Annotated in this window: 49 protein-coding genes and 1 pseudogene (1 of these 50 cut by a window edge); 31 read left to right on the forward strand and 19 right to left on the reverse strand. The window is 65.6% G+C overall.

Translation table 11 applies throughout. From position 1 onward, the window contains the following. The 4 genes from ACZY0Q_RS19090 to ACZY0Q_RS19105 form a co-directional block, all read left to right on the forward strand. On the forward strand, positions 1 to 1,573 hold a 1,573-nt coding region (locus ACZY0Q_RS19090; RefSeq protein ID WP_463919182.1), incomplete at its 5' end, for a transketolase-like TK C-terminal-containing protein. An 84-nt stretch (positions 1,574 to 1,657) separates the two neighbouring features. Next, positions 1,658 to 2,266 (forward strand): nicotine blue oxidoreductase, encoded by a 609-nt coding sequence (gene nboR / locus ACZY0Q_RS19095; protein ID WP_463919184.1) that lies wholly within the window; start codon positions 1,658 to 1,660, stop codon positions 2,264 to 2,266. Between the two features lie 487 nt (positions 2,267 to 2,753). Beyond that, positions 2,754 to 2,894: a hypothetical protein gene (locus tag ACZY0Q_RS19100; protein ID WP_463919186.1), complete on the forward strand. Its 141-nt coding sequence runs from the start codon at positions 2,754 to 2,756 to the stop codon at positions 2,892 to 2,894. Between the two features lie 112 nt (positions 2,895 to 3,006). Further along, entirely contained in the window at positions 3,007 to 4,149 is a 1,143-nt protein-coding gene (locus tag ACZY0Q_RS19105) for an aminotransferase class V-fold PLP-dependent enzyme (RefSeq protein ID WP_463919188.1), read from the forward strand. Here ACZY0Q_RS19105 and ACZY0Q_RS19110 read toward each other — a convergent pair. The 10 genes from ACZY0Q_RS19110 to ACZY0Q_RS19155 all read right to left on the reverse strand — a co-directional run bounded on the left by ACZY0Q_RS19110 (position 4,118) and on the right by ACZY0Q_RS19155 (position 18,194). Beyond that, entirely contained in the window at positions 4,118 to 5,341 is a 1,224-nt protein-coding gene (locus ACZY0Q_RS19110; RefSeq protein WP_463919189.1) for an NAD-dependent epimerase/dehydratase family protein, read from the reverse strand. The genes ACZY0Q_RS19105 and ACZY0Q_RS19110 overlap by 32 nt on opposite strands. A 347-nt stretch (positions 5,342 to 5,688) precedes the next feature. Continuing rightward, on the reverse strand, positions 5,689 to 7,197 hold the full coding sequence (locus ACZY0Q_RS19115) for a cation:dicarboxylate symporter family transporter (protein ID WP_463919191.1): 1,509 nt from the start codon (positions 7,195 to 7,197) through the stop codon (positions 5,689 to 5,691). Between the two features lie 220 nt (positions 7,198 to 7,417). Further along, positions 7,418 to 8,197, reverse strand: coding sequence for an SDR family oxidoreductase (locus ACZY0Q_RS19120; protein WP_463919193.1), 780 nt, complete (start codon positions 8,195 to 8,197; stop codon positions 7,418 to 7,420). Between the two features lie 45 nt (positions 8,198 to 8,242). Beyond that, a complete protein-coding gene (locus tag ACZY0Q_RS19125; protein ID WP_463919195.1) occupies positions 8,243 to 8,986 on the reverse strand; it encodes an aspartate/glutamate racemase family protein in 744 nt (247 codons plus the stop codon). 73 nt (positions 8,987 to 9,059) lie between these two features. Further along, positions 9,060 to 10,634: an NCS1 family nucleobase:cation symporter-1 gene (locus ACZY0Q_RS19130; RefSeq protein ID WP_463919197.1), complete on the reverse strand. Its 1,575-nt coding sequence runs from the start codon at positions 10,632 to 10,634 to the stop codon at positions 9,060 to 9,062. Positions 10,635 to 10,897: 263 nt separating this feature from the next. Then, complete coding sequence (locus ACZY0Q_RS19135; RefSeq protein WP_463919198.1) at positions 10,898 to 13,702, reverse strand: molybdopterin-dependent oxidoreductase; 2,805 nt, start codon at positions 13,700 to 13,702, stop codon at positions 10,898 to 10,900. A gap of 2 nt (positions 13,703 to 13,704) precedes the next feature. Next, complete coding sequence (locus ACZY0Q_RS19140; RefSeq protein ID WP_463919200.1) at positions 13,705 to 14,676, reverse strand: FAD binding domain-containing protein; 972 nt, start codon at positions 14,674 to 14,676, stop codon at positions 13,705 to 13,707. Then, complete coding sequence (locus ACZY0Q_RS19145; RefSeq protein ID WP_463919202.1) at positions 14,667 to 15,950, reverse strand: XdhC family protein; 1,284 nt, start codon at positions 15,948 to 15,950, stop codon at positions 14,667 to 14,669. The genes ACZY0Q_RS19140 and ACZY0Q_RS19145 overlap by 10 nt, the downstream gene beginning before the upstream one ends. 208 nt (positions 15,951 to 16,158) lie before the next feature. Then, positions 16,159 to 17,685, reverse strand: coding sequence for an NCS2 family permease (locus tag ACZY0Q_RS19150; RefSeq protein ID WP_463919402.1), 1,527 nt, complete (start codon positions 17,683 to 17,685; stop codon positions 16,159 to 16,161). A 14-nt stretch (positions 17,686 to 17,699) separates the two neighbouring features. After that, a complete protein-coding gene (locus ACZY0Q_RS19155) occupies positions 17,700 to 18,194 on the reverse strand; it encodes a nucleoside deaminase (protein ID WP_463919204.1) in 495 nt (164 codons plus the stop codon). Positions 18,195 to 18,560: 366 nt separating this feature from the next. On the opposite strand from ACZY0Q_RS19155, the gene ACZY0Q_RS19160 reads away from it, so the two are divergent. Continuing rightward, on the forward strand, positions 18,561 to 19,949 hold the full coding sequence (locus ACZY0Q_RS19160) for an 8-oxoguanine deaminase (protein WP_463919205.1): 1,389 nt from the start codon (positions 18,561 to 18,563) through the stop codon (positions 19,947 to 19,949). A 130-nt stretch (positions 19,950 to 20,079) separates the two neighbouring features. After that, a complete protein-coding gene (gene ligD / locus ACZY0Q_RS19165; RefSeq protein WP_463919207.1) occupies positions 20,080 to 21,324 on the forward strand; it encodes a non-homologous end-joining DNA ligase in 1,245 nt (414 codons plus the stop codon). 104 nt (positions 21,325 to 21,428) lie between these two features. Here ligD and ACZY0Q_RS19170 read toward each other — a convergent pair whose 3' ends face one another. Next, positions 21,429 to 21,626 carry a hypothetical protein gene (locus ACZY0Q_RS19170; protein ID WP_463919208.1) on the reverse strand — a complete coding sequence of 66 codons (198 nt, stop codon included), beginning with the start codon at positions 21,624 to 21,626 and terminating at the stop codon, positions 21,429 to 21,431. A 370-nt stretch (positions 21,627 to 21,996) separates the two neighbouring features. On the opposite strand from ACZY0Q_RS19170, the gene pucL reads away from it, so the two are divergent. Beyond that, positions 21,997 to 22,911, forward strand: a complete 915-nt coding sequence (gene pucL, locus ACZY0Q_RS19175; protein ID WP_463919210.1) for a factor-independent urate hydroxylase — start codon at positions 21,997 to 21,999, stop codon at positions 22,909 to 22,911. Between the two features lie 160 nt (positions 22,912 to 23,071). Next, complete coding sequence (locus tag ACZY0Q_RS19180; protein WP_463919212.1) at positions 23,072 to 24,577, forward strand: nucleobase:cation symporter-2 family protein; 1,506 nt, start codon at positions 23,072 to 23,074, stop codon at positions 24,575 to 24,577. Positions 24,578 to 24,820: 243 nt separating this feature from the next. Here ACZY0Q_RS19180 and ACZY0Q_RS19185 read toward each other — a convergent pair whose 3' ends face one another. Continuing rightward, positions 24,821 to 25,576, reverse strand: coding sequence for an IclR family transcriptional regulator (locus tag ACZY0Q_RS19185; RefSeq protein ID WP_463919214.1), 756 nt, complete (start codon positions 25,574 to 25,576; stop codon positions 24,821 to 24,823). Between the two features lie 220 nt (positions 25,577 to 25,796). On the opposite strand from ACZY0Q_RS19185, the gene ACZY0Q_RS19190 reads away from it, so the two are divergent. The 9 genes from ACZY0Q_RS19190 (at position 25,797) to ACZY0Q_RS19230 (ending at position 36,101) form a co-directional block, all read left to right on the forward strand. Further along, positions 25,797 to 27,197 (forward strand): NAD-dependent malic enzyme, encoded by a 1,401-nt coding sequence (locus ACZY0Q_RS19190; protein WP_463919216.1) that lies wholly within the window; start codon positions 25,797 to 25,799, stop codon positions 27,195 to 27,197. 17 nt (positions 27,198 to 27,214) lie between these two features. Next, positions 27,215 to 28,828, forward strand: a complete 1,614-nt coding sequence (gene aceB / locus ACZY0Q_RS19195; protein WP_463919218.1) for a malate synthase A — start codon at positions 27,215 to 27,217, stop codon at positions 28,826 to 28,828. A gap of 3 nt (positions 28,829 to 28,831) precedes the next feature. Beyond that, entirely contained in the window at positions 28,832 to 30,109 is a 1,278-nt protein-coding gene (locus ACZY0Q_RS19200; RefSeq protein WP_463919220.1) for a DUF6986 family protein, read from the forward strand. 10 nt (positions 30,110 to 30,119) lie between these two features. Next, positions 30,120 to 30,932 (forward strand): bifunctional allantoicase/(S)-ureidoglycine aminohydrolase, encoded by an 813-nt coding sequence (locus ACZY0Q_RS19205; RefSeq protein ID WP_463919221.1) that lies wholly within the window; start codon positions 30,120 to 30,122, stop codon positions 30,930 to 30,932. Between the two features lie 201 nt (positions 30,933 to 31,133). Further along, complete coding sequence (locus tag ACZY0Q_RS19210; protein WP_463919223.1) at positions 31,134 to 31,889, forward strand: IclR family transcriptional regulator; 756 nt, start codon at positions 31,134 to 31,136, stop codon at positions 31,887 to 31,889. Further along, a complete protein-coding gene (gene hutG / locus ACZY0Q_RS19215; RefSeq protein WP_463919225.1) occupies positions 31,886 to 32,881 on the forward strand; it encodes a formimidoylglutamase in 996 nt (331 codons plus the stop codon). The genes ACZY0Q_RS19210 and hutG overlap by 4 nt, the downstream gene beginning before the upstream one ends. 37 nt (positions 32,882 to 32,918) lie before the next feature. Then, positions 32,919 to 34,424: an ABC transporter substrate-binding protein/permease gene (locus tag ACZY0Q_RS19220; protein ID WP_463919227.1), complete on the forward strand. Its 1,506-nt coding sequence runs from the start codon at positions 32,919 to 32,921 to the stop codon at positions 34,422 to 34,424. Beyond that, the gene (locus tag ACZY0Q_RS19225; RefSeq protein WP_463919229.1) at positions 34,424 to 35,155 is read left to right on the forward strand and encodes an amino acid ABC transporter ATP-binding protein; all 732 of its coding nucleotides are present in this window, start codon (positions 34,424 to 34,426) and stop codon (positions 35,153 to 35,155) included. The genes ACZY0Q_RS19220 and ACZY0Q_RS19225 overlap by 1 nt, the downstream gene beginning before the upstream one ends. Before the next feature lie 169 nt (positions 35,156 to 35,324). Next, entirely contained in the window at positions 35,325 to 36,101 is a 777-nt protein-coding gene (locus ACZY0Q_RS19230; protein WP_463919230.1) for a carbonic anhydrase, read from the forward strand. A 4-nt stretch (positions 36,102 to 36,105) separates the two neighbouring features. Here ACZY0Q_RS19230 and ACZY0Q_RS19235 read toward each other — a convergent pair whose 3' ends face one another. Then, complete coding sequence (locus tag ACZY0Q_RS19235) at positions 36,106 to 37,038, reverse strand: threonine/serine dehydratase (protein ID WP_463919232.1); 933 nt, start codon at positions 37,036 to 37,038, stop codon at positions 36,106 to 36,108. An 87-nt stretch (positions 37,039 to 37,125) separates the two neighbouring features. Between ACZY0Q_RS19235 and ACZY0Q_RS19240 the strand changes: the two genes are divergently transcribed. From ACZY0Q_RS19240 to bcp, 11 genes and pseudogenes are all read left to right on the forward strand, one after another. Next, positions 37,126 to 37,767 carry an NADPH-dependent F420 reductase gene (locus ACZY0Q_RS19240; RefSeq protein ID WP_463919234.1) on the forward strand — a complete coding sequence of 214 codons (642 nt, stop codon included), beginning with the start codon at positions 37,126 to 37,128 and terminating at the stop codon, positions 37,765 to 37,767. Positions 37,768 to 37,902: 135 nt separating this feature from the next. Next, positions 37,903 to 38,079, forward strand: a complete 177-nt coding sequence (locus ACZY0Q_RS19245) for a CsbD family protein (protein WP_463919236.1) — start codon at positions 37,903 to 37,905, stop codon at positions 38,077 to 38,079. A 400-nt stretch (positions 38,080 to 38,479) separates the two neighbouring features. Then, positions 38,480 to 38,965, forward strand: a complete 486-nt coding sequence (locus tag ACZY0Q_RS19250; RefSeq protein WP_463919237.1) for a hypothetical protein — start codon at positions 38,480 to 38,482, stop codon at positions 38,963 to 38,965. Positions 38,966 to 39,176: 211 nt separating this feature from the next. Further along, positions 39,177 to 40,531: pseudogene (locus tag ACZY0Q_RS19255) on the forward strand (LssY C-terminal domain-containing protein). Positions 40,532 to 40,709: 178 nt separating this feature from the next. Then, the gene (locus ACZY0Q_RS19260; RefSeq protein WP_463919239.1) at positions 40,710 to 41,510 is read left to right on the forward strand and encodes a hydroxypyruvate isomerase family protein; all 801 of its coding nucleotides are present in this window, start codon (positions 40,710 to 40,712) and stop codon (positions 41,508 to 41,510) included. Further along, entirely contained in the window at positions 41,428 to 42,501 is a 1,074-nt protein-coding gene (locus ACZY0Q_RS19265; RefSeq protein ID WP_463919240.1) for a 2-hydroxy-3-oxopropionate reductase, read from the forward strand. Before ACZY0Q_RS19260 ends, ACZY0Q_RS19265 begins: the two co-directional genes overlap by 83 nt. A 130-nt stretch (positions 42,502 to 42,631) precedes the next feature. Next, positions 42,632 to 44,410: a glyoxylate carboligase gene (gene gcl, locus ACZY0Q_RS19270; RefSeq protein ID WP_463919242.1), complete on the forward strand. Its 1,779-nt coding sequence runs from the start codon at positions 42,632 to 42,634 to the stop codon at positions 44,408 to 44,410. A gap of 25 nt (positions 44,411 to 44,435) precedes the next feature. Beyond that, a complete protein-coding gene (locus ACZY0Q_RS19275) occupies positions 44,436 to 45,623 on the forward strand; it encodes a glycerate kinase (protein WP_463919244.1) in 1,188 nt (395 codons plus the stop codon). Beyond that, a complete protein-coding gene (gene allB / locus ACZY0Q_RS19280) occupies positions 45,616 to 46,977 on the forward strand; it encodes an allantoinase AllB (protein WP_104063485.1) in 1,362 nt (453 codons plus the stop codon). Before ACZY0Q_RS19275 ends, allB begins: the two co-directional genes overlap by 8 nt. A gap of 11 nt (positions 46,978 to 46,988) precedes the next feature. Continuing rightward, positions 46,989 to 47,663: a winged helix-turn-helix domain-containing protein gene (locus ACZY0Q_RS19285; protein WP_463919246.1), complete on the forward strand. Its 675-nt coding sequence runs from the start codon at positions 46,989 to 46,991 to the stop codon at positions 47,661 to 47,663. 83 nt (positions 47,664 to 47,746) lie between these two features. Next, complete coding sequence (bcp, locus tag ACZY0Q_RS19290) at positions 47,747 to 48,214, forward strand: thioredoxin-dependent thiol peroxidase (protein WP_463919247.1); 468 nt, start codon at positions 47,747 to 47,749, stop codon at positions 48,212 to 48,214. 112 nt (positions 48,215 to 48,326) lie between these two features. Here bcp and ACZY0Q_RS19295 read toward each other — a convergent pair whose 3' ends face one another. Next, entirely contained in the window at positions 48,327 to 49,427 is a 1,101-nt protein-coding gene (locus ACZY0Q_RS19295; RefSeq protein ID WP_463919249.1) for a D-TA family PLP-dependent enzyme, read from the reverse strand. 77 nt (positions 49,428 to 49,504) lie between these two features. Here ACZY0Q_RS19295 and ACZY0Q_RS19300 point away from each other — a divergent pair, with 77 nt between their 5' ends. After that, positions 49,505 to 49,882: a cupin domain-containing protein gene (locus ACZY0Q_RS19300; RefSeq protein ID WP_463919251.1), complete on the forward strand. Its 378-nt coding sequence runs from the start codon at positions 49,505 to 49,507 to the stop codon at positions 49,880 to 49,882. Between the two features lie 145 nt (positions 49,883 to 50,027). On the opposite strand, the gene ACZY0Q_RS19305 is transcribed toward ACZY0Q_RS19300, so the two are convergent. From ACZY0Q_RS19305 to ACZY0Q_RS19320, 4 genes are read right to left on the reverse strand one after another with little or no spacing between them, the layout of a single operon-like run. Next, positions 50,028 to 51,089, reverse strand: a complete 1,062-nt coding sequence (locus tag ACZY0Q_RS19305) for an NAD(P)-dependent alcohol dehydrogenase (protein WP_463919252.1) — start codon at positions 51,087 to 51,089, stop codon at positions 50,028 to 50,030. A 54-nt stretch (positions 51,090 to 51,143) separates the two neighbouring features. After that, complete coding sequence (locus ACZY0Q_RS19310) at positions 51,144 to 52,073, reverse strand: carbohydrate ABC transporter permease (protein ID WP_463919254.1); 930 nt, start codon at positions 52,071 to 52,073, stop codon at positions 51,144 to 51,146. Then, entirely contained in the window at positions 52,070 to 53,038 is a 969-nt protein-coding gene (locus tag ACZY0Q_RS19315) for a carbohydrate ABC transporter permease (protein ID WP_463919256.1), read from the reverse strand. The genes ACZY0Q_RS19310 and ACZY0Q_RS19315 overlap by 4 nt, the downstream gene beginning before the upstream one ends. A gap of 26 nt (positions 53,039 to 53,064) precedes the next feature. Further along, a complete protein-coding gene (locus tag ACZY0Q_RS19320) occupies positions 53,065 to 54,411 on the reverse strand; it encodes an ABC transporter substrate-binding protein (RefSeq protein ID WP_463919258.1) in 1,347 nt (448 codons plus the stop codon). A gap of 273 nt (positions 54,412 to 54,684) precedes the next feature. On the opposite strand from ACZY0Q_RS19320, the gene ACZY0Q_RS19325 reads away from it, so the two are divergent. Then, on the forward strand, positions 54,685 to 55,608 hold the full coding sequence (locus ACZY0Q_RS19325) for an AraC family transcriptional regulator (RefSeq protein ID WP_463919260.1): 924 nt from the start codon (positions 54,685 to 54,687) through the stop codon (positions 55,606 to 55,608). A gap of 165 nt (positions 55,609 to 55,773) precedes the next feature. On the opposite strand, the gene ACZY0Q_RS19330 is transcribed toward ACZY0Q_RS19325, so the two are convergent. Further along, positions 55,774 to 56,550, reverse strand: a complete 777-nt coding sequence (locus ACZY0Q_RS19330; RefSeq protein WP_463919262.1) for an alpha/beta fold hydrolase — start codon at positions 56,548 to 56,550, stop codon at positions 55,774 to 55,776. A gap of 320 nt (positions 56,551 to 56,870) precedes the next feature. Here ACZY0Q_RS19330 and ACZY0Q_RS19335 point away from each other — a divergent pair, with 320 nt between their 5' ends. Continuing rightward, positions 56,871 to 56,983: the 5' portion of a hypothetical protein gene (locus ACZY0Q_RS19335; protein ID WP_463919263.1), read on the forward strand. The gene runs 112 nt beyond the window's last position; the window shows 113 of its 225 coding nt (coding positions 1–113); its start codon is at positions 56,871 to 56,873; its stop codon lies off the right edge, out of view.

The following is a 56,983-nucleotide window of genomic DNA, read 5'->3' on the forward strand; positions in this document are numbered from 1 at the left end:
CGTCATCCTGGCCAAAACGGTCAAGGGCTACGGACTCGGACCCCACTTCGAGGGCCGCAACGCGACCCACCAGATGAAAAAGCTCACCCTCGATGACCTGAAGAAGTTCCGCGACTACCTCCGCATCCCCATCACGGACGAACAACTCGACGAGGACCTCTACCGTCCCCCGTACTACCACCCCGGCATGGACTCCCCCGAAATCCAGTACCTCATGGAACGCCGCCGCGCCCTGGGCGGTTTCGTCCCCGAACGCCGGCCCGACCACATTCCGGTAGAGCTGCCGGAACCCAAGACCTATGAGGTAGCCAAGCGCGGTTCCGGGAAGCAGCAGGCCGCCACCACCATGACCTTCGTGCGCCTGCTGAAGGACCTGCTCAGGGATAAGAAGTTCGGACACCGTATTGTCCCGATCGTTCCGGATGAGTCCCGGACCTTCGGCATGGATGCGTTCTTCCCCACGGCCAAGATCTACAACCCGGACGGCCAGGCCTACCTGTCCGTGGACCGGGACCTGGTCCTGGCCTACAAGGAATCGGCGCAGGGCCAGCTGATCCACCCCGGCATCAACGAAGCAGGCGCCGTCGCAGCCTTCACTGCCGCCGGCACCGCCTACGCCACCCACGGCGTACCGCTGATCCCGGTATACGTGTTCTACTCCATGTTCGGCTTCCAGCGCACCGGCGACGCCTTCTGGGCCGCGGCGGACCAGATGACCCGCGGCTTCATCATCGGCGCCACCGCCGGCCGCACCACCCTGACCGGCGAAGGCCTCCAGCACGCCGACGGCCACTCCCCGATCCTCGCCTCAACCAACCCGGCCGTGCTCACGTACGACCCCGCCTACGGGTACGAGATGGGCCACATCATCCGGGACGGCATCGAGCGCATGTACGGGCCGGCCGCAAGCGGCGATGGAACCGGACCTGCATCGGACAAGAACCTGATGTACTACATCACGGTCTACAACGAGCCCATCTCCCAGCCGGCCGAACCTGAGAACCTCGACGTCAACGGTGTGCTGAAAGGCATCTACCGGGTGTCGGCGTCGGGTCTTGAAGGGCCCAGAAGCCAGATCCTGGCCTCCGGGGTCTCCGTCCCCTGGGCTCTCGATGCCCAGCGGATCCTCGCCGAGGACTGGGGCGTCTCCGCCGACGTCTGGTCCGTCACGTCCTGGAACGAACTGCGCCGCGACGGGCTCGCAGCGGAGGAAGAGGCGTTCCTGAACCCGGGCGTGCCCGCCCGTGTTCCGTTTGTCGCGCAGCAGCTCGCGGATGCGCAGGGGCCGGTAGTGGCGGTGACCGACTACATGAAGGCTGTCCCGGACCAGATCCGCCAGTTCCTCCCTCACCAGTTCGCTTCGCTCGGTGCCGATGGTTTCGGCTTCTCCGACACCCGTGCAGCTGCCCGACGCTTCTTCAAGAACGACACCCACTCGATTGTGGTGAAGACCTTGCAGCTGCTGGCTTCGCGCGGCGAGGTGGACGGCGGCGTGCCCGCCTACGCGATGGACCGCTACAAGCTCCTGGACGTCAACGCCGGGACCACCGGGGGCGCCGGAGGCGACGCCTGACCTCCTTCGTCGAGACAACAGATGACGGCAGTGTTCTCCAGGAACACTGCCGTCATCTGTTGTCTGGCTGGATAGGCTGGGGCGATGGCTGACCTTGACACCCAACGCACGACGGCGGTGCTGCTTGCCGCCGGCTCCGGGACGCGGCTGGGGCTCGGGCCCAAGGCGTTGCTCGGGTTCCGCGGCCGGACGCTCGTTGAAGTGCTGGCAGACGTGCTGCTCGCGGGCGGCTGCCGGGAAGTGGTGGCTGTGCTCGGGGCGGACGCGGAAAAGGTCCGCGCCGCCACCGATCTGAGCCGGCACCGGGTCATCGACAACCCGGACTGGGCCGGCGGAATGGGAAGTTCGTTCCGGGCGGGAGTTGCCGCAGCAGCACCGGGGGACCATGTGCTGATCGCGCTGGTGGACCAGCCCGGCCTGACCGCAGAAACTGTCGCCAGGTTGCTGGTATCCCACCGGCCTGGCGGGGTGACGGCGGCCGCCTACCGTGGCCCCGACGGAAGACTTCGGCGGGGACATCCGCTGCTCCTGGATTCCAGCCTCCGCGCTGAGGCCGCGGACACGGCAACGGGCGACGCCGGGGCCCGCCATTTCCTCCAGGGCCACTTGGAACTGATAGACCTCGTGGACTGCAGCGACCTCTCCGGCGGCGAAGACCTCGACACCCCCGAACAGCTGCACCTCCTCAATTAGCGGTGCGGCCTCGTTGGCACCGCCCGCCCGGCCTGCGACTCGAGGGGTTATGACAGTGTCTGCCTAGATGATAGGGACCCGCCTTGGCTTGAAATCTCGGCCCGGACTGGTGCGTACTGCACCCTGACCTCACTGCATGCCAGTTCCGGCACACGCTCCGCTTCGACGGTAAGCGCGCGGACGACCCTGAGCGCTGGTGGAACGGCCTGCTCTACAGCCGATGGCAGATGTTAGTCGTGCCAAAGCGGGGCCGCAGCCTCGAGTTCCTCCAGTGCAGGTATGACCCTGGCGAATTTAGAGTACTGCCTACGCATGCAGGTTCTGGGTGGTGCTCCTAAGGTCGTTGAATAGGGTGACACTCCGTGGATCGGCTGGGCCCGGGGCCACAAGGTGGGAGCAGATCAGACTCCGATCTGCTCCTCCGAGCGGCTGTCACCTTCCTGCCCTGTAAAGACACCTGCAGGCCCGGTTCACTCGCGAGGAAAAAATGACGAACCTAGCCCCTCCTCAGACACTCGGCCGAGCACCGGTCTTCTTCGACGCCACCGGAAAACGCTGGCAGAGGATCCTGAACCTCCTGCTTGCCGCGATGCTGATGGTCCCCCTGGGAGGCAGCTATGCCGCGTAGTACAGCCCACGCTGCCACGACGCCGGAAACCAAGGCGTTCCGCGTCGGGATCCGCAACAGCATGAAGCCCTCATCCGAAAAAAGCTTCTTTAATTACGCTACCGTCGCGCCCATGAGCCGGACCGCCTATGAAGCCGCCCGCACCTTCATGGATGATTTTTATCAGTACGGGCCGCCGGAAGTGCTTCATCGTTACGACTTGCTGGCAGACAACATGGCCGCCGAAGCTGCCCGACTAATCAATTGCGCGTCTGAGGAAATCACTTATCTGAAAAATACGACCGAGGGCATTATTATAGCGAGCGAAGCGCTGCCGCTGCGGTGCGGCGATGAGGTGCTGGTACTCGGCAATGAATATCCGGCCAACCTGCTGCCCTGGTTGCGTAAGCGCCATGACGGCGTGACGGTCAAGGTAATAACGGGCAGTGACAATGAAGCCGCGTTCCGACGTTTGCTCGAGAGCATCGGCCCCCAGACCAAGGCTATAAGTATGTCCTCAGCACAACGCTACGACGGATTTATGCCGAACCTAGCCTTACTCTCGGGACGGTGCCGTGACCTGGGCATCTTCCTGGTGATCGACGCCGTCCAGCACATCGGGGCACGTACGATCGATTTAGCCAAGACACCGGTAGACATACTCGTGTGCGGTGGCCAGAAGTATCTACGTGCCGGCATGGGCATCGGCTTCATGTACGTCAGCCGGAGCGTCATGCCCGCCCTGCGTGACAGCAGGGTCGGCATCCGCAGCATGGAGCATTTCGACGAGGACTCCTACGTCCTTAAAAATACGGCCGCCCGCTTCCAAGATGGTACCCAGAACATTACGGGACTGGCGGCGCTGCACGCGGCGCTCCGGGAAATCAATACCATCGGCATGGACGCCATCGAACAAAAAAACCTTGCGATCCTGGAGGGGATCAAGGCTATTCTGCGAGAATACAAGATTGATTTCATCGATTACGGCGCATGTCAGAGCAACATCGTCTCTATGCGTACCGCTGATCCGTCCGCACTAGTCAACTTTTTGATGGAACGGGGCGTCTATATCAAGGCTGTCCAGGACGTTACCCGGGTTTCATTCATCCATGAATCCAAACTGGAAGATATCGAAGTCCTGGCCCGGCATATGCGTGAATTCCTAAACGGTGGCAGAAACTGCGTTCGCGGAGCCGCTCGGGGAAAGCCAGAGCCGGCAGAGGGCCGGGTTGGGGCGAACGGGCTTAGGCTTTCTTCTCCCCTACCGACCATTTGACCTCGGGCAAGATGATGGACGGATCGATGTCGTCTTTGTAGCGGCTAACAAACTCCAGCATGTTGGCCATTTCTGCCTGAAGCCGGGCTTCCATGTTGGTGTTGGTGGCCTTGATGGCCTCATGTATTTCCATCTGAGGCTCCAGCTTGCCGGTCGGCTCCTGGCGGGGGTTCTTGAGGTAATTGATGTTGGCCGACGGATTGATCTCTGCGAGCCTTTGGGCGATTTCGCCAATGCTCAAGCGGTGGGTGTAATTATGCACGATCATATGCTCACCGGGCTTAACGTCGAGGTCGGCTAACTTGAGGAAGTTTTCGGCCGTATCAGTCAGGCTGATCAAGCCGGTCTTCTGGGTGCCGTCACCATAGACTGTCAGAGGGTGGCCGATGACCATCTGGCAGATGAAGCGGTTGATGACCGTGCCGAAGACAGCGTCGTAATTAAACCGGGCCGCTAGGCCACTGCACTCCGTCGAATGGTTTTCCGGAATCGTTGCGCCAAAGATGGTGGCCTGCTGGACCGTAATGACCTTGAGGCCCCACATTTTGGAGCAGAGGTCATCGATGAGGAAGTCGGTAATCTTTGACTGATGGTAGAAGTCGGTTGCCTGCATGGGAATGAAGCTCTGCAGGATCCTGTGCTGCTCGCCGCGATGCTCAAAAGTAAAGTCGTTCTTACCAAGCGGGACATAGTCGGTGTCGGTAGCCATGTAGCAGCCGCCGGAGCCAACCTTGATGTATGTCGTCGCTTTGCTCAGGTGGGCGATGGCCCACAGCACGTTGAGGTGGCCGGCAATATTATTTGAGAACGTCGCGGCGGCGTTCTTGGCGCTGCTCATGGAGAACGGCGCGGAGGGCTGCTGGGCCGCGTTAATTACGACGGTCGGACGATACTTGGCAACAACCTGCTCAACAGCCTTGGAATCCAGGAGTTCGACTTTCTCAAACGACAGGTTCCGTTTACCGAAGATCCGCTCGTATTCGGCTACGCGGCGCTTGGGACTCTGCAGAGGCACCAGGACTTTTGCCCCTGCCTCCTTTTCCCAACGTCGCTTGACGAGGTTATCCACCAAGACGACCCGCCGGCCCGTGCGGTTGGCCATAGCCAGTCCCAGCGTCCAGCCCAGGTATCCGTCGCCGCCGAGAATCATGACGGTATTGCCGTTCAACTCATTCATAGTTTCAGCGCCCATGTAAGAATTTTTGGATTACGAAATGCCTGGCAGGTTTTGTGAATCTAGAACAAGCACTCGTAAAAGTCAATGAAATGGCAAGGCGTAAGGAAATCACGAAGAAAGTACGCAGCCGCTTATGCGAAGTCATCGAAGAATGGCAAGGGATTGGTTCTGGACGAGCTGGTCGCCGTCACGGGGTAGTCCTGGGCTAACGCCCGTCGGGGACTGTCAACAGCTACGGCGCCAACGAGCTGCTCCCGGCAGCTCGCCGCCGCTAGGATTTTCGTCCCCCGCGCACGGAACCCCACCCCTATCAGGGGCGGGGTTCCTCGCGTTGCGGACTGCGGTGGTCCGGGGACCGGAAATTACTTCCCGCCACCAGTGTCAGACGACCCGTCAGGTATGGCAGCGGCGTGGGTGGGCCGCCTCATGTGGAATTCGGGGATCTCCTCCGGGTTCGGGCCGCCACGGAATTTGGGCGACGGCGACTGGCCGCCGCTGATCCGCTCAAGCTCCTGGTCCTCGAAGTCGTCTTCGACACCGAGCATGATGGCGGAATCGTGGTTGGTGATTTCGCCGCGGAAGGCCCGGACCATAACGCTGCGGTCGAACTGGCCCTCCCATTTGGAGACTACAAAAGTGGCGACGCAGTTGCCGAGCAGGTTGACCACCACCCGCATGGAGTCCATCAGGCGGTCGGCACCGAGCAGCAGGGCCACGCCGGCAACCGGGAAGATTCCCAGGGCGGCAGCGGTGGCGGACAGCGCCAGGAACGAGGACCCGGGCACACCGGCCATGCCCTTGGAGGTCAGGAGCAGGACGCCGAGCGCCGCAAGCTGCTGGCCGAGGTCAAGGTTGTGGCCGAAGGCCTGCGCCAGGAAAAGCAGGGAGATGGACAGGTAGATCGCGGCGCCGTCGAGGTTGAACGAGTAGCCGGTGGGAACCACCAGGCCGGTGGTGGCACGCGAGCAGCCGGCGTTGGTTAGCTTGGTCATGATGCGCGGCATCACAGCCTCGGTGGAGGCGGTGCCGAGGGCCAGCAGGAACTCCTCGCGGGTGTACTTCAGGAACTGCCAGAGCGGAACGCGGGCGAAGCTCCAGGCCACCAGGAACAGCAGGGCGATGAAGACGATTGCAGCGCCGTAGCAGGCGGCAATCAGCTTGGCGTACGTGCCGAGCGTTGCGAGTCCGTACTGGCCGATGATGAACGCCATGGCACCGAAAGCACCGATCGGCGCCACCTTCATGATCCAGGACATGATCTTGAAAATGAGCTCCAGGACGGTTTCCATAAGGCTGATGACCGGCATGCAGCGCTCGCGTCCGATGACCACGATGGCCGCGCCGAAGAACACCGAGAAGAACAGGACCTGCAGGAGGCTGTTGCTCGCGAAGGCACCGATGACGCTGGTGGGGATGATGTCCAGGATGAAGGCAGCCGCGTCCTTTGGGGGCGTGGTGCCGGTCTTCGCCGTCAGTGCGTCCTGGGAAAGAGTGCTGGGATCGATGTTCAGACCGGCACCGGGCTGGACGATGTTGCCTACGATCAGGCCGAAGACCAGCGCGAAGAGCGTGGCCCCGGTGAAGTAGAGAAGGGCTTTGACTCCGACCCTTCCGACCGCCTTGACGTCGCCGACGGCAGAAATGCCGGTGACGATCACCAGGAAAATCAGCGGCGCGATGATCATTTTGATGAGCTGGATGAAACCATCACCGAGCGGCCTCAGCTGCGAGCCAAGGTTCGGCCAGAAATGTCCGATGAGAACACCTGCCACGACGGCGATCAGAATTTGGAAGAAGAGCGACCTATACAGGGGCTTCTTCTTCTGCGGTGCCGAACTCGCCTTCAGCGCCGCGGAATCTGGGATCTTCATTGATCTGTACCTATCAATAGGGAACAGCCCCGGAGATCGGGGTCTGTTTCAAACGTAACCCCGGTCACAGAATTCCGCAAGAGGAAATTGCATTTTCACAATGCGGAAATAGCTTGAAGTTTCCGGACGTGCAAAAACCGCCACGGAAACGGACGCCCGCCACGGAAAACACAGGTGCGGACGTCCACTTCCGTAGCGGAAAGGTGTGGATTATTCTTTGTTAGCCGCGGCCGATGAACGGCATGCCGGCGGCCGTGATCACCACCGAGCCCACGCTGGCCGACGGCGGCATGCCGGCCATCAGGAGCACGGCACGCGCGGCGTCCTGCACCGGGAAGGTGGGCTCCACCCTGCGGCTGCCGTCAGCCTGCAGGGCTCCGGAGTCCACGCCGATGGTGGCCATGATGTCCGTGGCCGTGTTGCCGATGTCGATCTGGCCGCAGGTGATGCCGAAGCCCCTGCCGTCCAGCTCGATGCTTTTGGTCAGGCCCGTCATGGCGTGCTTGGTGACCGTGTAGGCCACCGTTCGCGGCCGCGGCGAATGCGCCGAAATGGACCCGTTGTTGATGATCCGGCCGCCCTGCGGATCCTGGGATTTCATGGCGCGGACGGCCGCGGCGGCGCACAGCATCGAGCCGGTCAGGTTCACCGCCAGCACCGCGTCCCAGTCGGCCACGCTGATTTCATCCACCGACGCGGCCGGGCCGAACACGCCGGCGTTGTTGAACAGGAGGTCAACCCTCCCCCACTTTCCGAGTGCCGCGGCGAAAAGGCGCTCGACGTCGTCGGGCGCTGTTACGTCGCAGGGCACCGTCAGCGCCTGGCGGTGGCCGGCCGCGGACTCCAGCAGCGGAGACTCACGGCGGCCGGCTAACACCACTCGGTACCCGTCGGCCAGCAGGAGCCGCGCCACCGCCCTGCCAATCCCGGAACCGGCACCGGTGACGACGGCGACCGGCGCCGGCCGATGGGGCTGTGCGGGCCGGTGGGTTGCAGTCATGGGGTCTTGCTCCTTGTGTTGATCGCCGGGCTGTTGATCGCCGGGCTAAAGTGCGGCGGGAACTTCCGCCGCTGTTATGGGCCAGCCTATGACCGTCTTGGGCCGCGGGGTGGCGTAGGTCCGGACCTTTGAGGTGCTCAGCCGCAGCCGGACCAGCGATTCGGCAATGGTGACAGCAGCCGCCACCCCGTCCACCACGGGGACGCCCGCACGCTTGCGGATTTCGTCATCCAGGCCGGCCATGCCGCCGCAGCCGAGGACAATGACCTCGGCCTTGTCCTCGCGGACGGCCAGCAGCGCTTGCTCGATAATGGCTTCCACAGCGCGCTCCGGCTCCTCCTCCAGTTCCAGGACGGCCATGCCGCTGGCCCGGACCGAGGCGCACCGGGCGTCGAGGCCGGCCAGCTTCAGCCGGTCCTCGATCAGCGGAACGGCACGGTCCAGGGTGGTGACCACGGAGTACTTGTGGCCCAGGAACATCGCCGTGCTCGCGGCCGCCTCGGTGATGTCCACTACCGGAACGTCGAGGAGCTCCTGGAGCCCTTCCCTGCCGTGCTCGCCGTAGCCGGCCTGGATGACAGCGTCGAAGGGTTCCGGATAGCTGACCACGGCGTCCATCACGGCGATGGCCGCGAGGTAACTCTCAAAGTTTCCCTCGCAGGAGTCCGCGCCGAAGCGGGGAGTGATTCCCACGATCTCCGTATCCGGAAGCGCGGCCTGCCGCGCTTGCGCCGCGATCGAATCGGTCATGGACTGTGTGGTGTTGACGTTGGCCACAAGGATGCGCATGGTGCTTTCCTCTTTCGGGACGGGTATTTCGGAACAAAAACGTCAGTGGGTCGTACGTCAGCTGGCGGGTGGGTCAGTGGGTGCTGGCGACGGCGATTGACTCACCGTCGACGTCGTCGAGCCGCTGGGCGCGATCCGAGATGACGTAGTAGACCACGGCGGCGATGCCGGCCGCGACGAACCACGCGAACGGGGCGGCGGCTTCCAGCGCCGGAACGAAGGCGATCAGGAGTGCGATGGCCGCGGCAGGCACCATGGCGATGATGGCCCGGGGGTTGAAGCCCTTCTTGTAGTAATAGGCACCCGCCGGGTCCTCGGAGTAGAGCTCAAGCACGTTGACCTTGCCGCGGCGCAGCAGCCAGTAATCGGCCATTACCACGCCGAACAGCGGGCCGAGCAGCGCACCGAGTCCGCCCAGGAAGTACACGATCACCAGCGGGTTGTTGTAGAGGTTCCACGGCAGGATGATGAGGCCGATGGTGCCGCTGACCCAGGCCGCCTTGCGGAAGTTCAGGTGCTTCGGGAAGAGGTTGGTCAGGGCGTAGACGGGGGCCACAAAGTTGGCCATCAGGTTCACGGCAATGGTGAGGATCAGCAGCGCGAGGCAGGCCAGGACAAGGAACAGTGTGTTCGGGATGGTCTGGACGATGTCCGACGGGCTCTGGATGACCGTGCCGTTGATCTTGAACTGTCCACCGGCCATGACCACCACGATCGCACCGAACAGGAGCATGTTGATGGGGATGCCCCAGAAGTTACCGCGCACCACGGCCTTCTTGGAGACGGCGGAACGGGTGAAGTCGCAGAAGTTCAGGACGAACGTTCCGTAAATGGCAACCCACAGGGCACCGCCGGCGAAGATGGTGCGCCACATGTCGGCGCCTTCGAGCGCGTTGTCCGAGGCCCATGCGATGGAGCCCCCTGCTTCGACGAAGATCCAGACGGCGATGGCTGCCATCGTCACCAGGATGATGGGCCCGGCGAACGCCTCATACTTGCGGATCATCTCCATGCCGAAGCTGACGATGACCAACTGGACAATCCAGAGGAACACAAACGATGCCCAGCCCAGGGTGGACAGTCCGAGGATGGAGTTGGTGTCCAGTTCCCGCAGGGAAGGAACCATGGCCACCAGCATGACGCGGAGTACCACGGATGCGAGGTAGGTCTGGATGCCGAACCAGGCCACGGCCACCGCCCCGCGCAGGAGGCTGGCGATCTGGGCGCCCCTGATGCCGAAGCTGATCCGGCTCATGACAGGGAAGGGGACTCCGGTCTTGACGCCCATAAAGCCGGAGAGGCTAAGCAGCGCAAACAGAAGGACGGCTCCGACGCCGAGGGCGAGGAGGATCTGCCAGCCGCCCAGCCCGAGGGCGAAGAGTCCGATGGCGAACGCGTAGTTTCCAAGGCTGTGGACGTCGTTGGCCCAGAGCGTGAAGATGCTGTAGCTGGTCCAGCGGCGGCCTTCGCGTTTGGTCGGGGCCAGGTCGATGTTGTACAGGGTGGGGCTGATGGTCCGGCCGGAGGCGGCGCTGGCAGCATCGCAAAGCGCGTCGACACCCATGGAGGGGTGGACGGCTTTGCCTAGGTCAACGTCCACGGCTGGCCCGGGTGTCGGATCGACGCCGGTCGACGGGGTTGTCTGCATCGTGGTCTCACTTCTTGAAGATGTCTTCCATCTGTTCCGCAGTGGGATTAATGCCGGAAACTACCGGCAGGAGCGTCATTGCAATTTCCACAATGCGGAAGATGGGTATCGAGTGGTGAAATAACGGTATGACCTGGGTCACGCATCAGTCAAGGGGTCGCCGGAACAAAGTCGGTCACAAACGGTTGCTTCGGAGGCAACGCGGGGTCAGATACGGCCCAATAGACCCCGTTCCATGGGCCATATCTGACCCCGCGTTGCACTTAGTGGGAGGGAACCAGCCCGCCTTCCTTCAGGCCCAGGTAGATCTTGTCCCGGCCGATCGGCAGCTCCGCGAACCGGACTCCCGTGGCGTTCCGGATGGCGTTGGCCAGGGCCGGCGCCACGGGATTGAACGGGCTCTCGCTCATGGATTTCGCGCCGAGCGGGCCCACCTGGTCGTTGGTGGAAGCGAAGTAGACCTCGCTGCGCGGCACGTCCGCGAAGGACGGGATGTGGTACTGCCGCAGGATGTCCGTGGTGACCCGGCCGGCGTCGTCCACCCGGACCTCCTCGTACAGTGCAGCGCCCAGCGCCTGCGCGATGCCGCCTTCGATCTGGCCGCGGCACTGCCGCGGGTTGACCACCACACCGGCGTCGGCGGCCTGCACGCTCTGCAGGATCCGCAGCTCGCCCGTGCCAGTGTTGACCGCTACCCGGAAGCCGTGGACGTTGAACGCCACCGATCGCGGGGTCCCGTCCCAGTTGCCGTCGACGGCGAGCTGCACGCCCTGGTGCCGCGCAGCGGTGTGGATGTCCGTGAGCGGAACCCGCCGCCCGGCACAGTCCACCCCGCCGTCGTCGAGCACGCATTCGTTCTCCGGAACCCCGGTCAGCGCCGCCGCAACGGTGAGGATCCGGGACGCGAGTCCGGTGGCCGCCAGGAGTGTGGCCTTGCCTGCCACCACTGTCCCGGCCGAGCCGAACGCGCCGGTATCGTGCTCCACCAGGTCGGTATCGGACTGCCGCACAGCCACTTTGGCCGCCATCGTGGACAGCGCCGTCGCAGCCAGCTGCGCGTGCACGGTAGTGGTGCCGTTGCCGAATTCGGCGGTCCCGACGTCGGCCGCGAAGGTGCCGTCCGGGAGCAGGCTCACGCGGGTATGGGCGAAGTGGCCGCGGGGCGGGACGGTGTCGATCATGGACAGCGCGGAGCCCTCGCCAGTGACCCATTCCGGGCCGAGGTCATCGAGCCCGGCATCGCGGTAGCGCTGCTTGCCTCGGTCCAGCGCGTCGCGCACCAGGGAGATGCACTGGTCCAGGCCGTAGCTGCCGTAGTGGACGTCCTCCTCGGGCTCAGGGTTGGTGGAGAGCATGTCATCGCCCTCGCGCACCATGTTCCGGCGCCGGAATTCCAGGGGATCCATCCCGATGCCGACAGCCAGCTCATCGATGGCCGACTCGATCGCGAAGATCATCTGGCTCAGCCCGTAGCCCCGGAATGCCCCGGCCGGCACGGTGTTGGTGTAGACGGCGTGCGCGTCCACTTTCTTGCTGGCGCACTTGTACACGGCCAGCGATTCGCCGCAGCCGTGGAACATGACGCCGGGCGCGTGGTTGCCGTAGGCGCCGGTGTTGGTGACGACATCCAGCTGGAGGGCGGTCAGGTAGCCGCCCTTGTTGGCGCCGGCCTTGAGCTTGATGGTGAAGGGGTGCCGGGTGGTGGCGGCGGTGAATTGCTCCGTGCGGGAGAACTCCACCTGCACCGGCCGGCGCAGGGTGAGTGCGGCGAGGGCCACGAGGTCCTCGGTGAGCACTTCCTGCTTACCGCCGAAGCCGCCGCCCACGCGACCGGCTACCACGCGGATACGTTCCTCCGGCAGGTCGAACACCCGGCCCAGAGTGCGCCGGACCAGGAACGGGACCTGGCTGGAGGTCCGGACCACGAGGCGGTCTTCGGCGTCGAGCCAGGCGATCGAGGAGTGCGTTTCCAGGGCGACGTGCTGCACGCGCTGGGTCCGGTACGTGTGCTCATGGATGAAATCGGCCGCGGCGAACCCGTCTGCCACGCTGCCCAGTTCCGAGTGCAGCTCGGCCACCACGTTCTGCCGCGGGCGCGAGATCCTGGCCTTCACGGCGTCCTTATCCCCGTGCAGGGCTGGTGCGCCGGGAAGCATGGCGTCCTGCGGGCTGAAGACGGTGTCCTGCAGTTCGTATTCCACGTGCAGGGCGCGGGCGCCGGCCTCGGCGGCACCCACCGATTCGGCCACGACGGCGGCAACCCGCTGGCCGATGAACCGCACCACGTCATCGAGGACGCGCGTGTCGTCCGGGTCGTCGGTGTAGAGCTCGTGCTGGGCCGTGGAGAAGTGCTGAGCCGGGGCGTCCTCGTGGGTGAAGACCGCGACGACGCCGGGCACCTGGAGTGCGGCCGTCCTGTCGATGGAGACGATCCGTGCGTGGGCGTGGGGTGAGCGCAGCAGCTTCAGGTGCAGCAGGCCTTCCAGCTCCTCGGCCGGGACGTCCAGCGCGTAGCGGGCGGTGCCGGTAACGACGGCGGCGCCAGCCGGGGCGGGCACATTGTCACCGAGCTGCCCGGCTTGGGTTGTTGAGGTTCGGGCCTGATCGTGCGTGTGCTTCCCCGCGGAACCGGTCCCGCACACGGCGTCCGCGATGGAACGGTAGCCGGTGCAGCGGCAGAGGTTGCCCTTGAGGCTGCGGGGCAGGTTGGCCTTCTGTTCGTCGTCGAAGGTGGCTGCTGTCATCATCATGCCGGCGGTGCAGAAGCCACACTGGAAGCCCTGTTCGGCCAGGAACTGCTCCTGCACGGGATGCAGCGCACCTCCCGCTGCACCGGACGTCCCGGCGAGGCCTTCGATGGTGGTGACGGACCTGCCCTCCGCTCGGACGGCCGGGTAAATGCAGCTGTGCACGGGGGTGCCGTCCACGTGGACGGTGCAGGCACCGCAGTCGCCGCCGTCGCAGCCCTTTTTGACGCCGAAGTTGCCCTGTTCGCGCAGGAACGTGCGCAGGCACTGGCCGGGTCGAGGTGTGGCCGGGGTGGCGGTGCCGTTGATTTCAATTGCCATGCTCAGGCCTCCTTCAGCTGTTGGTTCTGTGGTGTTCCGGGTTGCGTTGTTTCGGGTTGTGGGCTCGCCTGTGCGCTCGGTTGCGGCGATGTTGCGTGCGGCTGGCCGGTCGGTCCGGTCCAGAAATCGCCCGACACAGTGAGCCGTTCTTCCAGCAGTTCCGCACGGATCTCCTCCGCGAGCCGAAGGGTCATGTCCCGGCGCCACTCGGGCAGTCCGTGGATGTCATCGTGGTACAGCTCCGCCGGGATGGCCTTCCCGACGGCGGCGGCCAGGGCCGCGGGGCCGGCCATCTTGGCGGCGGCGAACCGCAGCTGCACGGGCCGTTTGGTGGCGGCGGTGACGGTGATGACCAGACCCCCGTCGGCGTCCCGCCGCCCGATCAGCAGCACCCCGGAACGGCCGAGGTTGCTGAGCGAGAGCCGCCGGAAGGCCACTTTGGCGGACAACGACGACGCCGGCAGCTGGATGCTGCGCAGGAGTTCCCCGGGTGCCAATCCGTTTTGCCCGTCCCCGGTGATGAACGTGGCCACCGGGACCGTGCGGCTGCTGCCGCCGGGGCCGAGGATGGTGGCAATGGCGTCCAGCCCGGCGCAGAGCGAGATCATGGGACCGGCCGGCAGCGAGGTGCACAGGTTGCCGCCCACGGTGGACATGTTCCAGATCTTGAAGGAAGCCACGAAGGAGTCGCAGCAGGGACGGAACAAGGCCAGGCCGGGCCAGTTCCGGCCGGCTACTGCGGCGGAATCCGGCAGGGCATAAAGGTCCGCGATGGTGCATGTGGCGGCCAGTTCGATCCCGGCGTCGCTTACGGTCACCGCCGGCCAGCCTGCGTTGCCCAAGTCCAGCAGCCGCTTCAGGACAGTACTGCCGTAGGAGAACAGCACCGTTCCGCCGGCGAGCCAGGCGTCGCCGTCGCGCCAGTCGGCGGGGTCCGTCGTTGGGACGACGGCCTCGATGGTGTTCATGTCCATGGGTCCTCCTGGCGGGGTTCGTGCGTGCTGGGTTCGTGTGTGCGGGGTTCGTAAATGCGGGGATTGTGCGTGCGGGGTTCCGGGTGGTGGATTGGGCCGCTGCCGTCCTTGAGGGAGGTCGCCTTGACCGGCCCCGCTGAGGTGCTGCCTGGTCCGACCCGGCCGCGGGAGGCGAGGATCTCGGCGGTGATGGAAACAGCCACTTCGGCCGGGGTGACCGCGCCCAGGTCCAGGCCGATGGGCGAATGGAGCCGCTCCAGCGCTTCGGCCGGCGTGCCGTCCGCGAGCAGCGCATCGATGCGCTGGCGGTGGCTGCGCCGCGACCCCATTGCGCCCACATAGGCGAGGCCCAGGCCGAGCGCGGTTTCCAGCAGCGGGATGTCGAACTTGGGGTCGTGGGTCAGTACGCACACCACGGTCCGGCGGTCCACGCGCCCTGCGGCTGCTTCTGCGGCAAGGTAGCGGTGCGGCCAGTCCGTGACCACGTGGTCGGCGGCGAGGAAACGGCCCTGGCTGGAAAAGGCCGGCCGGGCATCGCACACGGTGACGTTATAGCCCAGCAGTTTCCCGGCCGGAACGAGTGCGGCGCCGAAGTCGTTGGCCCCGAAGATCAGCATCCGGGCGGCCGGCAGCCGGCTTTCCACGAACAGCGTGATGGGCTCGGGGTGCGTTTGGCCAGGGCTGTCGTAGCAGCCATCGGGTGGTGCCAAGCGGACCAGCCCGCTGCGTCCGCCTTGGAGCAGTGGTTCGAGCTGGGCCGCTGCCGCGTAAACCGTGGCGGGGTGGTCACCCACCAGGCGGGCAAGGTCCGGGGACTCCATGGCGCGGAAGCGCACAGGATCCTGTACGACGACGGCTCCCCCGCCGGCGTCCAGCCTGCGGATCAGTGCCAGGGCAGCGGTGGACTGGTGGCCCGCCATACTGTTCAGCATGGGGTAGTCCATCGCCTCCGGCGAGAATCCGAGCGGCTGGATGTGGACTTCCAGCTGCCCTCCACAGCTCAGCCCCACGGCGAACGCGTCCTCGGCACTGTAGCCGAACGACTCAAGGCGGCTGCCGCCGTCGCGCATTGCCGCAAGCGCAGCTTCCACCACGGCGCCCTCCACGCATCCGCCGGAGAGACTGCCCAGGACGTCGCCGTGTTCGGAAACCAGCATGGAGGTACCGAGCGGCCGGGGCACGGAGCCGCCGGCGGCCACGATGGTGGCGACGGCGCAGCGCTGGCCGGAGACCGCGGGCTGCCACCTTCCCAGTGAGGGGATTAGGTCCAACATGGCAACACGTCCTTTACCACTGGGGTTCCGGACGGGAAGCCTGTCCGGAACAGAGCGCGGTCTTGCCTCATAATCTCATTCCTTGCTGGTGTAGAGGGAAAGTCAGGGCAGTTGTTTGCGGGGACCGGGGCGGGGCCTCTAATCCCGCCCCGGTCCGTGGCGGAATAACGGCACTCCACCGCCGCCCGCCGTCGTGGGTTCCGGGTTGCTACGCTCCGAGCAGGGCGTTGATCGGCCCCCGGGCGAAGTAGATGATGAAGCCCGCGGTGACCACCCACATCAGCGGATGAACCTTCTTTGCCCTCCCCGATGCTGCGCTGATGACAGCGAAGGAGATGAATCCGACGCCGATCCCGTTGGCGATCGAGTAGGTCAGCGGCATGGTGACGATGGTCAGGAAGGCCGGCAGTGCGATCGAGAACTTGCTGAACTTGATCTCACGGATCTGTGCCATCATCATGGCGCCCACCACCACCAGGGCGGAGGCTGCCACCTCGAGCGGTACTACCGAGGTCAGCGGCGTAAAGAACATCGAGCCCAGGAACAGCACGCCGGTGACCACGGACGCCAGGCCGGTGCGGGCGCCTTCGCCGATGCCGGCCGCGGAATCGATGTAGACGGTATTGGAGGAGCCGGACGTTCCGCCGCCCACCACTGCGCCCATGCCTTCGACGATGAAGGCGGACTTCAGCCGGGGGAACGTGCCGTCCTTGTGCGCCACTCCGGCGCTCTTGGCGAGCCCGGTCATGGTGCCCATGGCGTCGAAGAAGTTAGTGAACACCAGGGTGAAGACGAGCATGGTGGCCGCCAGCCCGCCGATCCTTGAAAACGAGCCGAAGAGATCGAACTGGCCCACCAGGCTGAAGTCCGGGGCGGACACCAGCTGGCCCGACAGCACCGGTGTGTTGAGGTGCCAGCCGCCGGGGTTTTCAGCGCTGCCGGGACCGAGGTGCATGGTGGCCTCGACGATGGCGGCGAGGGCAGTGGTGGCGACGATTCCGATCAGGAGCCCGCCCTGGATCTTGCGGGCCACGAGGATGCCCATGACCAGCAGCCCGACGATGAAGACGAGCGTGGGGATGGAGGTGATGGAGCCGTCGTTGCCGAGCTGGACCGGCGGCCCGCCTTTGGTGGGGCGGACAAATCCGGAGTCCACAAAACCGATGAAGGCGATGAACAGGCCGATGCCCACGGTGATGGCGGCCTTGAGTTCCTTGGGGACTGCCTTGAAGATCGCCGTCCGGGCACCCGTGGCGCCGAAGAGGACAATCAGGATGCCGTTGATGACCACCAGGCCCATGGCTTCGGGCCAGGTGACCTCCTGGATGACGGCTACGGCCAGGAACGAGTTGATGCCCAGGCCGGCCGCCAGCCCGAACGGCAGGTTTGCGACGAGGCCGAACACGATGGTCATGACGCCGGCGGTGAGGCCCGTAACGGCTCCCACCTGCGCTGCCGAGAGCCAGCCGCCCGCGACGTCGGTGGGCGCGTTCTCGGCCGAGAAGCCGCCCAGGATCAGGGGGTTGAGAATCACGATGTAGGCCATCGTGAAGAACGTGACGATGCCGCCGCGGAATTCGCGAGCCAGCGTGGAGCCACGCTTGGAGATCTGGAAGAAACTGTCCAGGAAGGATTTCGACGCCGGGGGGCGGGGTGCCGCTGTGTGCCCTGCGCCGGCCAGCGCAGCCTGCTCTTCAGCTGCCGATCGCATTTCTGCGGGGTCCAGGATTGTCATGTCAGCCACCGGCCCTAGTAGTCAATCCTGGAATCAAGCGTGTTCCAGGTGTTGAACGGTTCCAGGATGGCCGGGGCCTGGGGGTGACCCAGCTCCAGCTTGGCGACCGGCATCAGTGAATCCCGGCCCTCGTTTTCGAAGTACTCGTAGAAGACGGCGTCGTCGAAGCCCACGGAGGCGGCGTCGTGCCGGTCTGCGGCGAAGACCACGTTGCCGATCCGGGCCCACAGGGCCGAGGCCAGGCACATGGGGCAGGGTTCGCAGCTGGTGTAGAGGGTGGCTCCGCTGAGATCGAAGGTGCCGAGCTCGCGGCAGGCGTTGCGGATGGCGGTCACCTCGGCGTGCGCGGTGGGGTCGTTCGTGGCGGTGACCCGGTTGACGCCTTCGAAGGCGCGGCCGTCCGCGGTGACAATGACGGCGCCGAACGGGCCGCCGCTGTTCAGGACGTTGGCTGTTGCCAGTTTTATGGAGGTGGCCAGGAAATGTTCGGCCGTGACGGTGGTACTCATTGTGCGACTTCCTTAGGGGCAAGGAAGCCCAGTAACCCTGAGACGGGGACGCGCCAATGATTCGGCTACCAGGCTTCAGCATGTGCTTTTGAAGGTTCGCCTGGTAGATAGCTTCCCGGAGTCCGGGTGCCCGCCTTTGGCAAGATCGAGATTAGCACCGGACGTGTGAGCAGCGCCATAGTTTTTGAAAACTTAATTTCGTAATGTGAAATTCTTGTTTCGGGCGGGTCACATTGACGCCCCTGAGCCTCGCCCTCTACGCTAAGTGCCACCGGCCGACCCTCGAGGAGGCCGGCATCCTGGATCAGCAGACAGGGCCTAACTGAGCTGGAACGCATTTTGTTGCCGACCAGACAAGGAACCCTCATGGCCCACGCGCACACCCCGGCCCCGGCCCCGGCCCCGACCCCGGCCAGGCTCTGGATCAAGAACCCCCTCGACGTTTTCACCGCCAACGGGCTCGACGCCGGTGGCGGCATCGTGGTCAGCGGCGGCATCATCGCCGAGTTGATTCCGGCCGGCGGGCAGCCGTCCGCACCCTGCGATGAGACCTTCGACGCCGGCAGCCACGTGCTGCTGCCCGGCCTGATCAACACGCACCACCACTTCTACCAGACCCTCACGCGCGCCTGGGGTCCGGTGGCCAACGCCCCGCTGTTCCCCTGGCTGCAGAACCTCTATCCGGTCTGGGCACGCCTGACTCCGGACAGCCTGGAACTCGCGGTGAAAGTGGCCCTGGCAGAGCTGCTGCTCTCTGGCTGCACGACGGCAGCCGACCACCACTACCTCTTCCCCGCCGGACTGGAGGACGCGATCGACGTGGAGGTCGCCGTCGTACGCGAACTGGGCATGCGTGCCACCCTGACGCGCGGCTCCATGACGTTGGGAACGGACGACGGCGGCCTGCCGCCGCAGTCCACGGTGCAGCGGCCGGAGGTCATTCTGGCGGACAGCGAACGCCTCATCTCGCGGTACCACGAGCGCGGCGGCGGCGCCGTGATCCAGATTGCCCTGGCCCCGTGCTCGCCGTTCTCGGTGACCAAGGAAATCATGGCCGAGAGCGCCTTGATGGCGGAGCGGTTGGACGTGCGGCTGCATACCCATCTCGCCGAAACCATCGACGAGGAAGACTTCTGCCACTCGATGTTCGGCATGCGGACCGTGGACTACCTGGAAAGCGTCGGCTGGCTGGGCAACCGCACGTGGCTGGGCCATGGCATCCACTTCAACGACGACGAGATCGCCCGGCTGGGAGCCGCGGGCACCGCCGTCGCGCACTGCCCGACGTCGAACATGCGGCTCGCGTCGGGCACCGCCCGCGTGCTGGAACTTGAGGCGGCCGGGGTTCCGGTGGGGCTGGGCGTGGACGGGTCGGCGTCAAACGATGCCTCCAACATGATGCTCGAGGCCAGGCAGGCGCTGTACCTGCAGCGGCTGCGCTACGGGGCCTCCGTTCCCGTGGAGCGTGCCCTTGGCTGGGCGACGCGCGGCTCGGCGGCCGTGCTGGGGCGCTCCGATATCGGTCAGCTGGCGCCGGGGATGCAGGCCGACGTGGCACTCTTCCGCCTTGACGACCTGCGGTTCTCCGGCAGCCACGATCCTGTTGCCGCGTTGTTGCTGTGCGGCGCGGACCGCGCGGACCGCGTCATGGTGGGCGGGAAATGGCGGGTGGTTGACGGGCAGATCCCGGGCCTGGACATAGCCGGGCTCATTGCGGAGCACTCGGCCGCGGCGCGGAAGCTTGTTGCGGGCTAGCTCTTCGCTCGCCGTTTCGACGGTTCCCTGCGCACACGATGTTCGGTGACGTCGAGCGTGCAGGGAACCGTCAGAACGGGCCTATGCACGGGCGCTGGCTGCCGCCAACGATCGTTGCTAGCGTGGCGGCATGAGCCCGTCCAAGACCCCGGCCGAGATCCTCACCATTGACGGCACCGAGGTGCGCATCTCGAGCCCGGACAAGGTGGTGTTCCCCCAACCTGGGCTGACGAAGCTCGACCTGGTGCGCTACTACCTCGCCGTGGCGGATGGTGCGCTGCGCGGTGCGGGCGGCCGGCCCATGGTGCTCAAGCGGTTCCCGAAGGGCATCGACGCTGAGCCGTTTTTCCAGAAGCGCGTGCCCGAAAACCACCCCGATTTCATCGACACCACAACGCTGCACTACGCATCGGGGACGTCGGCTGAGGAGTCCGTCATCAGGGATGCCGCAGGTCTGGCCTGGGTGGTGAATCTTGGCTGCCTGGACCTCAACCCGCATCCCGTACGCGCCGAGGACCTTGAGCACCCCGACGAACTCCGCGTCGACCTCGATCCGATGCCGGGGGTCAGCTGGTCCCAGATCGTCGACGTCGCGTTCGTCGCGCGGGAGGTGCTCGACGACGTCGGCCTCGTGGGGTGGCCGAAGACGAGCGGGTCGCGCGGACTCCACATCCTGGTGCGGATCGCGCCGCAGTGGCAGTACCGAGACGTTCGGCTCGCCGCCGAGACCCTCGCCCGCGAGGTCGAAAACCGCGCGCCTGGCCTGGCCACGGCGCGCTGGTGGAAGGAGGAGCGCGGCGAGAGTGTGTTCGTCGACTTCAACCAGAACGCCAAGGACCGCACCGTGGCATCCGCATACTCGATCCGGCCCCTGCCCGACGCCCGGGTATCGACGCCGCTCACCTGGGACGAGGTCCGCTCCATCCGGCCCGAACAATTCACGGTGCGCACGGTGCCTATGCGCTTCGCCGACATGGGTGACCCGCATGAGGGGATCGACGACGCCGTGGGCACGCTCGACGGGCTCCTCGCACTGGCAGCCAAGCTCGGCCCCGCCGAGAAAGCGCCCCGCAACGGAGACGGCTCCGGCCGCCGGTTGTCCGTGATGCCGCTCCTAGAGGTGGCCCGGACCAAGTCCAAAGCCGAGGCGCTCGCGGCGCTCGACGAGTGGAAGACCCGGCATGCCGACGTCGTCCCGGCCCTGCATCCGGCCGATGTGCTCGTCGACGGCATGCGCGGATCAAGCTCGCTCTGGTACCGGGTGCGGGTAAACCTGCAGCACGTCCCCGAAGCGGAGCGCCCGCCGCAGGAGGAACTCATCGCCGACTACGACCCCTGGGCCGGCAAGCAATGGCCGGGGCGGCCTGGGTCCTGACGCCGGCGACGCGCAAAACGCCCCGCGACGCGGAAATGGCCTGGCGACCCCCGAATTCGGGTGTCGCCAGGCCATTTGCGTGTCCTCAGCGAAGATGCGTGTCGTCAGCCCTGTTGGGAGCGCGGGCCGCCGAAGCCCGGCAGGCCCTGGACCCAGCGCGAGAAACGGCCCGGAATATGCTCCCGGTCCGCGGGCAGATAGAAGTCCGGATCCGTTCCGCCTCCGAGGGGAAGGTAGAACTCCTGGACTGCGGGTGCGGCCGTGTGTTCCGGTGCGACCGGCGTTGTGTCCTGCTGGTACATCTGATCCTCCTCCGAGGTGGTTGATAGTGCTTCACTTCTTCCGCAAAGCGGAAAAGAACTTTTGCTATGTGAAATAGCCTAAACGGCCATCGCTTGGTTCGTCAATGGCAATGGAGGCGCTCGGTCACAATCAGAAAGTACGTAACGATTCCCCGGAAGTGATGTACACCACTGGCCGAAGTGAGCTACGCTTTTTCCAATTCGTGGCGCAAGTCACGTAACCTGGGAGCAGCAGGCAGGGTCGTAATGAGCTGGCATCAATGGATGCTGGCTCTTTTTTGTTGGGTCGGCATCCACCAGAAACGCGCTTGAAACACGCGCTTAATTTCGTTGGTGGACCTTGAAGGTTCCACCTCGCAGAAGTTGGGATATGACCATGAGCAACAAGATCGTCCTCGGCGACAACCAGTACGGCAAGGCAGAAGTCCGCGTCGTCAAAGTCACCCGCGACACCCACCGCCACCAAATCGAAGACCTGAACGTCACCTCGCAGCTGCGCGGCGATTTCGAAGCTGCCCACCTACAGGGCGACAACGCCCACGTCGTCGCCACGGACACCCAGAAGAACACCATCTACGCCTTCGCCCGGGCGGGAGTCGGCTCCCCCGAAGCCTTCCTGCTTCGCCTCAGCGAGCACTTCACCTCAGGCTTCGACTGGGTCACCGGCGGCCGCTGGGAGGCCGAGTCCTACACTTGGGACCGGATCCAGGCGCACGGCTCCGAACACGACCACAGCTTTGTCCGCAACGGGCAGGAAGTCCGCACCGCCGTCGTGGTCCGGGACGGCAACACAACGCACGTGATCTCCGGGCTCAAGGACCTGACCGTCCTGAAGACCACCCAGTCCGGCTTTGTGGGCTACCCGCGCGACCAGTACACCACCCTGCCGGAGACCACAGACCGTATCCTGGCCACGGACGTCTCCGCCCGCTGGCGCTACAGCACCGGCCTGGACCACACGGCCACGGATTTCAACAAGAGCTACGACGACATCAAGGCCCTGCTGCTCGAGGGCTTCACGGAGAACTACTCCCACGGCCTGCAGCAGACCCTGTTCGACATGGGCAAGAAGGTCCTCGAGGCACACGGCGAAGTGGACGAGATTAAGTTCTCAATGCCCAACAAGCACCACTTCCTGGTTGACCTCGCCCCGTTCGGGCTCGACAACCCCAACGAGGTCTTCTTCGCAGCGGACCGCCCGTACGGCCTGATCGAGGCCACGGTCCAGCGCGAAGACTCAGGCACGGCCCCCGCCGCCTGGAACGGCATCGCCGGCTTCTGCTGATCCGCCCACGCTGATTGAGCCCGTCGGGACCCTGGGTTTCGACGGGCTCAACCCCCGGACCAACCCCGGTGATTGAGCTTGTCGAAATCCAGGCCCCAAATCTCTTAGCCAGACAACGTTAGCCAGACAAAGATGTCTGCCATGAACCAGAAAGTCTGCCGTGAACTTCAAGAAAAAGTCCCCCAGCCTGGCCGCCAAGGCCGGCCGCCAGCCCTCTGACCGTCCCGAAGACCAGCGCCTCTCCATAGGCAGCAGCTTCGCCTACGGCTTCCAGCACGTCCTGACCATGTACGGCGGCATCATCGCCCCGCCGCTCATCATCGGAGCCGCCGCCGGCATGTCCTCAACGGACATCGGCCTGCTCATCGCGGCCTGCCTGTTTGTCGGCGGCCTGGCCACCATCCTGCAGACCGTGGGCATTCCGTTCTTCGGCTCGCAGTTGCCGCTGGTCCAGGGCGTCTCGTTCGCCGGAGTCTCCACCATGGTGGCGATCGTCCACGGCGGCGGGGGCATCCAGTCCGTCTTCGGCTCGGTCATCGTCGCCTCGCTGATCGGCCTGGCCATCACCCCGTTGTTCTCCAAGATCATCCGGTTCTTCCCGCCGGTGGTCACGGGCACCGTCATCACTACCATCGGCCTGACGCTGATGCCGGTGGCCGCCAACTGGGCCATGGGCGGCAACAACAAGGCACCGAACTACGGCAGCATGGCGAACATCGGCCTGGCCGCCGCCACCATGGGGATTGTGCTGCTGCTCAGCAAGGTCGGAAGCGCCACCATCTCGCGGCTGTCCATCCTGTTGGCCATGATCATCGGGACCGTCATCGCCTTCGTCACCGGCATGGCTGATTTTTCCAAGGTGGGCCAGGGCGAGATCGTCGCGTTCCCCACTCCGTTCGCCTTCGGCCCGCCCACGTTCCACATCGCCGCGATCATCTCCATGCTGATCGTCATTCTGGTGACCCTGACTGAAACCTCAGCAGACATCATCGCCGTCGGAGAGATCGTGGGCACCAAGGTCGATTCCCGGCGCATCGGCGACGGCCTGCGCGCCGACATGCTTTCCAGCGCCATCTCGCCGCTCTTCGGCTCCTTTACCCAGAGCGCCTTCGCCCAGAACGTAGGCCTGGTGGCCATCACCGGCATCAAGAGCCGCTTCGTGGTGAGCGCCGGCGGCGTGATCCTGGTGGTCCTCGGGCTGCTGCCCGTACTGGGCCGGGTAGTCGCGGCGGTGCCCACACCCGTCCTGGGCGGTGCCGGCGTCGTACTCTTTGGAACGGTGGCCGCCAGCGGCATCCGCACCCTGTCCAAGGTGGAGTACAAGAACAACATGAACCTGATCATCGTGGCCGCGTCCATCGGGTTCGGCATGATCCCGATCGCCGCACCGGCCTTCTACGACCAGTTCCCGTCCTGGTTCTCCACCATTTTCCACTCCGGCATCAGCTCCGCGGCCGTGATGGCCATCGTGCTGAACCTGCTCTTCAACCACCTGAAGGCCGGCAACTCGGAGAACCAGTCGGTATTTGTTGCCGGCACTGCCCGGGTGGTCACCGACGCTGATTTGAAGTGCCTTGCCGACGGCGACCGCTTCGAGGGCGGCAAGCTGATCGACGCCGAGGGCAAGGTAGTCCCGGTGGAGTCGTCGTCGAAGTCTGACCACTAGCGTCTCCCCCACCTAACAGCGCGAACGTACACTTGAGGCCCCAAATCCACGGATTCCGGGGCCTCAAGTGTACGTTCGCGCTAAAGGAGAGGGCCTGAAGTGTACGTTCGCGCTAAAGGAGAGGGCCACAAGTGTACGTTCGCGCCATGCGCGTGCGTTGGTTGTGCGTGCGTTGATTTGTGCGTGCGTTGGTTGTGCGAGCGTTGGTGTGTGCGTGCGCAGGGACGCACGACGGCGGTCGGGTCAGTTCTGGTTGAGCTCCGCCGAGATGGCCATCGCTGCCTGGCGCAGCAGCGGCACGGCGCGGTCGGCGAAGCTCTGGTCCACGCGGCTGATCGGCCCGGAGACCGAGATGGCCGCAGGGGTGGGCGCGTTGGGCACGGCCATCGCGAAGCAGCGCACGCCGAGCTCCTGCTCTTCCTCGTCGATGGAGTAGCCGCGTTCACGGATCAGCTTGAGATCGGCGAGGAGGGCATCGATGTCGCCGATGCTCTTGGCCGTGGGGGTGGGCATGCCGGTGCGGGCCACGATGCCGCGCACCACCTCGTCGTCGAGCTGGGCCAGGATCGCCTTACCCACGCCGGTGTCGTGCGTGTGGGCGCGGCGGCCCACCTCGGTGAACATTCGCATGGAGTGCAGGGAAGGTACCTGGGCCACGTAGATGACCATGTCCGAATCCAGTACAGCCATGTTGGAGGTTTCGCCGAGGCGCTCCACGAGATTCTTCAGCTGCGGGCGGGCCACGGCTCCCAGCTGCTTGCTGGCGCCTTCGCCAAGCCGGATCAGCCGGGGGCCCAGCGCGTAACGGCGGTTGGGCAGCTGGCGGATATAGCCAAGCGAGACCAGGGTGCGCAGCAGGCGGTGGATGGTGGGAAGGGGCAGATCCGTGGAGGAGGAGAGCTCGCTGAGCGTCACGTCACCGCCCGCGTCTGTGATGAGTTCCAGCAGTTCGAAGACGCGCTCGACGGACTGCACGCCTCCGGAGGCTTTTTCAGCCATTCCGTTGTCTCCTATGGCTCAGATTCTGACATCTCTTATCCACATCGTGAAAAGAGTTGCTTAGAACACTCAACATACAGCACAACCAGGCCCCGGGCGATGTCTCCAAACATGACCATCAAGGGGTTGCATTTCCACTTTGTAGATAATAATATCCATAATACGAAAACATTCGGTTGCACGAACGGTCCGGCGACGGACCCAACGAGGAGGAAATTCAATGGCGAACCCGAGCCCCGGAAATTCGATCACCCTGCGCGTCGCGGCGCCGTCGAGCTTCACCGCCACGAGTGAACTCGCTGCCGCCGTCGGCGCAGCCGGCGCGGCCATCACGGCGCTTGACGTCACGGAATCCCACCACGACACCCTGGTTGTGGATGTCACCTGCAACACCACCGACGACGACCACGCCGCCCGCGTCAAGGACGCCCTGAACGCGCTCGACGGCGTCACGGTCCAGCACGTCTCGGACCGCACCTTCCTGATGCACCTCGGCGGCAAGCTCGAGGTAGTCCCCAAGGTGGCCCTGCGCAACCGTGACGACCTGTCCCGTGCCTACACCCCCGGCGTCGCCCGCGTCTGCCTCGCCATCGCGGAGGACCCGTCGGCGGCCCGCAACCTGACCGTCAAGCGCAACACCATCGCCGTCCTCACCGACGGTTCGGCTGTCCTGGGCCTGGGCAATATCGGCCCCGCCGCGGCCCTGCCCGTCATGGAGGGCAAGGCCGCACTGTTCAAGCAGTTCGCCAATGTCGACGCCTGGCCGGTCTGCCTGGACACCCAGGACACCGAGGAAATCATCATGATCGCCAAGGCCATGGCCCCCGTCTACGGCGGCATCAACCTTGAGGACATCGCTGCGCCGCGCTGCTTTGAAATTGAGAAGCGCCTGCGCGACGAACTCGACATCCCCGTCTTCCACGACGACCAGCACGGCACCGCGATCGTCACCCTGGCAGCCCTCCACAACGCCCTGCGTGTGGTGGACAAGAAGCTCTCCAAGGTCCGCATTGTTGTCTCCGGCGTGGGTGCTGCAGGCTCTGCCATCATCCAGCTCCTCAAGGCCCAGGGCGCGCAGCACATCGTTGCCGCCGGCCGCTCCGGAGCCATCCACTCGGGCAAGGAGTACGACGACGAGCACCGCGCCTGGATTGCCGCGAACACCAACGAGGAAGGCTTCTCCGGAACCCTGCACGAAGCCATGACCGGTGCCGACGTCTTCATCGGTGTCAGCGCCCCGCACGTGATCGGCGAAGAGCAGGTTGCCGCCATGGCCGAGAACGCGATCGTCTTCGCCATGGCCAACCCGACGCCGGAGATCGACCCCGTCATCGCGTCCAGGCACGCCGCCGTGGTGGCCACGGGCCGCAGCGATTTCCCCAACCAGATCAACAACGTGCTGGCCTTCCCGGGCTTCTTCCGGGGCCTGCTCGACGCCGGGGCGAGCGACATCACGCCGGAGATGCTGGTGGCCGCCGCAGACGCGATTGCCAACCGGGTAGCTGACGATGAGCTCAACGCGAGCTACATTATCCCCAGCGTCTTCGATCCCCATGTTGCCGCCGATGTGGCTGCCGCGGTTGCGGCCGCTGCGCACGCAAACGAAGCCCGCGCTCTCTAGATAAGGACTTTACGAATATGGCTATCACTGTCACTGACCGCCAGCCGGTCGACCGCGCGGAACAGATCCTCACCCCGAAGGCCCTGGCCTTCCTGGAGGAGCTGCACCAGCGCTTCGCCGGCACGCGCAACGAACTGCTCGAAGCCCGCCAGGCCAAACGCGACGGCGTCGCCCGCACCAGCCGTCTGGACTTCCTCCCGGAGACGCAGGAAATCCGCGACGGCGATTGGAAGGTTGCCGAGGCGCCCGCAGCGCTGCAGGACCGCCGCGTGGAGATGACCGGCCCGGCCACGCCGGCCAAAATGGCCATCAACGCCCTGAACTCCGGCGCCAAAGTCTGGCTCGCGGACCTTGAGGACGCCAGCACGCCCACATGGCCCAACGTCATCGACTCCATCCTGAACCTGCGTGACGCCGCAACCGGCACGCTGGCCTTCGCCTCGCCCGAAGGCAAGGAGTACAAGCTCCGCACCGACGCTCCACTCGCCGTCGTGGTGGCCCGTCCCCGCGGCTGGCACATGCCGGAGAAGCACCTGCTGATCGACGGCGAACCCGCCGTGGGTGCGCTGGTGGACTTCGGCCTGCACTTCTTCCACACCGCCAAGCAGCTGCTGCTCAACGGCCACGGCCCGTACTACTACCTGCCCAAGATGGAATCGCACCTCGAGGCGCGGCTCTGGAACGAAGTGTTCGTCTTCGCGCAGGACTTCCTCGGCATCCCGCAGGGCAGCGTCCGCGCCACCATGCTGATCGAGACCATCCCGGCCGCGTTCGAGATGGACGAGTTCCTCTACGAACTCCGGGACCACGCCTCAGGCCTGAACGCCGGGCGCTGGGACTACCTGTTCAGCATCATCAAGTACTTCCGCGATGCCGGCGAGGAGTTTGTGCTCCCTGACCGCGCCTCGGTGGTCATGACCGCACCGTTTATGCGCGCCTACACCGAGCTCCTGGTGAAGACCTGCCACAAGCGCGGCGCCTTCGCCATGGGCGGCATGGCCGCGGTCATCCCCAACCGCCGGCACCCCGAGGTCACCGAGGCCGCCTTCGCCAAGGTCCGCGCGGACAAGACCCGTGAAGCCAACGACGGGTTCGACGGTTCCTGGGTGGCCCACCCGGACCTGGTCCCCACCTGCCGCGAGGTGTTCGACGGCGTGCTGGGCGACCCGGAAAACGGCGGCCGCCCCAACCAGCTGGACAAGCAGCGCCCCGAGGTTTCGGTCACGGCCGACCAGCTGCTGGACATCGCCTCGGCCGACGGCCAGGTCACCGAAGGCGGGCTGCGGCTGAACCTGTATGTCGCCGTCGCCTACACCGCCGTCTGGCTCTCCGGTAACGGCGCCGTGGCCATCCACAACCTGATGGAGGACGCCGCCACCGCGGAGATCTCCCGCTCGCAGGTGTGGCAGCAGATCCGCAACAAGTCCGTCCTGGCCGACACCGGGAACACAGTCACCCGCGAACTCGTGGAGAAGATCCTGGGCGAGGAAACGGAACGGCTCCGGACCGAATTCGGGGACGAGGCGTTCCGCCGGTACTACCAGCCGGCCAGCAAGCTGATCAGTGAGATCTGCCTGTCCGAGGACTACACGGACTTCCTCACCACCCCGGCCTACGAACTGGTGGGCTGAGCCATGGCGGTCTCCCCCACCCCGTCGCTCTCAGCGGCGGACCTCGCCGCCATCGACGCACAGCTGGCCGCCACTGACCAGCTGCTGGAACACAATTATCCGGGCGACGACGGCACCCGCCAGCCCGTGCACACCGTGTACGTGCCGGCGGACCGTTTCACGCCGTCGTTCGCTGCCGACTGGAGCGCCCAGGCGCTCACGACGGCGGAGGCTCACGGCGGGCTCGAGAAGCTCGGCGCGCTGCTGGGCCAGGAGCCGGAGCTGGCTGCCGCCGTCGCCGAACGGGTCCAGGCGAAGCTCGAAAGCGAACCGATCGAGGACCTCCGCCTCGATTTCGAGGACGGCTACGGCGACCGCGGCGAGGAAGCGGAGGACCTGGCCGCAGTTGCCGCGGCCCGGGCTGTCAGCGAAGCCGTTGCCGCCGGCACCGCGCCGCCGTTCATCGGCATCCGGTTCAAGTGCTTCGAGGCGCCCACCCGGGCCCGCGGCCTGAAGACCCTTGACCTGTTTGTCTCCACGCTCGCGCAGGCCGGCGAACTTCCTGCCGGGCTCATCCTGACCCTGCCCAAGGTCACCACCGTGGCCCAGGTCCAGGCAATGGACTTCGCGGTGTCCCGGCTGGAGGCAGTCCACGGGCTTCCCGCCGGCCGGCTCCGCTTCGAGGTGCAGGTGGAAACGCCGCAGCTGATCCTCGGACCGGACGGCACCTCCCCCGTGGCGCAGCTGCCGCACGTGGTTCCGGGACGCATCAGCGCCCTGCACTACGGCACCTACGACTACTCCGCGTCGCTGCAGATCTCGGCCGAGTACCAGTCCATGGAGCACCCGGTGGCGGACTTCGCCAAGGAAGTCATGCAGCTGGCCGTCGCCGGCACGGGCATCCGGCTCTCCGACGGTTCCACCAACATCATCCCGGTGGGCGACGCCGTCGAAGATGCCTGGAAGCTGCACGGACGCCTTGTCCGCCGTTCGCTGGAGCGGGGCTACTACCAGGGCTGGGACCTGCACGCCGCCCAGCTGCCCAGCCGCTTCGCCGCCACCTATGCGTTCTACCGCGAGGGCCTGCCAGCCGCCGCGGCACGGCTGCGCAACTATGTGGAACGCACCGAAGGCGGGGTCATGGACGAACCCGCCACCGCCCGGGCCCTGGCCGCCTTCGTCCTGCGCGGCGTCCAATGCGGCGCAGTGGGGACCGAAGAGGTCCATGCGCTCGCCGCCGTCGAACTTTCCCAGCTGACCGCACTGGCGCACCCGCGGTTGGCACACTCCACTTCGAAGTAAGGATCCAATGATGGGCAAGTACTACACCCCGCAGGGCGGCCTGCCGCCGCAGACGCACCTGACCACGGAACGGGCAATCGTCACGGAGGCCTACACTGTCATCCCCAAGGGCGTGATGACGGACATCGTGACCAGCACCCTGCCCGGTTTCACCAACACGCGGTCCTGGATCATCGCCCGCCCGATCTCCGGTTTCTCCACCACCTTCTCCCAGCTGATTGTTGAGATCGGCCCCGGCGGCGGCGCCCCCAAGGCCGAGTTCGAGGCAGGCGTCGAAGGTGTCGTCTTTGTCACCCAGGGCAAGGTCAACCTGACGCTCGACGGCGAACTGCACCAGCTCGAGGAAGGCGGCTACGCCTACCTGGCTGCCGGTTCCACCTGGGGCCTGGAAAACGTCTCGGACGACATCGTCTCCTTCCAATGGATCCGCAAGGCCTACGAGCGGCTCGAGGGTTACGAGGCCAAGTCCTTCGTCACCAATGATGCCGAGGTGGAACCCACCGCGATGCCGGATACCGACGGCGCCTGGAAGACCACCCGCTTCACGGATTCCAGCGATCTGGCCCACGACATGCAGGTGAACATCGTGACCTTCCAACCGGGCGGCGTCATCCCGTTCCCGGAGACCCACGTCATGGAGCACGGCCTGTACGTGCTGGAGGGCAAGGCCATGTACCTGCTCAACAACGACTGGGTTGAGGTGGAGGCCGGAGACTTTATGTGGCTGCGCGCCTTCTGCCCGCAGGCCTGCTACGCCGGCGGACCCGGCCAGTTCCGCTACCTGCTGTACAAGGACATGAACCGCCAGATCCGTCTCACCTAGGCACCGTTTACCGGCCGCCTTTATACGGGCTGGCCGCCGAAATCGCCGGAACCCCTCCCGGTCGCTGCAACTTTCCAGCGACCCGGACACGGTTCCGGCATTTCGCGTTTAACGGGCCATTCCCACCCCGCGGAAAATAAATTCCCACAGCATGGGAACACATTAAGGTCGTCTGTGATTCCAGCCACTAACGTCGGTGCCATGCCTACAGATCCGAGCCATTCCGTGATATTGGAAGGCAACGCCTCGCGGTTCGTTGACATCCTGCTCGAATTCGCGCGGCACCGGACCCTGACTGCGGCCCAGATCACCAAAACGACGGGCATCCCCACCAGCGCCGTGTACCGTCACCTGGCACTCCTGGTGCAGTCCGGGCTGGTGGCGCAGACCAGGCGCCGCGGCCAGTACAGCGCCGGCCCGGAAACCCTGCGCCTCGCCGCCAACTTCCACCAGGAAGCCATGGTCAAGGGGCGTATCTCGGAGCAGCTACAGCTGCTCTCGGATGAGACCCAGGAACTGGCCGCCTACCTGGTGGTCCGCGGTGCGGAGGCGCTGTGCGTGGATGCCATCGAAGGCCCCCAGATGCTGCGCTGCAGCTACTCGCCGGGCCGCTCACTCCCCCTGCTCAAGGGCGCCAGCGCAATGGCCCTGCTCGCGCACCTGAACCGCGAGGAGCAGAGCGGGATCGTGGCCGGGCTCGGACTGAGCCAGGAGGACGTGGAGAACCTGAACCACGAGCTCCAGATCGTCCAGGACCGCGGCTTCGGGCTCAGTTACGGGGCCGTGGATGCGGGCGTCTGGGGCGTCAGTTTCCCCGTGTTCGACGGCGGCGGCCAGCTGTTGGGTGCCGTCAGCACCATGGCCCCCGCGGACAGGGCGATCCGGCGCGAAAAGCAACTCATAGCAAGCACCCGTGACGCCGCCTTGGCGCTCGGACATGGAGAAGGATCCCGATGACCAACCCCACCATCCAGCACACCTGGACGGGCCGCGACGACGGCCCCGGCCCCGAACACCGGCGCTGGCACCACGCAGTGAACACGGCCCAGGCCGGCAGTGCCCAAACCGGCGCTGTTCAGACCGGCGCTGTCCAGACCGGCGCTGCCGGGATCGCCATCCTGGGATTCCGCAGCGATGAAGGCGTCCGTAGAAACAAAGGCCGGGTCGGCGCCGTCGACGGCCCTGCAAGCATCCGCTCCGCCCTCGCACCCATGGCGGCCCCGGCGGACCTCCTGGTCCACGACCTTGGCGACACCAGCGTTGTGGACGGAAACCTCGAGGACGGCCAGGAGCGCCTCGGCGCGGCCGTCCGCCAGGCCCTGGACGCAGGCCACCTGCCTGTCATCCTGGGCGGCGGCCACGAAACCGCCTTCGGCACCTACACGGGCCTGCGCGCCAGCAAGGTCACCGATGAACGCCGCCTCGGCATCATCAACCTGGACGCGCACTTCGACCTCCGCGCCGAGGCGGTCCCGTCGTCGGGCACCCCGTTCCGGCAGGTGGCCGAGGCCGAGCAGGCCCTGGGCCACGGCTTCCACTACACAGTGGTGGGCATCAGCCAGCCCGGCAACACCGAGGCCCTGTTCCAGACAGCCCGGGAACTCGGCGTCACATACCTCCTGGACGAGGAATGCACCGAGTCCAGGGCTGAGCAGGTCCGGCAGTTCACGCAGGACTTCATCGACTCCGTGGACATCCTCTACCTGACGATCGACCTCGATGTCCTCCCCGCGTACGTCGCCCCCGGTGTCAGCGCACCGGCGTCGTACGGGGCTCCCCTCTCCGTCGTCTTGGACGTATGCCGGCAACTGGCCCGCTCTCCCAAGCTCGCCGTCGTCGACGTCGTCGAACTGAACCCCAGGTTCGACGTCGACTCCCGCACGGCCCGCACGGCCGCACGGCTCATCCACACCATCGCCACAGAGCGATCCGGACACCGGCATGCGTAGCCGGACGTCCGCTTTCCCTCCCCAGAAACGAGCACACATGAAGAACCGATTCCCGCGATTCGGATGGGCTGCCACGACGGCCGCCGTTCTGGCCGCGCTGCTCGGGCTGGCCGCACCGGCAGCCCAGGCCGAGACGACTCCGGCAACCCCGTCCGCCGGCAAGTTGGCAGACCTGCGTTCCGGCAAGACCACTCTCAAGGTCGGCACCGACGCTTCCTTCCCGCCGTTCGAATTCACCGATGCCAACGGCACCAAGATCGGCTTCGACATCGACGTGGTGCGGGACCTGGCCGCCAAGTCCGGCATCAAGAACGTCGAGTTCGTGCAGATGCCGTTCGGCAACATTGTCCCGGCGCTGCAGGCAAACCAGATCGACGTCGGCGCTTCCGCCATCTACATCAGCCCCGAACGCGCCAAGGTGGTGGACTTCTCCGAGATCTACTACCCCGGCGGCCTGGGCATGTTCGTTTCCACGTCCAACGACACCGTCAAGACGCTCGCCGACCTCGCCGGCAAGAAGGTGGCCGTGCAGGTGGGCACCAAGTCCGTGGAGTGGCTGCGCCAGAACCAGCCGCAGGCCGAACTGGTCCAGGTCCAGACGAACGACCAGATGTTCTCCTCGGTCAAGCTCGGCCAGGCTGACGCCGTGGTCACCGGGCAGCCCGGTGGCCGGTACTTCATCCACGAGCAGGGCGGCCTGAAGCAGGTCGGCGACCGCCTGACGAACGAGAACTACGGTTTCGCATTCCAGAAGAGCGATTCGGACATCCGCGAAGCCTTCAACACGGCGCTGAAGGGCATGCAGGACTCGGGCGACTTCACCAAGGCCTCTTCCAAGTGGTTCGGCGACGAATCCAGCACCGCCACCGGGCCCACCAAGGAACGCAGCATCTTCAACGTCGCATCGATCACCAATTCCTGGGGCCCGCTGATGCAGGGCCTTGGAACCACACTGCAGATCATCGCCCTCTCGCTGGCACTGAGCCTGCTGTTCGGCATGCTGGGCGGCTTCGCCAAGCTCTCGCACATCCGGCCCATCCGCTGGATCGGCAAGGTCTACGTCTCCGTGGTCCGCGGTACCCCGTTCATCGTCCAGCTGTTCTTCATCTACTTCGGCCTGCCACAGCTGGGCATCCAGCTCTCGCCGATGGTGGCCGGCATCTTGGCCCTGGGCCTCTACAGCGGCTCCTACGTCACGGAAATCGTCCGCGGCGCCATCCAGTCCGTGGACAAGGGCCAGATGGAGGCCGCCCGGTCCTGCGGCATGAGTTCCGCCTCCGCGCTGCGCCACGTGATCATCCCGCAGGCCTTCCTGCGCATGCTCCCGCCGCTCGGCAACGAGTTTGTCTCCCTGACCAAGAACTCAGCACTGGTGTCCTTCGTGACCATTAGCGAACTGTTCCTGGTGGGCCAGACCATCATTTCCCGCACCTTCGATGCACTGACCGTGTACGTCTTCATCGGCCTGGTGTACTACGTCCTCACTAACATCATCGGCCTGGCCGCAAACGCAATCGAGAAGAAGATGGCGGTTTACATCTAATGGCACTCCTGGAAACGAAAGAGATCACCAAGTCCTACGGTGACCACCACGTCCTCAAAGGCATCGACTTCACCATCGAGCCCGGCGAAGTTGTCGCCGTCATCGGCCCCAGCGGCGGCGGCAAGTCCACCTTCCTGCGCTGCCTGAACCTCCTCGAGACGCCCACGTCCGGCCATGTGGTGTTCGACGGCGAGGACCTCCTGGCGCCGAAGGTGGACCTGGACCGCCTGCGCTCCCGAATGGGCATGGTGTTCCAGCAGTTCAACCTGTTCCCCAACATGACGGCCCTGAAGAACGTCATGCTTCCGCAGATGGACGTCCTCAAACTCAGCAAGAAGGACGCGGAAGCACGCGCCATGGAACTGCTCGAAAAGGTCAACATGACCCACCGGGCGCACGTCTACCCGAACCGGCTCTCCGGCGGCCAGAAGCAGCGCATCGCCATCGCCCGCGCCGTGGCCATGAACCCCAAGGTGATGCTCTTTGACGAGCCCACCAGCGCCCTGGACCCCGAAGTGGTCCATGACGTCCTGGATGTGATGGCCGGCCTCGCCGCCGACGGCATGACCATGGTGGTGGTCACCCACGAAATGGGCTTTGCCCGCAAGGTGGCTGACCGTGTGGTGTTCATCGACGGCGGCAGGATCGCCGCCGACCTTCCGCCGGAAGAGTTCTTCTCCGAAAGCAACACCAACCCGCGCATCCGGTCGTTCCTGGAAAAGGTTCTGTAACCCCCTGACCCCTCCGGGGCTGTGGTCACATCCTGCGGTGAGCCTCTGTGACAAGACCTGCCACCGGGCCCCGTGATAGTCGTCGTAGGTCCGTCCGGGCTCTCCGGTGCGGACCTACACGACCCGAAGGATGGACATGCGCGGCGCCACAATAATGACCAGGAAGTCTTTGCTAGTTGGATCCGGCCTGGGGTTGCTGGCACTGATCACCGGTTGCGGCAAGTCCGCGGCCGGGGCCGCGGCACCATCGCCGTCTGCCTCCGCAGCACCCCATGCCTGGTCCTACGACGGTGCCGACGGCCCCGAACACTGGGGCGCGCTGAGCTCCGATTTTGGCTCCTGCTCTTCCGGCACCGCCCAGTCCCCCATCGACATCGACGGCGGTTCCGGCCTTACCCCGGCGCCGCTCACCCTGGCCTATTCGGCTTCGGAGGGCGAGATGACGGACAACGGCCACACCACCGAACTGCGCGCCCGCACGGCCCAGGGAATCACGGTGGGCGGCAAGCAGTACGACTTCAAGCAGATGCACTTCCACGCCCCGTCCGAGCACACGCTGGAGGGTGTCCGCTACGATGCCGAGTTCCACTTCGTCCACCAGGCCGACGACGGCGGGCTGGCCGTCGTCGGGATCCTCGCCACGGAGGGGGACGCCAATGCGGCGTGGGCGCCATTCACCGACGGTGTGCCTGCCGCAGCCGACGGGCAGAAGGTGGCAGCCGGCGTCGTGGACTTCCCGGCGCTGTTTCCGAAGTCGCTGGATCATGTCGCGTACGACGGCAGCCTGACCACGCCGCCCTGCTCGGAAGGCGTACGGTGGCTGCTCCTTGGGACCCCCGTTGAACTGGGCGCCGGGCAGCTCGCAACCCTGCGTGCGGCGCACACGGGCAACAACCGGGCCGTCCAGCCGCTCAACGGCAGGGACGCCGTTGTAGTCGACCAGTAGGGCCTCAGACCGTGCCGGGGTCCGTGTTGGCGCCGCAGAGGATCACGGCCACGCGTTCCCCGGCCGCAGGGACGTAGGCGCCGGAGTGCAGGGCGGCGAAGGCCGTGGCCGCGCCGTGCTCCACGATGATGCGGTACTGCTCCCAGAGCAGGGAGCGGGCGGCCACGATGTCCTCGTCGGAGACCAGCAAGGCGCGGACGCCGGTACGGACGGCCACCTCGAAGCCGATCCGGCCGATCTGCCGGGCTCCCAGGGAGTCGGCGGCGATCCCGGAGACGGCCACGTCCACGGGGGTTCCGGCCGCGAGCGCGGCGTGCAGGGTGGGCGTGGATTCGGACTCGACGCCCACCACTTTGGCCCGGCCCTCCACGGCGGCCGCGACACCCGCCATAAGCCCGCCGCCGCCCACGGCCACCACCACGGTGTCCACGTCACCCAGCTGCTCCAGCAGCTCGGTTCCGATGGTCCCGGCGCCGGCGGCGATCTCGGGCTGGTCGTAGGCATGGCAGTAGACCGCGCCCGTCTCGGCGGCATAAGCCACCGCGGCGTTGTACGCCTCGGAGTACTCGGCGCCGCGCTGGACCACGTTGGCGCCGATGGCCCAGAGCTTCTTGACCTTCACGGCCGGGGCGGCCTCTGGGACGAACACAGTAGCCGGGACGCCCACTTCCGCGGCGGCGTAGGCGTTGGCGAGGCCGGCGTTGCCGCCGGAGGCGACCACGATGCCCGCGTCGTCCTTCAGTTCGCCGCGCTCCCGGCAGGCCAGGACGCGGTTGAACGCGCCCCGGGCCTTGAACGTGCCGGTGTGCTGCATAAACTCGCACTTGAACCACACCTCGCCGGCGAACTGGCCGGGGTCTGCCTGCAGCACGGGCGTGACGCGGATCCTCCCGGCAATCCGGGCAGCGGCTTCGTCGACGTCGGTGCGTGTGATCATGGGGAAATCCTCGTTCCGGATGGGGCTGGCTTCAACGTTCAGGCTATCGCGCGAAATATCCCTACCAGCGCCGGTGTTGCCCCGGATATGACAACCATCGGCATCATCGGAGCAGGACACATCGGCAGCCAGGTGGCGCGCAAAGCGATCGAACTCGGCTACGACGTAGTAATCAGCAATTCCCGCGGCCCGGAAACGCTGACCGCACTAGTGGCGGAGCTGGGACCGCATGCCCGGGCCGCGACGCCGGCCGACGCGGCAGCGGCGGGCGATTTCGCCGTCGTGACCGTCCCGTTCAGGAGCCTCGGGAGCGTCCCCGTGGAGCCGCTCGCGGGGAAGATCGTGATCGATACCGGCAACTACTACTGGGAGCGCGACGGCCATGTTCCGGCACTCGACGCGTTCGAAGCCACTTCCTCCGAACTGGTGCAGGAACACCTGCCCGCATCCAAGGTGGCGAAGGCCTTCAACCACATCCGGTACAGCGAAATCACCACGGACGGCACCCCTGCCGGCACGCCGAACCGCCGTGCCCTGGCCACCGCGAGCAATTACCCCGAGGCCAGCGAGCTCGTGACGAAGCTGTATGACGAGTTCGGCTTCGACACCGTGAACATCGGGCCGCTCTCCGAGAGCTGGCGCGCGGAGCGGGACCGTCCGGCGTATGTGGCGCGGCAGACCGCTGCTGAACTCAGCGAGAACCTGGCCAAGGCGCCGCGGACCATCTGACGGTGGCGGCCGGCTCCGGGCCGGCTCCCGAACCAGGTCAAAATTCGTGGTGCCGTGGGGGCCATTCGTTTCTACAATTAAGTGGCGGCAGTTGCAGCAATCAGCTGCACGGGCCGCGCCACAAGGAGGACCGCAATGGGTTTGGGTGACAGGATCCACAACGCCGCGGAGAGGCTGCACGGCAAGGGAAAGAAGGCCGCCGGCGAGGTCAGCGGCAACGACCGCATGAGGGCCGAAGGAAAGGCCCGCGCAGTTCGGGCCGACCTCAAGCAAGCCGGCGACAAGATCAGGCACGCCTTCAAGCGGCACTAAAATTCGATTAATCGAACGGGCGGCTCTGCCAGGAGCCGCCCGTTCCTCTCTGCCCCGCCAGCGACTACTCCGAGGCCGAGCTCGTGGCGTTGCTGGAGTGACCAGATCCAAGCCCGCTGTGACGCCGGCAATGCATTGGCTGACTCTCGAAAAACCTGCAAGAAGGGTAGCCGTGGTCCTAGCGCTGGGCCAAAGGCAGGCGCAGGATGGAACTACCGGATCTGATCACAACAATCAGAATGAATCCGGAGTCTAGCCCCCCGCACAGTCGGGGCGTGCTGTTGAAAATGGGAAGGGCAGGCTGCGGCCGCCACACTGATCAATCGTGACATTTAGCTCAGTCGCGTCGGCTCAACGCTGTCCAAAAATTAGTGAATCGTATCCGTAATAGGAGCAAGAAATGTCCATCACTCCAACAACGAAAACCCGTTCAATCAGGGCAAAGATCGCCCTGGTTCCGGCCCTCTCATTGGGTTTGCTCGGGGGTTCCGTGGCAATGGCTGCCCCGGCCTCGGCTGACTACAACAGTGACCGTGACCGTGATTCCAGAAATGGATGTAAGGTCAGCCCCGGTACTCCTGAGAATGAGCGGGGTAACCGGGTGAACTTCAGGATTAACGTTGACTGTGACGACGGGAGAAAGACCGTCCACGTCAAACAGCGACTCTACGAAGACCGCCGCGATGATAAGAGGTTCGCCTCCTACGAGCATGAGTACAAGGTCGACCGCTGGGATCGCCGCATTAACGACACTCACTACTTGCCGCGGCACATTGACGAAGGCGACAGGGTCTTCCATGAGATCTCGTTCGCAGTTGAAGACCGCAATGGCCACGTGGGTAAATGGTCCGACTGGAAGAAGAGCGGGACACTTACAGTGGATTAACGCGGGCCAGGCCGCTCGAAAACGATCCATGGGCACAAGAGCCAGGGGCGCATACCCCTGGCTCTTCGCTGTGCCGCGGCAATCGCCTACATCGTCATGGTGGTGGTCACAGGCCGCGGAACCCATGACCGCGCAGGGGACGGTGGTGGCCTGGGGCTGGAGCAGCGCCAGCCCCTGTCCGGGCATCATCGGCTCCAGTAGGATTTCGCCCATGCCGAAGGCTGCGTTGAACGTCCCTGGAATCGGCGTTTCCCGTGCGGTGTTGGACACCGCTTGGGACCGTTTGTTTTTCCTGGTCGGCGGCGTCTCGGCCGTGTGGTTGTCGTACTTGTTGCTGCGGCTCAGCTTCGAATGGGGCTGGTCGCAGATCTGGTTCACCTTTGTTTTCTGGGGCCTCCTGCGTACCTGGTGCTGCCCCGGCTGCACCGCATCCTGACCCGCATTTACGTCCCGGACTATTTCATCGGCCGGGCCCGGACCAGCGACGGCCTGCTTGGCGATCCCGTCAATGTAGCCTTGCTCGGCTCCGAAGCCCAGATCCACTCCGTGATGCGCCGGGCGGGCTGGACCATCGCCGACGACGTGACGCTCGCCAGCAGCTGGCGGATCGTGACCTCCACCATCCTGCGGCGCAGCTACGACGAGGCGCCGGTGAGTCCGCTTATGCTTTTCGGGCGCCAGCAGGACTTTGCCTACCAGCAGGAGGTGGACGGGAATCCGGGCAGGCGCCACCACGTCCGGTTCTGGCGCTGCTATCCCGGCTGGCTGCTTCCGGGCGGGCACGCGGTGGACTGGCTGGCTGCCGGGACCTATGACCGGAGCGTCGGATTCTCGCTATTCACCCTGCAGATCACCCACAAGATCGACGAGAACACTGATACCGAACGCGACCACATCGTCTCAAACATCGTCAAGACCGATCCCGCGGCGAAGGTGGAGGTGCTTCGCGACTTTTCCACCGGATACCACACCCGCAACGGCGGAGGCGATAGCATCACCACCGACGGGGACCTTCCCATCGTGGATCTGAGACTCATCACTGCTGCCCTGGGGCCGGCCCAACATTCACCCAGCGACAGCCGAAACAAGCGGCCGGCGCCCACCATCGTAGGGGCAGTTCTCGCGGGTGCACGGGCAGTTGCCGCCGTCATCGCGGTGGTGTCCGGTTTCCTGTCCCCGGACGATCTGCTGCAGGGCATCAGCATCGAATCCGACGACGGCCCGGGCTGGACGGCCGCTCAAGCTGAGATCGTCCTCTACGCAGGACTGTGCTTCGTGGGCCTCGTTGCGTTATGCGAACTTTTACTGGCCTGGTTCGTCTTCCTGGGCAGCAACCGGGCCCGAGTCACCGCCATGGCCCTGAGCACGGCAGCCATCACCATCCAGGCCATCGACGTGGTGAACGGTGGCCCCCTGGCAACTCTTGAGGCAAACCTGCCCGGCCTCACCCTGGACATCCTGCTGATCCTCGCCCTCTCCAGCGAAAGGGCCCGCATCTACGCGCGGCGGGACCGCAAGGAGCCCAAACGGGATTCGAATCGTCCCGGCGGCCGCGCAGCGTTCTGAGCTGCGGCAAGTCCCACCGGCGCCCTTGAGCACCCGCCCATCCCAGCACCCCTCTTGACTCCCGCCCCCACCTTCCCTAAACTTTTCATAAAGCAGAATCTAAATTCCACAAAGCGGAAACTGAAAGAGCGAAGCGGCCGGGAAGTTAGATCAAAGCCCCTCCTCGGAAGGACCTACGATGACGTACACAGTGAACTGCTCCATCCTCTTGACGGAGCTCCCCCTGCTCGAGCGCCCCGCAGCCGCAAAGGCTGCCGGCTTTGACGCCGTCGAGTTCTGGTGGCCCTTCGAGACCTCCGTCCCCACCGACGCCCAGGTCACCGGGTTTGAGAACGCCATCAAGGATGCAGGCGTCCAGCTCACGGGCCTGAACTTCAACGCCGGCAACATGCCGGGCGGTGACCGCGGCCTGGTTTCCTGGCCCGCCCGCTCCACCGAATTCCTGGACAACATCGACGTCGTTGCCGGCATCGGCGAGCGCCTCGGCTGCAAGGCCTTCAACGCCCTCTACGGCAACCGCATCGACGGCGAATCGGCCGAGAAGCAGGATGCCATCGGCGCCGAGAACCTCGCCGCGGCAGCTGCCGGCGTCGCGGGCATCGGCGGCACCGTCCTCCTCGAGCCGGTCAGCGGCGCCCCCAAGTACCCGCTCCTCACGGCTAATGACGCACTCCAGGTCATCGCCCGCGTCAAGGCGGAATCCGGCGCCGAGAACATCAAGCTCCTCGCGGACTTCTACCACCTGGCAGTCAACGGGGACGACGTCGCAGCCGTCATCAAAAAGCATGCCAAAGACTTCGGCCACATACAGATTGCCGACAACCCCGGCCGCGGGGCTCCCGGAACCGGTGAGCTTCCCCTCGGCGAATGGATCGCCCGCAGCCGCGAACTCGGCTATGACGGCTACATCGGCCTCGAGTACAAGGAACCCGCGGAAACCGCGTTCGCCTGGGCCATCCGCCAGCGCGTCGCTAACTAGTCCCCACCCGCACCCTAACCTCGCAAGCTCGGCCAGGGAACCCGGCGGGCGTGGGCCCAGCCACCCGCACCGGCATCCGCACCACCAACAGACTTTCAGTAAAGGAACCACAATGAGCAACGTTGCAGTCATCGGACTCGGAATCATGGGCCTCCCCATGGCCATCAACCTGGTCAAGGCCGGCCACACCGTCACCGGCTTCAACCGCAGCCAGGACAAGATCGACAAGCTCGTCTCCGAAGGCGGCCAGGGTGCCACGAGCATCGCGGATGCCGTCAAGGACGCCGACGTCGTCATCACCATGGTGCCGGACTCCCCCGACGTCGAAGGCGTAGTCAGCGGCAAGGACGGCGTCTTCGCCAATGCGAAGAAGGGCACCCTCTGGATCGATGCCAGCAGCATCCGCCCGGACGTTGCCAAGCGCCTGTCCGACGACGCCAACGAAGCCGGCATCCGCCCCCTCGACGCCCCGGTCTCCGGCGGTGAACAGGGCGCCATCAACGCCGCACTCTCCATAATGGTGGGCGGTGAGGCAGCAGACTTCGAGGCAGCCCAGGACGTTCTCAACGCCGTCGGCAAGACCATCGTCCACGTCGGCCCGTCCGGTTCCGGCCAGACCGTCAAGGCAGCCAACCAGCTGATCGTGGCCGTCAACATACAGGTCCTCGGCGAGGCAATCGCCTTTCTCGAGGCCTACGGTGTGGACACCGACGCGGCCCTCAAGGTCCTCGGCGGCGGCCTGGCCGGTTCCAAAGTCCTCGACCAGAAGGGCCAGAAGATGCTCGACCGCAACTTCGACCCCGGCTTCCGCCTCGCCCTCCACCACAAGGACCTCGGCATCGTCACCTCCGCGGCCCGCGAAGCCAACGTTGCCGTCCCCCTCGGCGCCGTCGTCGCACAACTTGTCGCCGCAACCGTCAACCAGGGCGACGGCGGCCTCGACCACTCGGGACTCTTCAAGCAGGTCCTCCAGCTCAGCGGCCGCAAGTAAGCACCTCCGGCAGTAGCCGGACAACAAGCAAACCGGTGATCCGCCGTCGTACATCACGACGGCGGCTCCCCCACTACACCCAAATTCCGCCCCCAGCGGGCACCCAAAACAGACTTACAAGGAGTACACAATGACTAAGATGCGCACCGTTGACGCTGCCGTCGCGATCCTGGTAAAGGAAGGCGCCATCGAGGCGTTCGGCCTGCCAGGCGCGGCAATCAACCCGTTCTACTCGGCCATGCGGAAGAACGGCGGCGTCCGCCACACGCTGGCCCGCCACGTTGAAGGCGCCAGCCACATGGCTGACGGCTACTCGCGGGCCAAGGATGGCAACATCGGCATCTGTATCGGCACCTCGGGCCCCGCCGGCACGGACATGATCACCGGCCTTTACGCAGCCTGGGCCGATTCCATCCCCATGCTCTGCATCACCGGCCAGGCCCCCGTGGCCAAGCTGCACAAGGAAGACTTCCAGGCCGTGGACATCCAGACCATCGCCGCCCCGGTCACCAAGATGTCCATGACCATCATGGAACCGGGCCAGGTTCCGGGCGCCTTCCAGAAGGCCTTCCAGCTGATGCGCTCGGGCCGTCCGGGCCCGGTCCTGCTGGACCTGCCCTTCGACGTGCAGATGGCCGAGATCGAATTCGACATCGACGCCTACGAGCCCATCGTGGTCCAGAAGCCCACGGCCAGCCGCAAGCAGCTGGAAAAGGCCCTGGACATGCTGACCGCCGCCGAGCGCCCGCTGATCGTGGCCGGTGGCGGCATCATCAACGCCGGCGCCTCCGCGCAGCTGGTGGAACTGGCCGAACTGCTGAACGTTCCGGTCATCCCCACGCTGATGGGCTGGGGCACCATCCCGGACGACCACGTCCTGATGGCCGGCATGGTGGGCCTGCAGACCAGCCACCGCTACGGCAACGAGACCATGCTGGCCTCCGACTTCGTGATCGGCATCGGCAACCGCTGGGCCAACCGCCACACCGGCGGCCTGGACACCTACACGGCCGGCCGCAAGTTCGTACACATCGACATCGAGCCCACGCAGATCGGCCGCGTGTTCTCACCGGACCTGGGCATCGCGTCCGACGCCGGTGCGGCGCTGGACGGGCTGATTGAGCTGGCACGCGAGCGCCAGGCAGCGAAGTCCCTGCCGGACTACTCCGGTTGGGTTTCAGAGTGCACCGCACGCAAGGGTTCCCTGCAGCGCAAGACGCACTTCGAGAACGTGCCGATCAAGCCGCAGCGTGTGTACGAGGAAATGAACAAGGCGTTCGGCAAGGACACCACCTACGTGTCCACCATCGGCCTGTCCCAGATCGCCGGCGCACAGATGCTGCACGTGTTCGGCCCGCGCAAGTGGATCAACGCCGGCCAGGCAGGCCCCCTGGGCTGGACCGCCCCGGCCGCCCTGGGCGTGGTCCGCGGCAAGCCGGACGAGACCGTGGTTGCCCTCTCCGGTGACTACGACTTCCAGTTCATGATCGAAGAGCTGGCCGTGGGCGCGCAGTTCAACCTGCCGTACATCCACGTGGTGGTGAACAACTCGTACCTGGGCCTGATCCGCCAGTCCCAGCGTGGCTTCGAGATGGAACAGAACGTGTCCCTGGCGTTCGAGAACATCAACTCCCCGGAAACAAACGGCTATGGCGTGGACCACATCAAGGTGGCCGAAGGCCTGGGCTGCAAGGCCATCCGCGTGGAAAACCCGGCAGACCTGCCGGCCGCGTTCGACAAAGCCAAGGCCTTGATGGGCGAGTTCAAAGTTCCCGTGGTGGTTGAAGTGATCCTGGAAAAGATCACCAACATCTCCATGGGCGTTGAGATCAACGCCGTGAACGAGTTCGAGGAGCTCGCCGCCCGCGGCGAGGACGCCCCCACTTCGATCATCGCCCTGCTGGACTAAGTAAGAACCGAGAGGAGGTACCGGAATGCGTGTGGTCATCGCCCCGGACAAGTTCAAGGGCTCCCTGTCCGCCCCCGACGTCGCCAGCCGCCTGAGCGCGGGTCTGCAGTCAGCTGTGGCGGGCCTTGAGACCACACTCATTCCGGTGGCCGACGGTGGCGAGGGCACCCTCGACGCCGCCGTCGGCTCCGGCTTCACCCGCCGGACCGCCACCGTCACGGGTCCCACGGGCCAGCCGGTCCGGGCCGACTTCGCGGTCCGGGGCCGGGAGGCCGTGATCGAAATGGCCGCAGCTTCCGGCCTTGCACTGCTGCCCTCAGTCGTAGAAGGCGGCGCCCCGGACTCCGGAACGGCCACCACCGCCACCAGCCTGGGCACAGGCGAACTGATCCGCGCCGCCCTGGACCTGGGCTGCCGGCAGATAATCCTCGGCGTCGGCGGCAGCGCCAACACCGACGGCGGCGCAGGCGTCCTCCAGGGCCTCGGCGCGGTCTTCCTCGACAAAGAGGGCAACGAACTCCCCGGCGGCGGTGCCGCCCTGGCCCGCTTGGACCGGATCGATTTCTCCGGCCTGGACGTCCGGCTGGAGGAATCCCGCTTCACCCTGGCGTCCGATGTCGACAATCCCCTTCTGGGTCCCAGCGGCGCCGCCGCGATCTTCGGACCGCAGAAGGGCGCGACGCCGAGTGACGTCATCGCCCTCGACGCAGCCCTGGCGAACTTCATCATCGTCCTCGCCGGCGAGATCGGCATCCGTGCCGAGCGGGCCGCCGTCGCACCCGGCGCAGGAGCAGCCGGCGGCGTCGGCTACATTGCCATCGCGGCGCTGGCCGCGGCACGCAGGCCGGGCATCGACGTCGTACTCGAATTCACTGAACTGGAGCAGCGGCTGGCCGGCGCGGACCTGGTGATCACTGGCGAAGGCAGCCTGGATGAGCAGAGCCTGCTCGGCAAGACGCCCATGGGGGTGGCCCGCGCCGCGGCGCGTGCCGGAATCCCGGTGATTGCCGTCTGCGGCCGCAGTACGCTGAGCCAGGAACAGCTCGCGGAAGCCGGGTTCAGGACGGTTCATGCACTAACCGATTTTGAGTCCAATGTAGAGAAATGTATGGCCGAAGCAGGCCCGCTGCTTGAAGAATTAGGTAAGCACATCGGCGTGCATCTGCCTGCGAGTGCAGCGCGTACCGACACCAAGGAGAACGTCCATGTCTGAAGAAACCACCCCGGCGGCCGGCTCGTTTGACCTGGTCATCCGCGGCCAGCGCATCCTCACCACCGCAGGAATCACCGCCCGCGAAGTAGGCATCCGCGGCGGCGTGATCGTCGCCATCGAACCGTTCGGTAACGGCCTCACCGGCACGCAGGTCATTGACCTGGCCGACGACGAAACCCTCATCCCCGGCCTCGTGGACACGCACGTCCACGTCAACGAGCCCGGCCGCACCGAGTGGGAGGGCTTCGCCTCCGCCACCCGCGCAGCCGCCGCGGGCGGTGTCACCACCATCATCGACATGCCGCTGAACTCCATCCCGCCCACCACCACGGTGGAAGGCCTCAAGCTCAAGCGCGAGGTGGCTGAGGACCAGGCGTTTGTGGACGTCGGTTTCTGGGGCGGCGCCGTACCGGGCAACAAGAAGGACCTCCGCGGCCTGCATGACGAGGGCGTGTTCGGTTTCAAGTGCTTCCTGCTGCACTCCGGCGTGGACGAATTCCCGCACCTCGAAGCGGACGAGATGGAGGAGGACATGGCCGAGCTCAAGTCCTTCGACTCCCTGATGATCGTCCATGCCGAGGACTCCCACGCGATCGACCGCGCCCCGCACCCCGGCGGCGACCACTACGAAACGTTCCTGGCATCCCGCCCGCGCGGCGCCGAGAACAAGGCCATCGCCGAGGTCATCGAGCGCGCCCGCTGGACCGGCGCCCGCGCCCATATCCTGCACCTCTCGTCCTCCGATGCGCTGCCCATGATCGCGAGTGCAAAGCGCGACGGCGTCCACCTCACCGTCGAGACGTGCCCGCACTACCTCACCCTGATGGCCGAGGAAATCCCCGACGGCGCCACCGCCTACAAGTGCTGCCCGCCGATCCGTGAGGCCTCCAACCGCGAACTGCTCTGGAAGGGCCTCCAGGACGGCACCATCGACTGCATCGTCTCGGACCACTCCCCCTCCACCCTGGACCTGAAGGACCTGGAAAACGGCGACTTCGCCGTAGCCTGGGGCGGCGTCTCGTCTCTGCAGCTGGGGCTCTCGCTGATCTGGACCGAGGCCCGGCACCGCGGCATCACCCTTGAACAGGTGGTGTCCTGGATGGCCGAGAAACCCGCCGCGCTGGCCCGCCTGCACAACAAGGGCCAACTGGCCCTCGGCTACGACGCGGACTTCTCCATCTTCGCGCCGGACGACGCGTTCGTCGTGGACGTCACCAAGCTCAAGCACAAGAACCCCATCACGCCCTACGACGGCAAGGCGCTCTCCGGCGTGGTTCGCAAGACGTTCCTTCGCGGCAACGAGATCGACGGCCGCACGCCCAGCGGCAAACTGATCCGCCGCGGCGGCGTCTGAGGCGCAGCGCGATGGCCGTCAACGTCCATGCCCCGTACCCGCGGCCGCGCGCCGGCGCCCGTTCCGAATTGAGTCCGGGCGCCCGGCCGGGCGCCCGTCCCGGCCTCCAGCCAGGGCTTCAGCCGCGGCTGCAGCCGCGCGGTCTGGCAGTTTGGCTGCAGCCTGGTGAAGGCCAGGATATCGACCCGTCAGTCTGGGCCCGGGCCGCCCAAGCGGTCCTGGCCCGTGCCCGGCAGCTCGCTCCGGAAGCCGAAATCCAGCTGTGGACCGGCACCGAAAACGGACCCGCCGGCGTCGAAGGTTCAGACGCGTCCGCCGCCGTCGCCTCGCCAGTCGCCGCGCCGGTCTCCCTGGCCGGGCGGCGCAGCGTCGTGGCTGTGGATCTGGCTGCGGACACCGTCCTGCTGGACGGTGTCCCGGTCAGCCTGACGTTCATGGAATTCAGCCTCCTGCGGTACCTCGTGGAGAATCAGTCGCGGCCGATTAAGCGTGAAGAACTGCAACGCGTCCTTGAGTCCCTGGACTGCCCCGGTGCGGCGTTCCGCTCCATCGACGTGTATGTTGGCCGTGTCCGGCGCAAGCTGGGCTCGGCCCGCCACGCCATCGCCACGGTGCGCGGGGGTGGCTACCAGTTTGTGCCCGGCCCGGGCAGCACAGTCCGCGGACCCGCGGAATACTGCATCTAGTCAGCCCGTTGCACCCATAGATTTGATCGCCGCCCTCGGCGATTGCCCCCAAGCCGTTGCCCCCACAAGCCAAGGATCGAAACATGACCCAGAAACTCCTCGCCGGAACCCAGGCCCCCGAGTTCGCCCTGCTCAACGCCGAAGGCCACAAGGTCTCCCTCTCCGATTACCGCGGACGCAACGTCATTGTCTACTTCTACCCAAAAGCCGCCACCCCCGGCTGCACTACCGAGGCCTGCGACTTCCGCGACAACCTCGCCAGCCTGCAGTCCTCGGGATACGAGGTCCTGGGCATCTCCCCCGACGCGCCTGAGAAGCTGGCGGCTTTCACCGGCGACTTCGCCCTGACGTTCCCGCTGCTCTCCGACGAGGACCACGCTGTGGCGCTGGCCTACGGCGCCTGGGGCGAGAAGCTGGTGAACGGCGAAGTGGTTGACGGCCTGGTCCGTTCCACCGTGGTGCTCGACGCCGAAGGCAAGGTCACGCTCACCCAGTACCAGATCAACGCCCAGGGCCACGTCGCAGCGCTCAAGGCAGAGCTCGGCCTCTAAGGAACCCTGCGCGAACGGACACTTGGGGCCCTGCCCGAACGGACACTTGGGGCCCTAAGCGAGCGGCCGCACGACGGCGGGACCTCCCGCCGTCGTAGCTGCTCTTTGGGGACTATTTGTTTCGTCCGCGTGCGGCTACGTGCCAGCGGTCCACGATTTCGCCGCCGCTGACCACGGTGACGTCGTCGACGAGGTTCATGGCGATGCAGACATGATTGGGCACCACACGCAGCCGGTCTCCGAGAGCGGGCAGCGTTGCTTCTTCCGGCCATACAACGGTGGCGTGGTGTTCTGACAGTGCGGTGATTCGGGCTTCCGGGTGGTCCAGGAGCCGTCCGAATCCCGTGGTCCAGCCGGGCCGGTCCCCGCCGAGGATCTTGCTGCCGGAGTCCAGGATGACCCTTCGAGGTATGAGGTCGGTGCCTTCATGGCGGCTGACGACTGTTGCCGCGACGGTCAGTGCGATGTCTTCGACCGCACAGCGTTCCAGTTCCAGCTGTTGGGCATCTCCGAAAACGTACACGCCGGGCCGGACTTCCGTGGCCCCGGAGTCGCCGGCGGTGAGGGTGGCGGTGGGTGTGGACCCGCCGCTGCGGTGGGTGATGGGGAAACCAGCCGCGGTGAGCAGGCTGGCTGCTTCGCCGAGGGCCAGCCGTTCCTCGTCCATAGCCTTCAACGGCATGCCCGGTGCATAGCTGTGGCCTGGAAACGTGAAGACTCCCGTGACGCGCAGCCCACCCCGCGCTGCGGCCTGGGCGACCTCGACGACGGCGTCTGGTGCTATCCCGCTGCGGTGATGGCCGCTGTCGATCTCCAGCACCACTTCAATCTGACCGACGGCGTCGCCCAGTGACGCGGCCATGGTTTCGGCTGCTTCCCGCGAGTCCAGGCCGACGGCGATCCTGGCTTCTGTTGCAAGGCGCCGGAGCCGTTCAGCCTGCCGGGGACCGACCCAGAGCGGATACGCGATGAAGATGTCTGTGGCACCGTGTTCTGCAAAGACTTCGGCCTCTCCGAGGGTGGCCACTGTCAGCCCCACGGCTCCGGCTGCCAGCTGCATTTCCGCTATTTCGGGCACTTTGTGCGTCTTGACGTGTGGCCGAAGGTGCAGGCCCTTGGCCCGGACCGTCGTTGCCATGCGGTCGATATTTCGCTGGAGCACGTCCCGGTCGATGATGATCTCAGGTGTGTCGATTTCCTCTGGGATGGTCATCCTTACACTTTATGCGGACCCCCTCGCATACTCTATGTATACAAAACTGTCCGTCGGTGGGGACTGCAGGAGATGCAATGCGCAAACCAGAACTGGAGTTCCATGAACCGCTCGTTGACTGGCAGAAGGCAAACGGCGACGCCGACCCCGGAATTTGGGAACAGATCCTCGCTGCGGATCCTCTTAGCGGAGATTCGACCCTGCTCCAACGCTATGAGCCCGGGGCCAACACCATAGCCAGCGGCGTGATCGTCCACGACTACTGGGAGGAAGTCATGCTTCTCTCAGGCGAACTCACCGACGTGACCCTTGGGAAGACCTTTACCGCCGGCATGTACGCGTGCCGTCCGCCCGGCATGCGTCACGGACCTTACCTCAGCGTAGCCGGCTGCAGCATGCTCGTTGTTGTCCGCCCCGCCCCGGAACCCGGCGCGAACGGACACTTGGGGCCCTAGCCGAGCGGACGCGCGACAGCGGGACCTCCCGCCGTCGTCCGCTTTCCTTAGTGCCCTAACTGGGTCCGCAACGGAACAGACAGCGGGCCGAGTTCGGCCGAGCGGGGCGGGTTTGCCCCCGGCCGGGAGCAGACGGTGATCATGGTCAACGGCCCGGGTAGACGACGGCTTTGAGCTGGCCGGGCTGTTTGCCGGCTTTCAGGGCTTCTTCGGATTCGGCAAGGGTGAACCTTCCGGTCACGAGGATGTCCAGGTCCACCTTTCCATCGGCGATCAGTTGGATCGCCAGCGGCCAGGTGTTGGTGTAGCGGAACACGCCGGAGAGCCAGATTTCCCGGTTCTGGATGAACGAGACAGGAAGCTCGACGTCGTCCGCCCCCAAACCGACGAGGATGACCTTGCCGGCCGGCCCGACGGCCTTGATTCCTGAACGGACCGCCTGCGGTGCGCCGGAAGCGTCAATGAACGCGTCGACGTCGAGCCCTTCCACAGTGTCCGTCCTGGCGTTCAGCGCGTGCGTTGCGCCGTGTTCGAGGGCGAACGCGAGCCGGTCCTCGGCGATGTCGCTGATGTAGATTTCGGTGGCGCCGAACGCCCGGGCGGCCTGCGCGGCGATGATGCCGATCGGCCCGGCGCCGGCGATCAAGACCCGGCTGCCCGGCCTGATCCCGGCACGCTCGCAGGCCCAGAGGCCCACGGAGAGCGGCTCGATGAGGGCAGCGGCCTCGTCGCTGACGCTGTCCGGGATGTCGTAGGCAAAGTCGGACTGGATGGTGACGTATTCGGCGAAGGCACCGTCCACGGGCGGGGTGGCGTAGAACTCGATGTCCGGGCACAGGTTGTAGCGGCCCGCCTTGCACTGCTTGCAGGTGCGGCACGGGCGCTGGGGTTCGACGGCGACGCGGTTGCCGATGCGGGCGGGGTCAACGGCGCTTCCGACGGCGGCGATCCGGCCAGAGAGTTCGTGGCCCAGGACCAGCGGGTGGTCCACCACGTAGTCGCCGATCCGGCCGTGCTCGTAGTAGTGGACGTCGCTGCCGCAGACGCCGACGGCGGCCACCTGCACCAGGACCTGGTCGACGTCGAGCAGAGGAAGGGGCAGGGTTTCCATGGCCATGTCGCCCTGGCGCTTCAGGACGGAGGCGCGCATCGTGGCTGGCAGTTCGGCGGGGGCCAGGGTGGTGGATTGGGCAGTGGGTGTTGTCATCGGAGTGGTCCTTTTCGGGAATTCGGAAGTGGAGTGCCGGGTGCCGTGCGGCGTTTATTTCACGGCGCCGAGGGAGAGGCCCTGAACGAGCTTGTCCTGGGCGGCGAAGCCGGCGAACAGCACCGGAAGCGAGATCACGACGGCGGCCGCGCAGACCTTGGCCAGGAACAGGCCCTGGCCTGAGACGAAGCCGGTCAGGAAGACAGGCGCGGTGCCTGCCACCACGCCGGTGAGGACCCTGGCCAGGAGCAGTTCGTTCCAGCTGAAGATAAAGCAGATCAGGGCGGTCGCGGCGATGCCGGGCATCGCGACAGGTGCCACCACCTTGCGAAGCGTGAGGAGCAGCCCGGCGCCATCGATCTGGGCGGCTTCGAGCATTTCAACCGGCACTTCAGCAAGGAATGACCGCATCATCCAGACCGCGATCGGGAGGTTCATGGACGTGTATATCAGGATCAGGAACCAGATGTTGTCCAGGGCTCCGACGGTCCGAGCGAAGAGGTAGAGCGGCAGGATCGCGGCCACCACCGGCATCATTTTCGTGGAGAGGAAGAAGAACATCACGTCGGTCCACTTCTTCACCGGCCGGATGGACAGGGCATAGGCCGCAGGGATGGCCAGGACCAGAACGAGGACCGTGGACAGGATCGAGGCAGTGGCGGAGTTGATCAGCGACGGCCACGGGCTGACGCCGGACGTTTCGCCGAAGAACTCCCGGTACGCGTCCAGGGTGAGGTTCGCAGCGATGGACGGCGGGTTGGTGGCTGCGTCCGTCTCTGAGTGGAAGGACGTGAGGATCATCCACATCACAGGGGCGGCGAACAGCAGGGCGAGGAGCCAGGCCGCCAGGCCCGCGGCCGTGTTGTTGCGGGTAGGGTCCATACGTGATTTGCCGCGCCGGAGTGGTCCGGCGGCGCGTGCGGCGGGTGATGTTGAACGGGCAAGGCCCGACTTGCGTGGTGCGGCGGGAGTGAGCGTGCTCATCGTGCTGCCTCCTTCTTGAAGAGCGAAAAGACGGTGCGGAGGGCAAAAGTGGCTACGACGATGGTGCCGATGACCACCACGACGCCGGCGGCGGACGCCAGGCCGTATTCGTTGGCGAAGTAGAACGTCTGGTAGATGGCGTAGGGCAGGTTAGCGGTGCCCAGGCCGCCTGCGGTGAGGGTGAAGACGGCGTCGAAGTTCTGCACAATGTAGATCGCCCCGAGCAGGCCGCCCAGCTCCAAGTACTGGCGCAGGTGCGGCAGGGTCAGATGGCGGAAGATCGCCCACGGCGTGGCGCCGTCCATCTGGGCGGCCTCCACGGTGTCCATGGGCCGGGACTGCAGGCCCGCTAGCAGGATGAGCATCATGAAAGGCGTCCACTGCCAGACCAGGGACACAATGATGGCCATCATCGGGGCCTGGGACAGGAGGTCCAGCTGGGGCGCTGTGGTGCTGCCGAAGAGGGACCAGAGCCAGGTCAGGATGCCGTTGATCAGCCCGTAGGTGGGGTTGAGCAGGGCGTGCTTCCAGATGAGGGCCGCGGCCACCGGTACCACCAGGAACGGTGCGATCAGCAGCGTCCGTGCCAGTCCGCGGCCGATGAACTTCTTGTCCAGCAGCAGGGCCAGGCCCAGCCCGACGACCAGGCTGGCCAGGACCACCGAGACGGTGAGGAGGACGGTGGTGAAGATGGCCTGGCGCAGGTCCGGGTCGGTGAGGACCGTGACGTAGTTTTCCACACCGGCGAATGCCGTCTTGTCAGGGCTCAGGCTGTTCCAGTTCAGGAACGAGATGATCAGCGTCACTACAAACGGAAGCTGCGTGACGAGAATGAGAAAGATCAGAGCGGGAAGCAGCGGTGCGCGCCGGGCCCAGGCCAGGGCGCGTTCCCGCGACCGGGTGTCTCTTTGAGGTTTGGCTGCTTGGTGTCCCGGGCGGGAGATGCGCGCCGTTGCGGTAGTCATGAGATTCTCCTGCTGTTCGGTCATTGCTACTTGTACTTATTGCCGATTTTTTGGGCGGCTTCCTGGCCTTTGGCCAGTGCGTAGGCCACGGTGCCCTGGCCTGCGATGGCGGAGCTGACTCCCTGGGAGACGTTGGTGCCCAGGGCAGCGAACTCGGGAATGCCCACAAACTGGATGCCGACGGCGGGACGTGCCTGGGCGCCGGGGTTCTTCGGGTCGGCGTTCTCAATCGCGAAGCGTTCAGCCTCGAAGAAAGGCGCCGCCTTCTGGAAATCGGCGTTCTCGTAGGTGGAGATGCGTTTGCCGGAGGGAACCTTGGCCCACCCGAGCTTTGAGGCCACGAGCTCTTCGTAGTCCTTCGAGCTGGCCCACGCGATGAACTTAGCGGCGGCGTCCTGCTTCTTGGAGGCGGCCTGCATGGCCCAGGACCAGGTCCACAGCCAGCCGGAAGATTTGGTTTCCTTGACCGGGGCCTGCGCGTAGCCGATCTTCCCCTTCACGGGTGACGCTTCGGCTTCGAGGGCGCCGGCGGCCGACGTGGCGTCGTACCACATGGCCACTTTGCTCTGGCTCATGTTGTTCAGGCACTCGGTGAAGCCGGCCTGCGCGGCGCCTGCCTCACCGTGCTCCCGGACCAGTTTGGTGTAGAACTCGACGGCGGCGGTGAACTCCGGGGAGTTGACCTGGGCGTTCCAGTCCTTATCGAACCAGGTGCCGCCGTAGGTGTTCACCACGGTGGTCAGCGGTGCGAAGACCTGCCCCCACCCCGGCTGGCCGCGAAGGCAGATTCCCTTCATACCCGGAGCAGCGCCGTCGGCCTGCGCAGCTATTGCCGCAACCTCGTCCCAGGTGGGTTTCGCCGGCATGGTCAGGCCCTTGGACTCCAGGATGTCCTTCCGGTACATCAGGAAGGAGGACTCGCCGTAGAACGGTTCGCCGTAGAGCTTGCCGTCCTCGCCGGTGAGGGAGGCCGTGTAGGCCGGCAGGATGTCGTCCTGGTCAAACCCGGCGTCGGTGGCCACGTTGTCCAGCGGCGCGAGCCAGCCGTTGGCGGAGTAGAACGGGATCTCGTAGTTGGACAGCGAGGCTACGTCGTACTGGCCGGCCTGGCTGGAGAACTCCTGGCTGATCTTGGCCCGGACGTCGTTCTCCGGCAGGATCGTGTAGTTGACCTTGATGCCGGTCTCCTTGGTGAAATTATCCGCGGTGAGCCGCTGCAGGTCCTCCATCTGGGGGTTGTTCACCATCAGGACGTTGATGCTGTTGGGGTCTCCGGCGGAATTGCCACCGCCGGCGCCGGCACAGGCCGAGGCGCTAAGGGCCACACACAGGGCACCGGCGGCAATCGCGGCAGCGCGCGTTTTTGGGCGCATTGAGGACTCCTTTGTTCTTCAGGGGGTGCACAACCGGCTCGCGTCGACTGCGGTATCGACGTACTCGGCTGGGGCTGTCCGGTCATCGGGATTTCGATGTGCCGGGCTGGTATTCCTCAACTTTAGGCGTGTGGGGTAGGGCACAACTAGCGCCCTGGATGCCAGTTTCTGATACTAATTTTCCCTACCGGCTTTCCGGGCGCAGGCGCTACTGTGGGAAGGCGCCAGCGGCGCTGTCCATATTTCATGAACCCGGATGCCTGGAGAACCACTATGAGCGCTGCAGATCCCAGCGATGGGGCATCGGCCAGGCTCGCCGAAAGGCTGCTGGGTATGCGGGCCAGCAGGGAGGTCATCCCGGCGGACCCGAACCATTCTGTCCGGTGGCATGAGCATGACTATCCCACCGCGGCGGCCCGGTGGAACTACCATCCTGAGTACGAGATCCACCTGATCAGGAAGGGCACCGGCAAGTTCATCGTCGGAGACCACATCGGCACGTTCGAGGCCGGGCACGTGTCCCTGGTGGGATCAGGACTTCCCCACGACTGGGTAAGCGACCTCGAGCCCGGCGAGGTCATTGAAGGAAGGGACGCCCTGATCCAGTTCGACGGAAAGTGGGTGGAGCAGACCGCGGCCCTGGTTCCGGAACTGGCCGAGATCGAGCCCCTGCTGGAACAGTCCGCCCGCGGGATCGAGTTCCTCGGACGCACGGCACGGGATGCGGCGGCATCCATCGAAGCGATGGGTACGTCCACCGGGTTAGGACGGCTGCATCACCTGCTGGAACTGTTCGCCATTCTTGCGCGTTCACCACTGGAGGACCGGCGCTACCTTGCGGACGAATGGTTCAGGCCGCAGCTGGACGGACAGGCCGCGGCTGTGGTGGACATCGTCCTGGAGTACGTGTTCGGCAATCACGCTGGCAGCGTCAAGATGTCCGAGGCTGCGGCCCTGGTGGGAATGTCCGAGCCAACCTTCTCCAAATACTTCAAGCGGGCCACCGGCCAGAACTTCAGTGATCTGGTCCGCAAACTCCGTCTGGCCCATGCACGGCGACTGCTTGAGCGCAGCGACAAACCCATCTCCGACATTTGCTACGAAGTCGGGTTTTCGAACCTGTCCAACTTCAACCGGCATTTCCTCAACGACGCCGGCGAGACGCCGCGGAGCTACCGCCAACGAATGCAGGGCTGACCCGGATCCGGCGTGAACTGAACCGTCATCCATCTGGCCTTCTACGCGGGGTGGCCCAAAGCGATGTCCGCCATCACGGTAGCCAAGGAAATCTTTAGCTCGTGAATCCGCGCACCGCTGCGGAGCGGACGACGGCGGGACCTCCCGCCGTCGTCCGCTTCTGTCTTAACGGGGTGCTTTAGCCGCGATGAACTGCCGGATCCACGGCATGGTTTCCGGCCGGTCCAGGTGGAGGCCGTGGCCGGCGCCGGGGACCATGACCAGCGTGGAGCGGTGGATGTGCCGGCGCAGCTGGACGGCGTTGGGTAGAGGTGTCAGCGCGTCATCGGTGCCATGGAGGATGAGCGTGGGAGATTCGATGGAGCCGAGCCGGCTCCACGCGTCGTGGTCCCGGCTGGCGCGGAAGTGGCGTGCTTTGGCCCAGGCGGTTGCCCGCGAGTTGAAGAAGACGCGTGTTGCGTCGGGGTGGTCCGCGGCCCATTCCGGCGCGAAGAACAGGGGCTCGAGGCGCGCCATGTCACCGCTGACGAGGGCTTCCATGGCGTCCTTGGCGGGCCCGGCTCCGGCCAGTTTTCCTCCGCTTGTGGCGGCGAGGATAAGCGCGCGAACCCTCTGGGGGTGGTCGATGGCGAGCCATTGGGCCACCCGCCCGCCCATGGAGTGGCCGTAGACGTGCGCCCTGTCCACCCCCGCGGCATTCAGGACAGCCGTCGCGTCGGCGGCAAGCAGGCGCGTGGTGTAGCGGCCGGCGTCGCCGTTGCTGCTCCCGCCGATCCCGCGGTGGTCGAAGCGGATGACGTGGAAATGCTCAGCCAGAGCCTCCGCCGTTGGTCCCCAGCCGTCCATGGCGGTTGCCTGGCCGGCAATCAGGAGCAGCGGCTCGCCGCTGCCCTCTTCGGCCCACGCCAGCTTGGCGCCGTCGGGAGCCAGGGCAATCTTCACCGTGACACTCTATCTTTACGCCCGGTCAGCATCTTTACGCGCGGTCAGCGCGCTGTGGTGCAGGGCCCGGACTGAGGCTCCCAGAATTCATCTGCCTACCCATTGCCCCGGGGCCACCGCTTCAGGCACACTGGCTACAGATCCGCAGGAACAAATGCTTCCGCCGATCCCAGCCCGCCGGACAATTCGGCCGGCCACCGCCCCATCAGAGATGCCGGGCAACCCCTCTGGAACCACCGCTTTCCTCCTCCCCGGGTGCACCCGGTCCCGGAAGCCGCGCCCACCCAGAGTCCCGGGATCCCGCCGAGAAAGAGACCACCATGATCAAGCGCCACTCTGACCTTGTCCTGGCAATCACAGCCCACGATCCTGACACCGTCGAAAACGACCTCAACACCGCCGTGGAAATGGCCCGCGAACACGCCATGGTGGA

The organism is Pseudarthrobacter lactosi (assembly GCF_055412785.1).

What these genes read in the sequence shown, in the direction of transcription:
- ACZY0Q_RS19145 (WP_463919202.1), bottom strand. Translation starts at nt 15,950, where the DNA reads ATGTTGGACCTAATCCCCTCACTGGGAAGGTGGCAGCCCGCGGTCTCC.
- ACZY0Q_RS19275 (WP_463919244.1), top strand. Translation starts at nt 44,436, where the DNA reads ATGCGTGTGGTCATCGCCCCGGACAAGTTCAAGGGCTCCCTGTCCGCC.
- ACZY0Q_RS19260 (WP_463919239.1), top strand. Translation starts at nt 40,710, where the DNA reads ATGACGTACACAGTGAACTGCTCCATCCTCTTGACGGAGCTCCCCCTG.
- ACZY0Q_RS19185 (WP_463919214.1), bottom strand. Translation starts at nt 25,576, where the DNA reads ATGGCTGAAAAAGCCTCCGGAGGCGTGCAGTCCGTCGAGCGCGTCTTC.
- ACZY0Q_RS19235 (WP_463919232.1), bottom strand. Translation starts at nt 37,038, where the DNA reads ATGATCACACGCACCGACGTCGACGAAGCCGCTGCCCGGATTGCCGGG.
- ACZY0Q_RS19325 (WP_463919260.1), top strand. Translation starts at nt 54,685, where the DNA reads ATGAGCGCTGCAGATCCCAGCGATGGGGCATCGGCCAGGCTCGCCGAA.
- ACZY0Q_RS19225 (WP_463919229.1), top strand. Translation starts at nt 34,424, where the DNA reads ATGGCACTCCTGGAAACGAAAGAGATCACCAAGTCCTACGGTGACCAC.
- ACZY0Q_RS19125 (WP_463919195.1), bottom strand. Translation starts at nt 8,986, where the DNA reads ATGCGCATCCTTGTGGCCAACGTCAACACCACACAGTCCATGACCGAT.
- gcl (WP_463919242.1), top strand. Translation starts at nt 42,632, where the DNA reads ATGACTAAGATGCGCACCGTTGACGCTGCCGTCGCGATCCTGGTAAAG.
- ACZY0Q_RS19150 (WP_463919402.1), bottom strand. Translation starts at nt 17,685, where the DNA reads ATGACAATCCTGGACCCCGCAGAAATGCGATCGGCAGCTGAAGAGCAG.
- ACZY0Q_RS19155 (WP_463919204.1), bottom strand. Translation starts at nt 18,194, where the DNA reads ATGAGTACCACCGTCACGGCCGAACATTTCCTGGCCACCTCCATAAAA.
- ACZY0Q_RS19250 (WP_463919237.1), top strand. Translation starts at nt 38,480, where the DNA reads ATGTCCATCACTCCAACAACGAAAACCCGTTCAATCAGGGCAAAGATC.
- ACZY0Q_RS19305 (WP_463919252.1), bottom strand. Translation starts at nt 51,089, where the DNA reads ATGACAACACCCACTGCCCAATCCACCACCCTGGCCCCCGCCGAACTG.
- pucL (WP_463919210.1), top strand. Translation starts at nt 21,997, where the DNA reads ATGACCATGAGCAACAAGATCGTCCTCGGCGACAACCAGTACGGCAAG.
- ACZY0Q_RS19130 (WP_463919197.1), bottom strand. Translation starts at nt 10,634, where the DNA reads ATGCAGACAACCCCGTCGACCGGCGTCGATCCGACACCCGGGCCAGCC.
- ACZY0Q_RS19200 (WP_463919220.1), top strand. Translation starts at nt 28,832, where the DNA reads ATGGCGGTCTCCCCCACCCCGTCGCTCTCAGCGGCGGACCTCGCCGCC.
- ACZY0Q_RS19245 (WP_463919236.1), top strand. Translation starts at nt 37,903, where the DNA reads ATGGGTTTGGGTGACAGGATCCACAACGCCGCGGAGAGGCTGCACGGC.
- ACZY0Q_RS19100 (WP_463919186.1), top strand. Translation starts at nt 2,754, where the DNA reads ATGACGAACCTAGCCCCTCCTCAGACACTCGGCCGAGCACCGGTCTTC.
- ACZY0Q_RS19210 (WP_463919223.1), top strand. Translation starts at nt 31,134, where the DNA reads ATGCCTACAGATCCGAGCCATTCCGTGATATTGGAAGGCAACGCCTCG.
- hutG (WP_463919225.1), top strand. Translation starts at nt 31,886, where the DNA reads ATGACCAACCCCACCATCCAGCACACCTGGACGGGCCGCGACGACGGC.
- allB (WP_104063485.1), top strand. Translation starts at nt 45,616, where the DNA reads ATGTCTGAAGAAACCACCCCGGCGGCCGGCTCGTTTGACCTGGTCATC.
- ACZY0Q_RS19140 (WP_463919200.1), bottom strand. Translation starts at nt 14,676, where the DNA reads ATGGACATGAACACCATCGAGGCCGTCGTCCCAACGACGGACCCCGCC.
- ACZY0Q_RS19295 (WP_463919249.1), bottom strand. Translation starts at nt 49,427, where the DNA reads ATGACCATCCCAGAGGAAATCGACACACCTGAGATCATCATCGACCGG.
- ACZY0Q_RS19170 (WP_463919208.1), bottom strand. Translation starts at nt 21,626, where the DNA reads ATGTACCAGCAGGACACAACGCCGGTCGCACCGGAACACACGGCCGCA.
- ACZY0Q_RS19310 (WP_463919254.1), bottom strand. Translation starts at nt 52,073, where the DNA reads ATGAGCACGCTCACTCCCGCCGCACCACGCAAGTCGGGCCTTGCCCGT.
- ACZY0Q_RS19190 (WP_463919216.1), top strand. Translation starts at nt 25,797, where the DNA reads ATGGCGAACCCGAGCCCCGGAAATTCGATCACCCTGCGCGTCGCGGCG.
- ACZY0Q_RS19285 (WP_463919246.1), top strand. Translation starts at nt 46,989, where the DNA reads ATGGCCGTCAACGTCCATGCCCCGTACCCGCGGCCGCGCGCCGGCGCC.
- ACZY0Q_RS19105 (WP_463919188.1), top strand. Translation starts at nt 3,007, where the DNA reads ATGAGCCGGACCGCCTATGAAGCCGCCCGCACCTTCATGGATGATTTT.
- ACZY0Q_RS19300 (WP_463919251.1), top strand. Translation starts at nt 49,505, where the DNA reads ATGCGCAAACCAGAACTGGAGTTCCATGAACCGCTCGTTGACTGGCAG.
- ACZY0Q_RS19315 (WP_463919256.1), bottom strand. Translation starts at nt 53,038, where the DNA reads ATGACTACCGCAACGGCGCGCATCTCCCGCCCGGGACACCAAGCAGCC.
- ACZY0Q_RS19135 (WP_463919198.1), bottom strand. Translation starts at nt 13,702, where the DNA reads ATGGCAATTGAAATCAACGGCACCGCCACCCCGGCCACACCTCGACCC.
- ACZY0Q_RS19220 (WP_463919227.1), top strand. Translation starts at nt 32,919, where the DNA reads ATGAAGAACCGATTCCCGCGATTCGGATGGGCTGCCACGACGGCCGCC.
- ACZY0Q_RS19240 (WP_463919234.1), top strand. Translation starts at nt 37,126, where the DNA reads ATGACAACCATCGGCATCATCGGAGCAGGACACATCGGCAGCCAGGTG.
- ligD (WP_463919207.1), top strand. Translation starts at nt 20,080, where the DNA reads ATGAGCCCGTCCAAGACCCCGGCCGAGATCCTCACCATTGACGGCACC.
- ACZY0Q_RS19115 (WP_463919191.1), bottom strand. Translation starts at nt 7,197, where the DNA reads ATGAAGATCCCAGATTCCGCGGCGCTGAAGGCGAGTTCGGCACCGCAG.
- nboR (WP_463919184.1), top strand. Translation starts at nt 1,658, where the DNA reads ATGGCTGACCTTGACACCCAACGCACGACGGCGGTGCTGCTTGCCGCC.
- ACZY0Q_RS19120 (WP_463919193.1), bottom strand. Translation starts at nt 8,197, where the DNA reads ATGACTGCAACCCACCGGCCCGCACAGCCCCATCGGCCGGCGCCGGTC.
- bcp (WP_463919247.1), top strand. Translation starts at nt 47,747, where the DNA reads ATGACCCAGAAACTCCTCGCCGGAACCCAGGCCCCCGAGTTCGCCCTG.
- ACZY0Q_RS19265 (WP_463919240.1), top strand. Translation starts at nt 41,428, where the DNA reads ATGACGGCTACATCGGCCTCGAGTACAAGGAACCCGCGGAAACCGCGT.
- ACZY0Q_RS19160 (WP_463919205.1), top strand. Translation starts at nt 18,561, where the DNA reads ATGGCCCACGCGCACACCCCGGCCCCGGCCCCGGCCCCGACCCCGGCC.
- ACZY0Q_RS19205 (WP_463919221.1), top strand. Translation starts at nt 30,120, where the DNA reads ATGGGCAAGTACTACACCCCGCAGGGCGGCCTGCCGCCGCAGACGCAC.
- ACZY0Q_RS19320 (WP_463919258.1), bottom strand. Translation starts at nt 54,411, where the DNA reads ATGCGCCCAAAAACGCGCGCTGCCGCGATTGCCGCCGGTGCCCTGTGT.
- ACZY0Q_RS19110 (WP_463919189.1), bottom strand. Translation starts at nt 5,341, where the DNA reads ATGGGCGCTGAAACTATGAATGAGTTGAACGGCAATACCGTCATGATT.
- aceB (WP_463919218.1), top strand. Translation starts at nt 27,215, where the DNA reads ATGGCTATCACTGTCACTGACCGCCAGCCGGTCGACCGCGCGGAACAG.